This is a genomic window from Burkholderia sp. Ax-1720 (genome assembly GCF_011753035.1).
Lineage (GTDB): Bacteria > Pseudomonadota > Gammaproteobacteria > Burkholderiales > Burkholderiaceae > Burkholderia > Burkholderia gladioli.
This window is the reverse complement of record NZ_VWWK01000011.1, coordinates 1-57,671: the sequence shown is the minus strand read 5'-3', so window position 1 is coordinate 57,671 and position 57,671 is coordinate 1. Positions and strand designations below refer to the sequence as shown.

The following is a 57,671-nucleotide window of genomic DNA, read 5'->3' as shown; positions in this document are numbered from 1 at the left end:
GGGGGAGCGGTGACGTCGCCCATGCCGCCGCGCTTCGCGTCGAGTCTCGAATCGAATGCCGCCGCGTCGACACGGCGCGGCCCCCGCTGGGCATCGAAGGAAAGCCATGAAACCGATATCGTCGAACCAGGCAACGGCCACGTCCTTGCCGCCGTCCGCGCTGGCCTGTTCGCCGGGCGCGAGCCTGCGTCGGTGGCGCACGCTGCGCCGGATCAAGCAGGAACATGCGGCGGCGCTGTTCGGCGTATCGCAGTCGACGATATCGCGCTGGGAAGCCGGCACCCAGGCGGTGTCGCACGAGGAACTGCGGCGCATCGAGGCCTGCTTGTCGGCGCGCCTCGACTCGGCGGCGGATCGCGCGCTCGAGCGCCTCGTGAGCCATCACACCCGTCCCGTTCATCTCGTCTGCGACCTCACGCACCGGCTGCTGGCCTGCTCCACGCCGCGAGCGGCGGAGTTCGCGGCGCCGCTGCCGTCGCTGATGGGCGCGTCGCTCTGGCCGTTCGCGACGGCCGAGATCGTGGCGCGCGAGCAGTCCTTGCGCGATGCGGGCTGGCACGATCATCCGGCACCCTCGATCGAATTCGATACCGGGTCCAACGACTCGCCGCAGGTGCCGATTCGTGCGAGCCGCTGCCGCTGGACGCGTTTCACCTTGTCCGACGGGACGCTGGCGCGCCTGGTCGAAACGCTTTGAATGCCGAATGGTGGGGCGGGCGGCGACGCATAATTCATGCGTGGAGCGGACCCGCCCGGCGCCGTATAGTGGCCGATCAATCGAGTATTCGAGGTGGCTCCCATGGACGACGCGCTGATCGACGCACGACTGGATTTCCTGCGCGGCTGCGAGCGCCTGAAGGATGTGCTGCGCAGCGGCCATACCTCGGGCGGGCGACGCGAGAGCACGGCCGAGCACAGCTGGCGGCTCGCGCTGATGGCGATGGTGCTGATGGATCAATTGGGCGAGGTCGACCCCGGCAGGGTGCTCGAGCTCTGCCTGGTGCATGACCTGGGCGAGGCGCTGGGCGGCGACGTGCCGGCGCCCGAGCAGGCCCCGGGCAGCGACAAGGATGCCGTCGAGCGACGCGACCTGCTGCGCCTCGGCGAAACGCTCGATGCGCCGATGCGCGAGAGGATCGTCGCGTTGTGGGACGAGTATGCGCGGGCGGCCACGCCGGAAGCGCGCGCGGTGAAGGCGCTCGACAAGATCGAGACGATCCTGCAGCACACGCAGGGCGAGAATCCGCCCGATTTCGACTATGCGTTCAACCTCGCGTATGGACAGGCGCATACCCGCAAGGTGCCGGCGCTGCAGCGGTTTCGCGAGCGCGTCGACGAGGCGACGCGCGAGCGGATGGCAGGGACCTACTCGCTGAGGGGGCTGTCGCCGTGAAACCTCCTTTTGCTGCCGGGCTAATCGGTGAGAGGAGTAGTCTCAGAGGGATGCGGGGCCGAGGCTGGTCGAAGTCGCATCAGGGAGTAGCGAGCCGCCGCCGGAGTCTGCTATACTTGCGCTCTTGCTGGAGAGATGGATGAGTGGTTTAAGTCGCACGCCTGGAAAGCGTGTATAGGTTAATCGCCTATCGGGGGTTCGAATCCCCCTCTCTCCGCCAAAGAACCAAAAAAAAGCCCCGCAACTATAATTTGTGGGGCTTTTTTATTTCAACAAATAGCCTGGTTCTCCAAGAATTGCCTACGCGTACCTCGTAGCACTATCGTCTTCGCTCCCGCTGCGCTCGGAGCGGGCTTGGACAAGCGCAAGATCCGCGCTCCATCCATCCAATCACTGCTGTAATGGTTCGGCCAATTTGGCTTGGTTACGCATTTTTTGTCGAGCAAAATTAGCAATTTTCTCGCGAAAACGTTGATAGGATGGGAGATCCTGTATTGGTCCGCCAACATTGAGGTCAAAGGCTAAGCGTGCTCTCATTTCGCAAAAGCGATTTTTGAATTTCCTCAGTCGCGCACCTTGAGTTTCGCTAGCTTCGCATAGAGCTTCAAGCAACAAACCTTTTGCGTCGAGAACGCTCTCGAGTCGGCGAATCGAGGGAATGCAATCCAATCGCCCTCTATAATCGACGTTGCCAGCTATGCGCTTAATCGCTTCCCGATCGGTAAGTAGCCATGTTTCTAATTGCGTCAAGGGGATAACTGGAATTACTCTATCTACTGAAATCAGGCCATCAGTTGCGGTGATGATTTCCTGTTCTCTTTGCATAATTCCGGCATTATCGGCATCTCTGTGAACAAATATTACGTCGGCATTGGGGTAATGCTTCAGTAGTGCCTCAAGTTTTTCGCGAATTGTTCGTCCGATTGGACGCTGAAACATACTTAGATCTGGAGCTTCGCCGCTCGCTTCAGTGAAGCCCTCTTCAATTAATAAATTTTCGATATGATCCACTAAATTTAAATCTGATGTGCCTTCGCCCGTAAGAATGAATTGTATTTTCATGTTGGTCGTCTCGTTACTTAATCTTCTAGGTCTAATTCAATCTGCGAGTTGGGCGGTAGGGTGAGATATGCAATAATTGATCCTTTGTCAACGTATGAGTTGTTTGATATATTTCGCCAGCTGTCTTGTAGGCTTTTGCATCGGATTGTCGATGCTGGGTTGCCGTCTAGTCCGCGGACTTTAACAATATCTGCGTAGATTAAATCATTTGGACTTTCTAGTTTTACCAGTGCTGGTGAATGGGTGGCGATGAAAATTTGTCTCATGGGATTATCTTCCCCAGTAGGTTCGCCAGCGTCGACAGCCAATTCTTTGAGTAGTCCTAGAATGGCATTCATCTTCGCTGGATGAATGCCATTTTCTGGTTCTTCAAAGCAAAGTAGGCCTTTGAAGTCAGGGTCTTCCGCCATAATGCATAGTGCGAGGAATCTTAATGTTCCATCGGAAAGTGCGCGAGCGGGTAAAAATGCGCCGGAACGCTCTTTTACTTCAACAGTTAAAAGTTGGCGAACTTGGTCGACGTCAACCCGAACATCCGAGGTTGGAATGATTTCCGACAATCGACTTGCAATACATGAGCAAACATTTTGATCGCGTCGCTGGAGTTTATATAGCGTGGAAGCTAATTTCCCTCCGTCGGCTCCAACGCTACTTTCTTCATGCATTTTATTTGAACGACGCATAGCGCTCGGCTCTAGAGAGAGGAATCGCCATGATTGCATTTCTCTGCGTGCAGCAAGAACGGTTGGCCAAGCCGCGCTATTCGTATTGGCAACCACTGTCTTTGGAATGCGGTGTGCGGGAATTTTTTGTGGTTGTCCGCTGCTGCCGCCATCCTGATGGAGATGAATTTCTGTTATTCCATCGTCCATGACTTGAGTTGAAATATAGCCAGCCCCTTTTCGTTTGTTTACAACTACTTGGTCGCGGAACAGCGATGCGCTTAAAGGGAAATGGAGTTTGTTTGCCGCTTCGCCTTTGTTAATGTATGTTAATGCCTCGCGGGCAAGATAAATTCCCTGAGAATTGGAAGATTCATCTTGTGCATCGCGAGCAAGCTCTACTTCGTAGCGTAAAAATGTTGAGGTGGCGCGCGCTTTTCGACCGAAATCATCAATGAGGTCTAGTGGTACAATCATTTCCACGGCAAGTGATAGCTTGTCTGCTCGGAAATCATTGCTAGTCCAAAAAATATCAAGCGGATCGGAAGATACGGAGTCGCGTACTGCTAATGCGGCCTCCATAATTGATTTGTCGCTCAATAGTGAAAGAAATTTAATTGCATCAAAAATATTCGATTTGCCTACGCCATTGAGTCCGGCGATGCAATTGAAAGGGCCAAACGACACGGAAAAATTAAGTAGATTTTTGAATCCGTGGGCTTCAAGCTTGGTGAGCATAGTGTTCCCGGTTATCTGACTTGCGTGGCAGGTCTCTTGCCAGTTAAGAATTATGTCTTATCAACTAGGCTTTCGTCTACTCGTATCCGCCGGACTGGGCGTGTTGGGTCATAATGTGTAGTCCCAATATAAGGCACTGTATAGGAGGCAATCCAGGCCGTGCAGTTTGTCGAACAAATTGTGCTGGGGGCAAGGAGTTGTCGATCAATTTTTGCGCGTCACATGTCGACAGTCGACCTGATAGATGCCCCGAGCCATACGCTCTACATGCGGGCTGCCTCGATACCCAACCTTTATATGTAGCAGATGTTCGCGATTATTTAGCGCGAGGAACCGAAGGCGAGTTCGTAGTAGGTTTGTTGTGAGATAGTGCATGTTCTTGGTTCGTCTTCGGTCTTTGTTGACGGAAGTTAGAGTTCCGTTTCGCATCCCCGGCAGCCGCTTCGCAACCGCGGCCCGGCGCCTGCCGGAACCCGCCTAGAGTGCTCGGATAACCGTCGCGCCGTCCTCACAGGGAGACGTCCATGTCGATGTCCGTTGATGCCGCCGGATCGAGCACGCTCGATCCCTACCAGAGCTCGGGCCAGGGCAACACGCAGGCCCTGCAGCAGCTCGCGCAGCTCGAGCAACTGATCCAGCAGTTGATCGCCGAGCTGCAGATGTTCTCGCAGTTGAACAACCTGGCCAAGCAGAACTCGTCCCCGTCGGTTGGCGGCGCGGGCGGTGGTGGCGGTGGAGGCGGCGGCATGCCCGCGCTGTCGGACGGTGGTGGTGGCGGTGGTGGCGGCGGTGCGCCCCAGACGCTGGCGGCCGCTCCCGGCGGCGCGCCCGCCGCGGCCGATACCTCGCCGGCCACCGGCAGCGGCGCGCCGGCCGACGGCACGGGCGCGCCGGCAACGGCGGGCGCCTCGTCGGTCCAGGCCACGCCCGACGCCTCGGGCGGCGACATGACTCCGCAGGAAGTCGCCAGCAAGTACAAGGACGAGATCATGTCGGCATCGCAGTCCACCGGCGTGCCGCCCGGCATCATCGCCGGCCAGATCTGGCAGGAGTCGAAGGGGATCGCGAACACGCCCGGCGGCGGCCTGATGCAGCTCGGCCCCAACGAATTCCAGCAATACGGCGGCGGCGACATCTCGAACCCGGCCGACAATATCCGCGCCGGCGCGAACTACATGAAGGACCTCGCCAACCAGTTCGGCGGCAACATGGGCGCCGCGCTGCGCGCCTACAATTCCGGCCCGAACGGCGTCGACCTGGGCAACCTGAATGCGACGCCGGCCGGCACGGGCGATCCGACCTACGTGCAGAAGGTCATGCAGGCGGCCCAGCAATCGGGGCTCGCCACGGCCTGATCCGGCTGCTCGGCGCTTGCCGATCGAGGCCCGCGCTCTCGCGTTTCGCGAGGGCGCGGGCCTTGTGCTTTTTGCCGGGTTCGGGGCTGCCCGGGCATCCCTGCGCGATGAGATGCCAGGTGGTAGTATCCGCGAAATTCATGCTCGAACGTCTCGCATCGGCGAGGTGTCGACCTACCCACAGGAATCTTCGATGGATCTGCTGAGCCGTTTGCTGGCCTTGATGCCCGTGGCCGGGCAACTGGATGCGCGCTGCCATTTCGGCGCGCCCTGGCGCATCGACGGCGCCGCCGCCGGCGAGCGCGAAATCCATTACCACGTGCTGCTCAGCGGCGAGGCGAGCTTCGAGGACGGGCTCGGCGAGCCGCTGGCCATGCAGGCGGGCGATATCGTGATGCTGCCGTCCGGCGTGGGCCATGTGCTGCACGACGGCAGCGGCAAGCGTCCGACGAAGTCGGAGGAGCGCTTCGTCGCCGGGCTGGAGATGGTGTCGAACAAGGGGCGCGGCGCGCCGGCCGACGTGCTGTGCGGGCGCTTCCTGCTGCCCGCCATGCCGCAGCAACTGCTGCGCGACCACCTGCCGAACCGCCTGCTGGTCAGGACCTCGGCCGCGCCGGGGCAGGACGCCGCCGCCGGCAACCGGCTGACGCGGCTGGTCGGCCTGATGCGCGAGGAATCCGACGAACTCGGCCCGGGCAGCCTGGCGCTCGTCAATCACCTGTCGGGCGCGCTGTTCGCGCTGACCATGCGCTTCGCCAGCGAGGCCGGCGAGCCGCCGCGCGGGCTGCTCGCGCTGGCGGCGCGTCCGCGCCTGCAGCCGGCGCTGTCGGCGATGTTCGATACGCCCGAGAAGGCCTGGACCCTGCCCGAACTGGCCGAGCTCTGCCACATGTCGCGCGCGACCTTCGCCCGTCACTTCGACGAGGCGATCGGCCGCTCCGCCAGCGACATGCTCACCGAGATCCGCATGACCATCGCCGGCCGCATGCTCGCCGAGGGCACGCTGTCGGTGGCCGAGATCGGCGAGCGCGTCGGCTACCAGTCGGATGCTGCGTTCCAGCGCGTGTTCAAGCGGCAGATCGGCGTGACGCCCGCGCAATGGCGGGCCCAGAGCCGCGAGCGGGTGGAACTGGCGGAAGTGGGCGAGGCCGCGTGAAGCGCCTGCATGAGGCGGCCTCGTAACGCCGGCACCTCGTGCAAGCACGTCACGCAGTACATGACGTGCTCACATGAAGCGCTCGCTTCGCGCAGCCGGATCAAGCCCGGCGCGCGGCGCTGCCTCAGTTGGCGGTGGTCGCCGCCTTCAGCAGGGCCGGCACACGCGCGAGCGGCGCCAGCAAGGCGTCGTCCACGCCGTAGTCGCGCTCGAGCAGTCGCGCCGCGTCGAGATAATCGACCCAGACCGAGCCGTCCCCGGCTTGCCGGACCACCAGCCTCAGCGGCAGCTCGACGCTGGCCAGCGGATGTTGCAGCATCACCGGCGTGCCGGCCTTCGGGTTGCCGAACAGGATCAGCACCGTGGCCGGCATCTTCAGGCCGGAATCCGCCGCGGCCGCAGCCTGATCGATTTCCGCGAAGATCCGGATGCCCTTGTCGGCGAGCGCGCCGCGCAGGTGCGCTAGCGTGCCGGCGAAATCGTGGCTGCTCTGCCAGGACAGCAGCGCATCGCTGTGTGCTTGGTTCATGCTTGCCTCCATCGAGGTGTTGAGGGGAGCGGGCGTGGCGGCCGCCGCGCCGCCGAGGCCCGCCAGCATCAGCGCGAGGCCGCCGAGCAGCGCGGCGATTCTGCCACCGACTCGCGCCGCCGCCAGGCGCGGCCGCTTATTGCGCGGCCACATGTGCCGGCACCGCGTTCAGCAGGATATTGAGCCCTTCCGAGATCAGCGGATGCGCAATGATCGCATCGCGCACCGCCGTGTAGGGCAGCTCGCCGAGCATGGCCATCTGCACCGCCGTCATCACCTCGCCGGCATTGACGCCGAGCATCGTGAAGCCGAGGATCCGATCCGATTCCCCGTCCACCAGGATCTTCATGAAGCCCTGGGTCTCGCCGCTGGTGCGGGCGCGCGGCACGGCCGCCATCGGCAGCTTGGCCACGCGCACCGCGATGCCGCGCGCCTTCGCCTCCTGCTCGTTGATGCCGATGCGCGCCAGCTCCGGCTCGATGAACAGCGCATAGGGAATCTGGCGCTCGCGGGTGCTGCGATCGCCGCCCGCCAACTGCGATTTCAGCACGCGATAGTCGTCGTAGGAGGCGTGCGTGAACATCGCGGTGCCGGCCACCTCGCCGATCGCCCAGGTGTTCGGCGCGGTGGTGGCGAGCCGTTCGTCGACCTTGATGATGCCGCGCTCGTTGACTGCCACGCCGGCCGCTTCCAGGCCGAGATCGGCCGTTACCGGCGTGCGGCCGGTGGCGATCAGCAGGTGGCTGCCGCTCACTTCGCTGCCGTCGTCCAGGCGCAGCGTGACCGCCTCGCCCGAGCGTCCGCTCACCTCGACCGGGCGCACGCCCGAGCGGATCGCGATGTCGTCCGCGGCGAAGGCCGCCTCGATCGCGGCGCTGACGTCCTCGTCCTCGCGCAGCGCCACGCGCGGCGCGTCGTGGACGATCGTCACGCGGCTGCCGAGCCGGCGGAGCGCCTGGGCCAGTTCGAGCCCGATGTAGCCGCCGCCGATCACCACCAGGTGCTCGGGCAGCACCTCCAGGGCCAGCGCTTCCACGTGGGTGAGCGGCGCGGCGGCCTGGAGCCCCGGCACATCGGGAATCTGCGCGACCGTGCCGGTATTGATGAAGGCATGCTCGCCCTCGACGATGCGCGTGGCGCCCTCGGCGGTGCGCACCTCGATGCGGCGCGGGCCCACGAAGCGGCCGGTGCCGATGATCAGATCGAGGCCCGAGCCGAGCATCGCCTTGCGGTTGATCTCGACCATCCCGTCCACCACCGAGCGCACGTAGCGCTTCACGCCCGCCATCTCGGCGGGGCGCGCGGCGCCGTCGCGCCGGTTCGCGAGATGGGCCAGCTCGGCCTCGTGGATCAGCGCCTTGCTGGGGATGCAGGCGACGTTGATGCAGGAGCCGCCGATCATGCCGCGCTCGATCACGGCCACCCGCTTGCCGGCGCGCGCCAGCTCCATCGCCAGCGTCTTGCCGCCCTTGCCGCCGCCCAGAAACACATATTCGAAGTTTTCGACGTTTGCCATGACCGTATCCTGATTCCGTGGGTGCCCGAAGGCGTGTTGGGAAAGTCCTGCACCGCGTGGTGCGCCGCCTGGCGGCTGGTCGATCACGCGGTTGACGGAATGCATGTTGAGGCCGCCGGCGCCTGGCGCCCAGACGCGCTCGTCTCAGCTTCATGCCCGAACGTCTCATCGCGCCATGACGCTGTTTTTCCGCGCGTCGAGCCGGTCCGGGCGCCGAATTTCGATAGCGCGGCTTCCGGGCTTTCCGTTCGTCAGGGGCCGATCCGCTGTCACGCAGACTTTTTCCGGACGTTGTACGCTTACGGTCTTGCGCGGGCGCCCGGCCGCCGCGCGCCGCGGCCGGGCGCCATGCCCCGCCGGCCGGCGCGGCGGGCCGCCGCCCCCGTGCCGCGGGGCCGGCAGGCACGGCGCGGGTGCCGCCACGGCACGGATGCCGCTGGCGGCGCGAGCCGCCCGGCGTGCCCGGCGGCCCGTCCCGACGCGGCATGCCGCGGCAGCGCCCGGCTTCGGCCGCTCCTTTTCTCGATCAGGTGGATACCCAGATGACGAACACGACTTACACGGATACGCAGCTCCTCATCAACGGCGAGTGGTGCGATGCCGCGAGCGGCAAGACCATCGACGTGCTGAACCCGGCCACGGGCAAGGTGATCGGCAAGGTCGCGCACGCCGGCATCGCCGACCTGGATCGCGCGCTGGAAGCCGCCCAGCGCGGTTTCGAGACCTGGCGCAAGGTGACGGCCTACGATCGCGCGGCACTGATGCGCAAGGCCGCGGCGCTGGTGCGCGAGCGCGCCGACACGATCGCCCAGCTGATGACGCAGGAGCAGGGCAAGCCGCTGGTCGAGGCGAAGATCGAGGTGCTGTCGGCCGCCGACATCATCGAATGGTTCGCCGACGAAGGCCGCCGCGTCTACGGCCGGATCGTGCCGCCGCGCAACCTGGCGGTCCAGCAGACCGTGGTCAAGGAGCCGGTCGGCCCGGTGGCGGCCTTCACGCCCTGGAACTTCCCGGTCAACCAGGTGGTGCGCAAGCTCAGTGCGGCGCTGGCCACCGGCTGCTCGTTCCTGGTGAAGGCACCCGAGGAAACCCCGGCCTCGCCGGCCCAGCTGCTGCGCGCCTTCGTCGACGCGGGCGTGCCGGCGGGCGTGGTGGGCCTGGTCTATGGCGATCCCGCCGAGATCTCGAACTACCTGATCCCGCATCCGGTGATCCGCAAGGTCACCTTCACGGGCTCGACGCCGGTCGGCAAGCAGCTCGCCGCGCTGGCGGGCCAGCACATGAAGCGCGCCACCATGGAGCTGGGCGGCCACGCGCCGGTGATCGTCGCCGAGGACGCCGACCTCGATCTGGCGGTCAAGGCCGCCGGCGGCGCGAAGTTCCGCAACGCCGGCCAGGTCTGCATCTCGCCGACGCGCTTCCTGGTCCACAACAGCGTGCGCGAGGACTTCGCCAAGGCGCTGGTCAAGCACGCCGAAGGCCTGAAGGTCGGCGACGGCCTCGCGCTCGGCACCAACCTGGGCCCGCTGGCCAACTCGCGCCGCCTGGGCGCGATGGAGAAGGTGGTGGCCGACGCGCGCAAGACCGGCGCGACGGTGGCCACCGGCGGCGAGCGGATCGGCAGCGAGGGCAACTTCTTCGCGCCGACCGTGCTGACCGACGTGCCGCTCGAGGCCGACGTGTTCAACAACGAGCCGTTCGGCCCGATCGCGGCGATCCGCGGCTTCGACACGCTGGAGGACGCGATCACCGAAGCGAACCGCCTGCCTTACGGCCTGGCCGGTTATGCCTTCACGCGCGCGTTCAAGAACGTGCACCTGCTGACGCAGCGTCTGGAGGTCGGCATGCTTTGGATCAACCAGCCCGCCACGCCCTGGCCGGAAATGCCGTTCGGCGGCGTGAAGGATTCGGGCTACGGCTCGGAAGGCGGCCCGGAAGCGCTCGAGCCCTACCTCGTCACGAAGTCGGTGACGGTCACCGCCGCCTGAGCGGCGATGGTGACGGGGAGCCGGTCGCCCGACCGGCTCCCGGCGAGGCTCGCGTGAGGCGCGCCTCGCGAACTACCCCGCCAGTACCCGCCTGCGCTGCCCCGGCCGTTTCCCGCGTGGCTTCTGACCACGACGCGCGAGGCGGCACCCGCTCCACTCCCCGATACAGATCGGCTCGATCGCGCGCCGGCGCATCCCGCGCCGGGGCAGGCGCCGGCTCGTGCTCGCGCCAGGGCGCCCCGCGCCGGGCAAGCCGCTGCCCGGCGCCGGCTCATGCCGGGCTGTCGCTGGGGTGGAGGCTGTCGATCGAATCCAGCACCACGTCGTTGAACTTCCGGCCCAACTGCGCGCGATGCCCGATGTCGACCACCATCGAATGATGGTCGCCGGGCACCGGAATCAGGTGCAGTATCGAAGCCGGCAGGATCCGGTCCCATCCCAGGCCGGGATCGATGGCATCGGCTTGCCGGCTTGCCGCATCCTGCGAGGTCCTGCCGGAGCCCAGCAACTCCGTCGCGTGGAACTGATGCACCTTGCGCGCGATCGGTTGCGGCCGATAGTGCCTGACCGTCTGGGCGTAGTGGGCGATCTGCTCCCATCGCGACACCTCGACGGGCAGGCAGGCATGCCGCGGATAGAGCCCGAATTGCTGGGCGGATTCGATCAGCTCCGTCAGCCCGGCCCGATCGCGCCGCGCGCGCAGGTCGGCGATCGCGGATTCGTGCTCCGTCTGGTATTTCTCCTCGATCCACTCGATGAACACCTGTTGGGCGGATTCCGGCATCTCGGCTTCCAGCGCCTGGGGCGTGGAGACGTCGAGCAGCCCCACGAACGACACTTCCTCGTTCGCCTCCAGCAGCGCATGCGCGATGGCGTAGGCCACCAGCCCCCCCGACGAATAACCCGCGAACCGATAGGGGCCGCTCGGCTGTACCGCCTTGATCAGCGCAATCATCCGGCTCGCCATGGCTTCGATCGTCGAGAGCGGTGTTTCGTGGAGCGATTGCCAAGGCAGCGCATAGATGGGGAAGCTCGAGTCGATGTGCGAAGCCAGCGAGAAGGCATAGGAGTAGTCTCCCAGGCCGGTCGGCAGGAAGAAGATCGGCGGCTGCGTGCCCCCGACGCGAACCGGCACCGCTTCCAGCGCCTGTGTCGAAGCCGAGGCCGACGCGATGCGCTGCGCCAGGCTGGTGAGTTCGGGGTGCTGGAACACCTCGTTCAGGGTGAGCAGGTAGCCCAGCTCGGCGATGCGAATGATCAGTTGTACTGCGAGCAGGGAATGTCCGCCGAGTGCGAAGAAGCTGTCGTGACGACTGACTTTCTCGACGCCGAGCAGATCGGCCCAGATCTCGGCGAGGGCGGATTCGATCTCGCCTTGGGGCGCTTCATAAGCTTGACGCGCGAGCGCGGATTGATCCGGCGCGGGCAGCGCGCGTCGGTCGACCTTGCCGTTGGGCGTCAAGGGCAGGGCGTCGAGCCGCACGAAGGCGGCCGGCACCATGTAGTCCGGCAGTTGCGCGGCGAGATGGCTGCGCAGCGCGCCCACTAATTGCTCGTCGTGCTCGGCCACCACATAAGCGACCAGGCGCTTGTCGGCGCCGTCGCCGATCGCGAGCACGACTGCCTCGCGCACGGCGGGATGGTTGGCCAGCCGGGCCTCGATCTCGCCGAGTTCGATCCGGAAACCGCGGATCTTGACCTGGAAGTCGTTGCGGCCGAGGTATTCGATATTGCCGTCGGGCAGGTAGCGGGCGAGGTCGCCGGTGCGATACATGCGAGCGTCGGCATCACTGGCGAAGGGATCGTGCACGAAGCGTTCGGCGGTGAGTTCGGGGCGATTGAGATAACCGCGCGCGACGCCCACGCCACCGATATGCAGCTCGCCAACCGCGCCCGTCGGCACGGGCTGCCCGTGCTCGTCGAGCAGGTAGATCCGCGTATTGGCGATCGGCCGGCCGATGGCCGAGGCGGGCAACTTCCTGGCCGGGTCGTCCCGCACGGGCAGGACGGTGGACCAGATCGCCGTCTCGGTGGGTCCGTAGAGATTCCAGACCTGACGCGTGGCGGCCTGCAGGCGAAGGGACAGGTCTGCTTGCAGCGCCTCGCCGCCGCACAGGGCGACCAGGGGCAGCTTGATATCCGGTTGCGCGAGCAGGGTGCGCCAGATGGCGGGCGTGGCCTGCAGCATGGAGATGCGCTGCCGGACGATCAGGTCGTGCAGGGCGAGCGGGTCCATGACGTCGCGGCGCGCGGCGAGCACGACCGTGGCGCCCTTGCCGATGGGCAGATAGAGCTCAAGCGCGGCGATATCGAAGGACATGCTGGTGATGGCCAGCAGGCGATCCCCCGAGTGGATGCCGGGCGCGGTGGCCATGGCGCTCAGGAAGTTGAGGACCTGCCGGTGCTCGACCATGACGCCCTTGGGCTTGCCGGTGGAGCCTGAGGTGTAGATGACGTAGGCGAGGTGTCGCGAAGTGAGTCCGGGTACGACGGGGTTCGTCGTGGGGCGATCAGGCAATGCGTTGGGATCGAGCAGGCGGCGCCCGTCGAGCGCGTCCTGGCCGAGGGCGGCACGGCCGGCGGTGTCGACGAGCACGATGCCGGGATCGGCATCGATGAGGATGTGAGCGAGTCGCTCGCCGGGATAGGCAGGGTCGAGCGGGACATAGGCGCCGCCGGCCTTGAGGATGGCGAGCAGGCCGACGAGCATGGCGCTCGAACGCTCGACGCAGATGGCCACGCGGGAATCGGGCTGCACGCCGAGGGCGATCAGCTCGTGTGCGAGCTGGTTGGCCCGCTCGTTGAGCTGGGCATAGCTGAGCGTTTGCTCCTCGAAGACGAGCGCGACGGCGTCGGGCGTGCGCTCGACCTGCTGCTCGAACGACTGGTGAATGCAATGCTGTTCGGGGTAGTCCGCTTGCGTCGCATTCCAGTCGCTCAGCAGCAGCTTGCGTTCTTCGGGCGGCAGGATGTCGACATGATCGACCGCCTGCGTTTCATCCCGGGCCATCGCTCGCAGCATGGCCTGCAGGTAAGCGAGATGCCGTTCGATCGTGGCCCGCTCGAACAGTGCCGTCGAATAGCCGAGCACACCGGCGATTCCGTCGTCGCTCTCTTCGAATGCCAGTTCCAGGTCGAACTTGACCGTGTCTTGGCTCGGCGGCAACGGTGCCACCTCGAGTTCGGGCAACTGCAACGACGTGCCTTGCCGGAACTGCCAACTAAGCATCACCTGGAACAGCGGCGAGTGTTCCAGGTTGCGCGGCGGATTGACGACTTCGACGACCTGCTCGAAGGGCAGGTCCTGGTGGTCCTGCGCGGCAAGCGCGGCGTGACGCACGCGCGCGAGCAAGGCGGCGGCATCGGGCGTGCCGGACAGATCGAGGCGCAGTGCCAGCGTGTTGACGAAGAAGCCGATCAGCGGCTCGACCTCCTGCCGATTTCGGTTCGCGCTGGGCGTGCCGATCACGATGTCCTGCTGGCCGGACAGTCGCGCGAGCACGGCGGCCCAGGCGGCCATCACGGTCATGAACAGCGTCACGCCATGGGCTTGCGCGAGGCGCCTGAGCGCCTGCGTGAGCTCGGCGTCCAGGCGCACCGGCACGTGAGCACCGGCAAACGACTGCTGCGCGGGGCGGGGGTGGTCGGTGGGCAGGTCGATCAGGGCCGGCGCATCGGCGAGCGTCTGGCGCCAATACTCGCCTTGGGCCTGCAGGCGTTCGCCCGTGAGCCACTGGCGCTGCCAGGCGGCGTAGTCGGGGTATTGAATGGCCAGCGGCGCGAGCGGATCGGGCAAGCCATCGAGATAAGCGCCATAGAGGGCCTGCAGCTCGCCGAGCAGGACCTCGAAGGACCATGCATCGGAGACGATGTGATGTTGGGTCAGCAGGAACGCGTGTTCATCCTCGCTCAAGCGGATCACGCGGGCGCGGATCAGCGGGCCCTGTTCGAGATCGAAGGGCGCATGAGCTTCCTGGGCACTGATGGCCTGCAACTGCTGCTGCGCGTCGGGCGTGCCGCGCAAGTCGTGATGCGTGACGGGCAAGGCGGTGCCGATCGGCAGCAGCCGCACTTGCGGCTGGCCCTGGACCGTGACGAAGGTCGAGCGCAGCGCCTCGTGGCGATCGAGCAGCGTGTCGAGCGCGCGCTGCCATGCTGCCGCGTCGAGTCGGCCTTGCAGGCGCAGCGCCAGCGGGATGTGATAAGTGGCGCTGACGCCGTCGAGCTGGGCCAGGAACCACAGTCGCTGCTGGGCGAAGGAGAGCGGCAACTCGCCATCGCGTGAGACCGGCGTGATGGGCGGCAGCGCGGCGGCGCCCTGGTCCAGTCGGTCGGTAATGATCGCAGCCAGGCCGGCGAGCGTGGGCGAGGCGAACAGCTTGGCGAGAGGCAACTCGGTGCCGAGCGCGGCGATGCGGCCAACCAGCCGCACGGCGAGCAGGGAGTGCCCGCCGAGTGCGAAGAAGCTGTCGTGGCGGCCGACACGCTCGACACCGAGCAGTTCGGCCCAGATTTCGGCGAGCGCGGATTCGATCTCGCCTTGGGGCGCTTCATAAGCCTGACGCGCGAGCGCGGATTGATCCGGCGCGGGCAGCGCGCGTCGGTCGACCTTGCCGTTGGGCGTCAAGGGCAGGGCGTCGAGCCGCACGAAGGCGGCCGGCACCATGTAGTCCGGCAGTTGCGCGGCGAGATGGCTGCGCAGCGCGCCCACCAATTGCTCGTCGTGCTCGGCCACCACATAGGCGACCAGACGCTTGTCGGCGCCTTCGCCGATCGCGAGCACGACTGCCTCGCGCACGGCGGGATGGTTGGCCAGCCGAGCCTCGATCTCGCCGAGCTCGATCCGGAAACCGCGGATCTTGACCTGGAAGTCATTGCGGCCGAGGTATTCGATATTGCCGTCGGGCAGGTAACGGGCGAGATCGCCGGTGCGATACATGCGCGCTTCGACATCACCGGCGAAGGGATCGCGCACGAAGCGTTCGGCGGTGAGTTCGGGGCGGTTGAGATAACCGCGCGCGACGCCGTCGCCGCCGATATGCAGCTCGCCGACCGCGCCCGTCGGCACGGGCTGCCCGTGCTCGTCGAGCAGGTAGATCTGCGTATTGGCGATCGGCCGGCCGATGGCCGAGGCGGGCAACTTCCTGGCCGGGTCGTCCCGCACGGGCAGGACGGTGGACCAGATCGCCGTCTCGGTGGGCCCGTAGAGATTCCAGACTTGATGCGTGGCGGCCTGCAGGCGGAGGGACAGGTCTGCTTGCAGCGCCTCGCCGCCGCAGAGGGCGACCAGGGGCAGCTTGATGTCCGGTTGCGCGAGCAGGGTGCGCCAGATGGCGGGCGTGGCCTGCAGCATGGAGATGCGCTGCCGGACGATCAGGTCGTGCAGGGCGAGCGGGTCCATGACGTCGCGGCGCGCGGCGAGCACGACGGTGGCGCCCTTGCCGAGAGGCAGATAGAGCTCGAGCGCGGCGATATCGAAGGACATGCTGGTGATGGCCAGCAGGCGATCCCCCGAGTGGATGCCGGGCGCGGTAGCCATGGCGCTCAGGAAGTTGAGGACCTGCCGGTGCTCGACCATGACACCCTTGGGCTTGCCGGTGGAGCCTGAGGTGTAGATGACGTAGGCGAGGTGTCGCGAAGTGAGGCCGGGTACGACGGGGTTCGTCGTGGGGCGATCAGGCAACGCGTTGGGATCGAGCAGGCAGCGCCCGTCGAGCGCGTCCTGGCCGAGGGCGGCCCGGCCGGCGTCGTCGAGGAGCACGATGCCGGGATCGGCATCGATGAGGATGTGAGCGAGTCGCTCGCCGGGATAGGCGGGGTCGAGCGGGACATAGGCGCCACCGGCCTTGAGAATGGCGAGCAGACCGACGAGCATGGCGCTCGAACGCTCGACGCAGATGGCCACGCGCGAATCGGGCTGCACGCCGAGGGCGATGAGCTCGTGCGCGAGCTGGTTGGCGCGAGCGTTGAGCTGGGCATAACTGAGCGTTTGATCCTCGAAGACGAGGGCGACGGCGTCGGGCGTGCGCTCGACCTGCTGCTCGAACGACTGGTGAATGCAATGCTGCTCGGGATAGTCCGCCTGCGTCGCATTCCAGTCGACCAGCAGCAGCTTGCGTTCTTCGGGCGGCAGGATGTCGACATGATCGACCGCCTGCGTTTCGTCCCGCGACATCGCTCGCAGCATGGCCCGCAGGTAACCCGCCTGCCGTTCGATGGTGGCCCTGTCGAACAAGGCCGTCGAATAGCTCAGGGTGCCGAAAATCTCGTCGCCGTTCTCCTCGAGCGCCAGTTCCAGATCGAACTTCACCGTGTCGTAAGCCGGCGGCAGCGCCGTGACTTCCAGCTCGGGCAGCGGCAATGACGTGCCTTGTTGGGACTGCCAGCTGAACATCACCTGGAACAGCGGCGCATGCTCCAGGTTGCGCGGCGGGTTGACGATCTCGACGATCTGCTCGAAAGGCAGGTCCTGGTGATCCTGCGCGGCCAGCGCGGCATGACGCACGCGCGCGAGCAAGGCGGCGGCATCGGGCGTGCCGGACAGATCGAGGCGCAGCGCCAGCGTGTTGACGAAGAAACCGATCAGCGGCTCGACCTCCTGCCGATTTCGATTCGCGCTGGGGGTGCCGATCACGATGTCGTGCTGGCCCGACAGCCGCGCGAGCACGGCGGCCCAGGCGGCCATCACGGTCATGAACAGCGTGGCACCGTGCGCTTGCGCGAGGCGCCTGAGCGCCTGCGTGAGTTCGGCATCGAGGCGCATCGGCACATGGGCGCCGACGAAGGATTGCTGCGCGGGACGGGGGTGGTCGGTGGGCAGGTCGAGCAGCGTCGGTGCATCGGCGAGCGTTTGGCGCCAATACTCGCCCTGGGCCTGCAAGCGTTCGCCCGTCAGCCACTGGCGCTGCCAGGCGGCATAGTCGGGATACTGGATGGCCAGCGGCGCAAGCGGATCGGGCAAGCCATCGAGATAAGCGCCATAGAGGGCCTGCAGCTCGCGTAGCAGGACTTCGAAGGACCAGCCGTCCGAGACGATGTGATGCTGGGTCAGCAGGAACGCGTGTTCGTCCTCGCTCAAGCGGATCAGGCGGGCGCGGATCAGCGGGCCCTGTTCGAGGTCGAAGGGCGCATGAGCTTCCTGGGCACTGATGGCCTGCAACAGCTGCTGCGCGTCGGGTGCATCGCGCAGGTCGTGATGCGTGACGGGCAAGGCGGTGCCCACCGGCAGCAGCCGCACTTGCGGCTGGCCCTGGACCGTGACGAAGGTCGAGCGCAGCGCCTCGTGACGATCGAGCAGCGTGTCGAGCGCGCGCTGCCATGCTGCCGTGTCGAGCCGGCCTTGCAGGCGCAGCGCCAGCGGGATGTGATAAGTGGCGCTGACGCCATCGAGTTGGGCCAGGAACCACAGTCGCTGTTGGGCGAACGAGAGCGGCAACTCGCCATCGCGCGAGACCGGCGTGATGGGCGGCAAAGCGGCGGCACCCTGGTCCAGGCGGTTGGTAATGAGCGCAGCCAGGCCGGCGAGTGTGGGCGAAGCGAACAGCTTGGCGAGAGGCAACTCGGTGCCGAGCGCGGCGATGCGGCCGACCAGCCGGACGGCGAGCAGGGAATGCCCGCCGAGTGCGAAGAAACTGTCATGGCGGCCGACACGCTCGACGCCGAGCAACTCGGCCCAGATCTCGGCAAGCGCACATTCGAGCTCGCCTTGAGGCGCTTCATAAGCCTGACGAGCGAGCGCGGACGAATCGGGCGCGGGCAGCGCGCGGCGATCGAGCTTGCCGTTGGGGCTGAGCGGCAGGGCGTCGAGTCGCACGAAGGCAGTGGGCACCATGTAGTCGGGCAGTTGCGCGGCGAGGTGATCGCGGATCGCGCCGATCAACTGCTCGTCATGCTCGGCCACCACATAGGCGACCAGACGCTTGTCGGCGCCGTCGCCGATCGCGAGCACGACCGCCTCGCGCACGGCGGGATATTCCGCGAGCCGAGCCTCGATCTCGCCGAGCTCGATTCGGAAGCCGCGGATCTTGACCTGGAAGTCGTTGCGGCCGAGGTACTCGATATTGCCGTCGGGCAGGTAACGGGCGAGATCGCCGGTGCGATACATGCGCGCGTCGGCATCACTGGCGAAGGGATCACGCACGAAGCGCTCGGCGGTGAGTTCGGGCCGGTTGAGATAGCCGCGCGCGACGCCCACGCCGCCGATATGCAGCTCGCCGACCGCGCCTAGCGGCACGGGCTGCCCGTGCTCGTCGAGCAGGTAGATCTGCGTATTGGCGATCGGGCGGCCGATGGGGACCGTCGAGCCGGCATAGTCGGGCGGGCAGGTCCAGGCGGTCACGTCGATCGCGGCCTCGGTCGGCCCGTAGAGATTGTGGATCCGCGCGGCGGGCAGCAAGGCCTGGCAGCGCCGGATCGCGGAAACGGGCAGGGCCTCGCCGCTGCAGACGAGCCGCTGCAGGGAGGTGCAAGCCTGGACCCCCTCGGTGCCCAGGAAGATATTGAGCATCGAGGGGACGAAGTGGGCGGTGGTGATGCGCTGGCGGCCGATGAGCGCGATCAGGGCTTCGGGGTCGCCCTGTATGCCGGGGGCGGCGACGACGAGGGTGGCGCCGTTGAGCAGGGTCCAGAAGAATTCCCAGACGGAAACGTCGAAGCCGAAGGGGGTCTTCTGCAGGACGCGATCGGAGGCGTCGAGAGCGTAGGCGCGCTGCATCCAGTCGAGGCGATTGACGAGCGCGCGATGCTCGTTCTGTGCGCCTTTGGGCTTGCCGGTGGAGCCTGAGGTGTAGATGACGTAGGCGAGGTGTCGAGAAGTCAGGCCCGGCACGACGGGGTTGCTCGTGGGGCGCTCGGGCAGCGGCGCGTCGGGGTCGAGCCCATGACGCCCGTCGAGCGCGTCCTGGCCGAGGGCGGCACGGCCGGCGTCGTCGAGGAGCACGATGCCGGGATCGGCATCGATGAGGATGTGAGCGAGTCGCTCGCCGGGATAGGCGGGGTCGAGGGGGACGTAGGCGCCGCCGGCCTTGAGGATGGCGAGCAGTCCGACGACCATGGCGCTGGAGCGTTGGAGGCAGATGCCGACGCGGGAATCGGGTTGCACGCCGAGGGCGATGAGCTCGTGCGCGAGCTGGTTGGCGCGCTCGTTGAGCTGGGCATAGCTGAGGGTTTGCTCCTCGAAGACGAGGGCGACGGCGTCGGGCGTGCGCTCGACCTGCTGCTCGAATTGCTGGTGAAGACAGACGTCCTCGGGATAGGGCGTGCTGGTGGCGTTCCACTCATGCAGCAAGGCGCGCTCTTCGGGCGGCAGGATGTCCAGCTGCCGGACCGGCATCGTCGGCGTTCGGTCCAGCGCGGTCGCGAGACTGTCCAGCGCCTGGGCGAAGTAGGCGGCGACGCGATCGACGTCGAGCGAGTCGACCACCTGGACGGTCATGCCCAGCGAGCTGCCGAAATCCTCCACGGCAAGCGTGAGCGGATAGTTGGTTCGCTCCTGCGCATGCAGGAATTCGAATCCGGCATCGACGTTTTCCGGTTCGGCCGCGATCACGTTGTGGCGATAGTTCAGCAGCGAGCTGAACAGCGGCGAGCCGGGAGCGATGCCGCTGCATTGCTGGGCCAGCGCGAGCGAGGCGTGCTCGTGGTCGATCAGGCCGGCCAGCAGCGTATGCATGCGACGGGCTGCCTGCTCCACCTGGGTGTCGTCCAGGTCCATGCGCAGGGGCAGGGTGTTGATGAACAGGCCCATGGCCTGGTCGGTGCCCGCGCCGCCCTGCATCCGGCCGAACAGCACGGTGCCGAACACGACGCGGTCCTGCCCGCTGGCGCGGGCGAGCACCTGCGCCCAGGCCAGGTGGCAGAGGCTCGCCAGGCTCACGCCCAGGCGCCGCGCCTGAGCGCGCAACTGGTCGTTCAGTGCCTGCGGCAGCATGCGCTGCGATTCCCTGACCTGCGAGCCGTCGAGATGCACCTCGGTGAGGCCGAAGGGCAGCGTGGGTTCGTCCACGTCGGCCAGCATGGTGCGGAAGAAGGATTCATGCTCCTGCTGGCTCTTGCCCAGGCGAGCCTGCGCGATCGCGTTGCGGAACGGCTGGGCCGGCGGTAGTTGCGCGGCCTGGCCAGCGAGTATGGCCTGCACCTCGCGATGCAGGATCTCCATGGTGGAGTGATCGCCGATCACGTGATGCAGCAGCTCGACCAGCAGCCAGCGGCCCTGCTCGTCGCGGGCGGTGGCGAAGCGCAGCAGCGGGGCCTGGCCCAGGTCGATGCGATGCTCGCGCGGGTCGAAGCGCCGGGCCAGTTGCTCGGCGACAGGCCCGTCGGCGGGGTCCAGGCTCAGCTCGGCGAGCGTGAGCGGCGCGTCGCGCCACACCACCTGTGCCGGGTTGGACAGGCCCTCCCAGACGAAGGCCGTGCGCAGCACGTCGTGGCGAGCCACCACCTGTTGCACGGCATCGAGGTAGCGATCCAGGTGCTCGCGCGAAGCGAAGGCCGCCTGCTGGATCACCAGGTAGGGGTCGCCGCGGGTGGCCAGCAGATGGTGGAAGAGGATGCCGTCCTGCAACGGGGAGAGCGCGTAGATATCCTGGATGGCGCTCACGCCGCCGGGCACCTGCTGGACCAGATGGTCGATCTCGGGCTGGGTGAGGCTGATGAGCGGCAACAGCTCGGGCGTGATCGCGCGAGTGTCGGGCGTGATCCGGTTGGCCGGGATCTCGATCTCCCGGTCCCGGTTGCTGCGCTGCTGATCCAGGCGTTGGGCCAGTACGCTCAGGACGGGCGTCTGGAACAGGTCTCGAATCGCCAGTTCCAGGCCCTTCTGGCGGAGCTTGACGATCATTCGCACGGCCATCAGCGAGAAGCCGCCCAGCACGAAGAAGCTGTCGTGACGGCCGATGCGCTCGATGCCGAGCAGCTCGGCCCAGACCGCGGCGAGCGTGCATTCGGTCTCGCCCTCGGGGGCCTCGTAGGCCCGGGACGCGGGCGCGGGTTGCTCCAGCGGCAGCGCGCAGCGGTCGAGTTTGCCGTTGTGGGTCAGCGGCAGGGCGTCGAGCCGCACGAAGGCGGCAGGCACCATGTAGTCGGGCAGCCGGGCGGCGAGCTGCTCGCGCAGCACGTCGATCAACTGCTCGTCGGGCTCGGCCACCACGTAGGCGACCAGGCGCGGGTCCGCGGCCTCGTCGCGCATCAGCACCACGGCTTCGCGGACAGCGGGATGCGCGAGCAGATGCGCCTCGATCCGTGCCGGCTCGACGCGAACACCGCGAATTGCGAGCTGTTGATCAAGGCGGCCGAGGAGTACGAGATTGCCGTCGGGCAGGTAGCGCGCGAGATCGCCGCTGCGGTACATGCGGGCGTTGGCGCGGCCGGCGAACGGATCGTCGAGGAAACGCTCGGCGCTGAGTTCGGGGCGGTTCAGGTAGGCGCGCGCGACGCCGTCGCCGCCCACATACAGTTCGCCCACGGCACCCAGCGGCACGGGCTGGCGATGCGCGTCGAGCAGGTAGAGCTTGCGGCCCGCGATGGGACGCCCGATCGGGTTGCCGCCCCGTCGCGCGTCCTGCGGCCCGAGGGCGTGATGCGTCGCGTGCACGGTGGTCTCCGTGGCACCGTACATGTTGATCAGCCGGGGCAGGGCCTCGTCGTGCTCGGCATGCCAGCGCGGCAGGACGGCGGCGTCGAGCGCGTCCCTGCCGAGGACCACGTAGCGCAGGCGATCGCGTAGCGGGCTCTGCCCGGCCGCGGCGGCCAACGCGGTGAAGGCGCCGGGGGATTGACCGAGCACGGTGACGCCATGCCGGCAGATCAGTCGATGGAGGGCCTCGGGCGTGCCCGCGACCTGATGCGAGGCGATGACCAGCCTTGCGCCGCCGCACAATGCGCCCCAGGTTTCCCAGACCGAGAGGTCCGACGCCGGCGAGTGGAACAGGCACCAGACGTCCTCGGCATCGAGGCGATACGGGGCCGCGGCGGCTTCGAGCAAGCTCGCCACCTGTCGGTGCTCGACCATCACGCCCTTGGGCTTGCCGGTGGAGCCGGAGGTGTAGACCACATAGGCGAGGTGTTGCGAGGCGAGACCGGGCACGACCGGGTTGGTCGCCGGGCGCTCGGGCAGCAGCACGCTCGGGTCGAGCAGACGACGCCCGGCGAGCGCGGCCTCGCCGAGGGCGGCGCGACCGGCGGCATCGGCGAGCACGATGGCCGGATCGGCATCGGCGAGGATCTGGGCCGGATGCTCGCCGGGATAGGCGGGGTCGAGCGGAAGGTAGGCGCCACCGGCCTTGAGGACGGCGAGCAGGCCGACGACCAGGGCGGGAGATCGCTCGACGCAGACGGCCACGCGGGAATCGGGTTGCACGCCGAGGGCGATCAGCTCGTGCGCGAGCCGGTTGGCCTGCTCGTTGAGCTGGACATAGCTGAGCGTTTGCTCCTCGAAGACCAGGGCGACGGCGTCGGGCTTGCGCTCGACCTGCTGTTCGAATTGCCGATGAATGCAAGGCGGCTCGGGATAGTCCGCCTGCGTCGCATTTCCATTGCCCAGCAGCAGCGCGCGCTCCTCGGGCGGCAGGATGTCGACATGATCGAGCGCCTGCGTCTCGTCCCGGGCCATCGCCCGCAGCATGGCCTCCAGGTAAGCGAGATGCCGTTCGATCGTGGCGCGCTCGAACAATGCCGTCGAATAACCGAGCACACCGGCGATCGCCTCGCCGTTCTCCTCCAGCGCCAGTTCCAGGTCGAACTTGACGGTGTCGTAGGACAGCGGCAGCGGGCTCACGTCGAGGTCCGGCAGTTGCAGGGAAGCCGACGAAGCCTGCCGGGTCTGCCAACTGAACATCACCTGGAACAGCGGCGTGTGATTCAGGTTGCGGGACGGGTTGACGATCTCGACGACCTGCTCGAAGGGCAGGTCCTGGTGATCCTGCGCGGCCAGCGCCGCCTGACGCACGCGCGCGAGCAAGGCGGCGGCGTCGGGCGTGCCGGACAGATCCAGGCGCAGCGCCAGCGTGTTGACGAAGAAACCGATCAGCGGCTCGACCTCCTGGCGATTGCGATTCGCGCTGGGCGTGCCGATCACGATGTCCTGCTGGCCCGACAGACGCGCGAGCACGGCGGCCCAGGCGGCCATCACGGTCATGAACAGCGTCACGCCATGCGCTTGCGACAGGCGGCGCAGCGCCGCGGTGAGCCCGGCATCCAGTTGCAGCGGTGCATGGGCGCCGGCGAACGACTGCTGCGCGGGACGGGGATGGTCGGTGGGCAGGTCGAGCCGGACCGGCGCATCGGCGAGCGTGTCGCGCCAATACTCGCCCTGGGCCTGCAGGCGCTCGCCCGACAGCAGTTGTCGATGCCAGGCCGCGTAGTCGGGGTACTGGACCGCCAGCGGCGCGAGCGGATCGGGCCGGCCATCCAGGCAGGCCCGATAGAGCGCCTGCAGTTCGCTGAACAGGACGTCGAAGGACCAGCCGTCCGAGACGATGTGATGCTGGGTCAGCAGGAACGCATGTTCGTCCTCGCTCAGGCGGACCAGGCGAGCGCGGATCAGCGGGCCGTGCTCCAGGTCGAAGGGCGCATGCGCCTCCTGGGCGCTGATGGCCTGCAACTGCTGCTGCGCGTCGGGCGCATCGCGCAGGTCGTGATGCGTGACGGGCAAGGCGGTGCCGACCGGCAGCAGCCGCACCTGCGGCTGGCCCTGGACCGCGACGAATACCGAGCGCAGCGCCTCGTGACGATCGAGCAGGGTGTCGAGCGCGCGCTGCCATGCTGCTTGATCGAGCCTGCCTTGCAGGCGCAGCGCCAGCGGGATGTGATAGGTGGCGCTGACGCCGTCCAGCTGGGCCAGGAACCACAGCCGCTGCTGGGCGAAGGAGAGCGGCAGCTCGCCGTCGCGCGAAATCGGCGTGATGGGCGGCAGCGCGGCGGCGCCCTGCTCCAGCCGGTCGGCAATGATCGTGGCCAGGCCGGCGAGCGTGGGCGAGGCGAACAGGCTGGCGAGAGGCAGCTCGGTGCCGAGCGCGGCGATGCGGCTGATCAGCCGCACGGCGAGCAGGGAATGCCCGCCGAGCGAGAAGAAACCATCGTGGCGGCCGACGCGCTCGACGCCGAGCAGCTCGGCCCAGATTTCGGCGAGCGCGGATTCGATCTCGCCTTGGGGCGCTTCATAAGCCTGACGGGCGAGCGCGGACGAATCCGGCACGGGCAGCGCGCGGCGGTCGAGCTTGCCGTTGGGCGTCAGCGGCAGGGCGTCGAGGCTCACATAGGCGGCCGGCACCATGTAGGCCGGCATGGTGGCGAGCAGGTGCGTGTGCAGCGCCTCGACGTCGAGGGGCGCGTCGAGGCCATCCTCCGGCACGCAGTAGGCGACCACGCGCTTGTTGCCGGGCTGGTCCTCGCGCGCGATGACCACGGCGCTGCGGATCTCGGGCCGAGCCATGATCCGGGCCTCGATTTCGCCGAGCTCGATGCGAAAGCCCCGGATCTTGACCTGGAAGTCGTTGCGGCCGATGAACTCGAGATTGCCGTCGGGCCGATAGCGCACGAGATCGCCGGTGCGATACAGGCGGGCACCGGCCTGGGCGGCGTAGGGGTCGTCGACGAAGCGCTCGGCGCTGAGTTCGGGCCGGTTCAGGTAGCCGCGCACCACGCCGGCCCCGCCGATATACAGCTCGCCCGGCGCGCCGATCGGAACCGGCTCGCCGTGTTCGTCGAGAACGTAGAAGCGGGTGTTCGAGATTGGCCGGCCGATCGGGACGTTCTCGCCCGGCTCGACGCGGTCGACCTCGTACCAGCTGGCGAAGGTCACGGTTTCGGTGGGGCCGTAGACATGCAGCAGGTGCCGCGGCTTGCCGCGCCGCAGCACCTGGGCGACGCATTGCGGATCCACCGCTTCGCCGCCGAACATCAGGTAATGCAGTTCGCTGAAGGCATCGACCGGCTCGCGCGCGATCTGGTTGAACAACGCGGTGGTCAGGAACAGGGCGGTGACCTTGCTCTGCTTGAGCTTCGCGGCCAGCGCGGCAGGCGAGAGCAGGGTTTCCTGCCGGATCACCTCGATGCGCGCGCCGTTCAGCAAGGGAGCCCAGATCTCGAAGGTGGCCGCGTCGAAGGACGTGTTGGAGGCGAGCGCGAAGGCGGCGTCCGGCTGCACCTGGAAATAATTGGTGTCGCGCACCAGCCTGACCACGCCGTGGTGCGGGACCATCACGCCCTTCGGCGTGCCGGTCGAGCCCGAGGTATAGACCACATAGGCGAGGTGCCGCGCGGTGAGGCCCTGCGCCGCCGCGTCGGGGTTGGCGGCGTCGAGGTCGTGCCAGGCGGCTTCGGGATCGTCGAGCAGCACCACCGGGATGGCGGCGCTGCCGGCGATCGAAGCTTGCAGGCGGCGCTGTGTCAGCAGCGCGACCGGTTCGCTGTCCTCGAGCATGAACTGCAGGCGCTCGGCGGGATAACCGGGGTCGAGCGGCACGTAGGCGCCGCCGGCCTTGAGGATGGCGAGCGCGCCGACCACCAGGTCGAGGCTGCGTTCGACGCACAAGGCGACTCGGACGTCGGGGCCCACGCCGAGATCGAGCAGATGATGGGCAAGCCGGTTGGCCCGGGTATTGAGTGCGGCATAGGTGAGCGTGTCGTGGTCGAACGCCACCGCGATCGCATCGGGCGTGTCTAGCGCCTGCGCCTCGAACAGCGAGGCGATGCAGCGTTCCCGCGGGAACGCCGTATCGGTGTCGTTCCATCGATACAGCAACTGGTCGCGCTCGGCCTCGGCGAGCAGCGGCAGCCGGTGCACGGATCGCGCGTCGTTCCGCGTCATGGCGAGCAGCACCGCTCCCAGGTAGGCGACATGCCGTTCCATGGTGGCCGGATCGTACAGCGCCGTCGCGTAGCTGAGCGCGCCGGCGATCTCCTCGCCGTTCTCCTCGAGCGACAGCTCCAGGTCGAACTTGGCCGAATCGTAGGCCAGCGGCAGCGGCGTGACGTCCACGCCCGGCAGCGGCAGCGACTGCCCTTGTCGGGACTGCCAGGCGAACATCGCCTGGAACAGCGGCGTATATCCCAGGCTGCGGGGCGGGTTGACGATCTCGACGACCTGCTCGAAGGGCAGGTCCTGGTGATCCTGCGCGGCCAAGGCGGCCTGGCGCACGCGCGCGAGCAGGGTGGCGGTGTCGGGCGCGCCGGACAGATCCAGGCGCAGCGCCAGCGTGTTGACGAAGAAGCCGATCAGCGGCGCGATTTCGCGGCGGTTGCGGTTCGCGCTGGGGGTGCCGATCACCAGGTCCTGCTGGCCCGACAGACGCGCGAGCACGACGGCCCAGGCGGCCATCACGGTCATGAACAGCGTCACGCCATGGGTTTGCGCCAGGCGCCTGAGCGCCTGCGTGAGCTCGGCGTCGAAGCGCACCGGCACGTGAGCACCGGCGAACGACTGCTGCGCGGGACGAGGCCGATCGGTGGGCAGCTCGAGCAGGACCGGCGCATCGGCGAGCGTGCCGCGCCAGTAGTCGACCTGTGCCTGCAGGCGTTCGCCCGTGAGCCACTGGCGTTGCCAGGCGGCATAGTCGGGATACTGGATGGCCAGCGGCGCGAGCGGATCGGGCAAGCCATCGAGATAAGCGCCATAGAGCGCCTGCAATTCGCGCAGCAGGACCTCGAAGGACCAGCCGTCGGCCACGATGTGATGCTGGGTCAGCAGGAACGCATGTTCGTCCTCGGCCAGGCGGATCAGGCAGCCGCGGATCAGCGGGCCGCGTTCGAGATCGAAGGGGGCATGGGCCTCCTGCGTGCCGATGCGCTGCAACTGCTGCTGCGCGTCGGGCACGTCACGCAGATCGTGACGCGTGATGGGCAGGGCGGTGCCCACCGGCAGCAGCCGCACCTGCGGCTGGCCGCCGATCGCCACGAAGGTCGAGCGCAGCGCCTCGTGACGATCGAGCAGGGTGTCGAGCGCGCGCTGCCATGCTGCTTGATCGAGCCGGCCTCGCAGGCGCAGCGCCAGCGGGATGTGGTAGGTGGCGCTGACGCCGTCGAGCTGGGCCAGGAACCACAGCCGCTGCTGGGCGAACGACAGCGGCAGCTCGGCTTGCCGATCGCTTCGGGCACGCAGCTCGGGTTCGACCGGCTCGGGCTGGCGGGTGTTGCGTTGCTGAAGAATCTTGAGCAGGGCTTCGCGTTTGAGCCGATTGGAGTTATCCGTCAGATTATTCATTTAGGTACCCGCCGATAAAATCTTCAGTAAGTCGTCGTCGGACAGCGAGCCGAGTTCCTGTTCCAGATCCTCGATGTCTCCGTCCGCGTATTGAGCGATCTGCAAGGAGATCAAGGCGTCCGCCAGTTGCGCGAGCAGGGGTTGCTGGTACAGCGTCGCCAGGTGGAATTTCACGCCGAAGGCCTTGCGCAGTTCCTCGATCAGGCGCACGGCGAGCAGCGAGTGGCCGCCGAGCGCGAAGAAGCTGTCGTGGCGGCCGACGCGTTCCACTTCCAGCAGCTCGGCCCAGATCGCGGCCAGCGCGCATTCGGTCTCGCCCTCGGGCGCCTCGTAGGCCTGGCTGGCCAGCGCGGCCTGGTCCGGCGCCGGCAGCGCGCGGCTGTCGAGCTTGCCATTGGGCGTCAGGGGCAGCGCGTCGAGCCGCACGAAGGCAGCGGGCACCATGTAGTCGGGCAGTTGCGCCGCGAGGTGATCGCGCAGCGCGCCGGCCAGCAGCGGGTCGTGTCCGGCCACCACGTAGGCGACCAGGCGCTTGTCGGCCGCCTCGCCGAGCGCGAGCACCACCGCCTCGCGCACGGCCGGATGCGCGGCCAGGCGCGCCTCGATTTCGCCGAGCTCGATGCGGAAGCCGCGGATCTTGACCTGGTGATCGTTGCGGCCGAGGAACACCAGGCTGCCGTCGGGCAGGTAGCGCGCGAGGTCGCCGGTGCGATACATGCGGGCATCGGCCTGCTCGACGAAGGGATCGTCGAGGAAACGCTCGGCATTGAGTTCGGGGCGGTTGAGATAGCCGCGCGCGACGCCGTCGCCGCCGATATGCAGCTCGCCGACCGCGCCCAGCGGCACCGGCTGGCGATGCGCGTCGAGCAGGTAGAGCCTCAGGTCGGGAATCGGCCGCCCGATCGGGCTGCCGCCCTGCTGGGCGTCGCTCGGGCCGAGCGCGCGATAGGTGACGTGCACGGTGGTCTCGGTGATGCCGTACATATTGACCAACTGGGGCGGGTTCGCGTCGCGCCCGGCGTACCAGCTCTGCAGGATGCTGGGTTCGAGTGCTTCGCCGCCGAAGACCACGTAGCGCAGCCGGTCCGGCAAGGGGTTCTGCCGTGCGGCGGCGATGAAGGTCTTGAAGGCGCTGGGGGTCTGGTTGAGTACGGTGACGCCATGCCGGCAGACCAGTCGATGGAAGGCTTCGGGCGAGCGCGCGACCGGGTGCGGCACGATGAGCAGGGTGCCGCCGTGGCGCAATGCCCCCCAGATTTCCCAGACCGAGAAGTCGAAGGCGAACGAGTGGAACAGGCACCAGACGTCCCGCTCGTCGAAGCGATACCAGTGCGCGGTGGCTTCGAACAGGCGTTCCACCTGGCGATGCTCGACCATCACGCCCTTGGGCTTGCCGGTGGAGCCGGAGGTGTAGATCACATAGGCGAGGTGATGCGAAGCGAGGCCGGGCACGCTCGGGTTGCCGGCCGGGCGTTCGGGCAGCGCATTGGGGTCGAGCACATGACGCCTGGCCAGCGCGGCCTCGCCGAGGGCGGCACGACCGGCCGCATCGGCGAGCACGATGGCGGGATCGGCATCGGCGAGGATGTGGGCCAGCCGCTCGCCGGGATATACCGGGTCGAGCGGCACATAGGCGCCGCCGGCCTTGAGGATGGCGAGCAGGCCGACGACGATCGCCGGCGATCGCTCCACGCTGAGGGCGACGCGCGTGTCGGGCTGCACGCCGAGCGCGATCAGTTCGTGCGCGAGCCGGTTGGCCCGGGCGTTGAGCTGGGCATAGCTGAGCGTTTGCTCCTCGAAGACGAGCGCGACGGCATCGGGCGTGCGCTCGGCCTGCCGCTCGAACTGCTGGTGCGAACACCGATCCGACGCAAAGCGCCGCGCCGCTTCGTTCCAGTTGTTCAGCAACAGCGCGCGTTCCTCGGGCGGCAGGATCTCCAGTTGCCGGACCGGCAGCGCCGGCGTCTCGTCGAGCGCGTCGGCCAGGCTCGCCAGGGCTTGCGCGAGGTAGGCGTTCACGCGCGCGGCATCGAGCGTGTCGACCACCTGGGCGGTCAGGCCCAGGCTGTCGCCGAAGTCCTCCACCGAGAGCGTGAGGGGGTAGTTGGTACGTTCCTCCGCATGGAGGAACTCGATGCCGGAATCGGCGTTTTCCTGATCGACGGCCACCACGTTGTGACGGTAGTTCAGCAGCGCGCTGAACAGGGGCGAGCCGGCGGGCACGCCGCTGCATTGCTGCGCGAGCGCGAGCGAGGCGTGTTCGTGATCGATCAGGCTGGCCAGCAGCGTATGCGTGTGGCGCACCGCCTGCTCCACGCCGGTCTCGCCCAGGTCCATGCGCAGGGGCAGGGTGTTGATGAACAGGCCCATGGCCTGGTCGGCGCCCGCGCCTCCCTGCATGCGCCCGAACATGACGGTGCCGAACACGACGCGATCCTGTCCGCTGGCCCGAGCGAGCACTTGCGCCCAGGCCAGGTGGCACAGGCTCGCCAGGCTCACGCCCAGGCGCCGTGCCTGCGCGCGCAGGCGGTCGTTCAGCGCCTGCGGCAGCATGCGATGGGCTTCGATGACGCGCGAGCCGTCGAGATGCACCTCGGTAAGGCCGAACGGCAAGGTGGGTTCCTCGACATCGGCCAGCATGGCGCGGAAGAACGTTTCGTGCTCCTGCCGACTCACGCCGAGGTGCGCCTGCGCCACGAGGTTGCGGAACGGTTGCGGCGACGGCAACTGGGCGGTGCGTTGCGCCAGGATGGCCTGCACCTCGCGATGCAGGATCTCCGTGGTGGAGTGATCGCCGATCAGGTGATGCAGCAGCTCGATCAGCAGCCAGCGGCCTTGCTCGTTCCGGGCGGCGGCGAAGCGCAGCAGCGGGGCTTGGCCCAGGTCGATGCGGTGCTCGCGCGGATCGAAGTGCCGGGCTAGTTGCTCGGCGACGGGGCCGTCGACGGGATCGAATTCCAGTTCGGTGAGGATCAGCGGCGCCTCGCGCAACACGACTTGCGCGGGGCGAGACAGGCCTTCCCAGAAGAAGGCGGTGCGCAGGATGTCGTGCCGGGCGATCACCTGCTGCACGGCATCGAGATAGCGATCCAGGTGCTCGCGCGAGGCGAAGGCGACCTGGCGGATCAGCAGGTAGGGGTCGCCGCGGGTGGCGAGCAGATGGTGGAAGAGGATGCCGTCCTGCAGTGGGGAGAGCGCGTAGATGTCCTGGATGGCGCTCACGCCGCCCGGCACCTGCTGGACCAGATGGTCGATCTCGGGCTGGGTGAGGCTGACGAGGGGCAGCAACTCGGGCGTGATCGCTTGGGTCTCGCGCGTGATCAGGTTGTCGGGCACCTGGATTTCGCGGGATTGTCCGCGTTGCTGCTCCAGGCGCTGGGCGAGCGCGCTCAGGTCGGAGGTCTGGAACAGGTCGCGGACAGCCAATCCCAGTCCTCGCTGGCGCAGTTGTTCGGTCAGCCGCACGGCGAGCAGGGAATGCCCGCCGAGTGCGAAGAAACTGTCATGGCGGCCGACACGCTCGACATCGAGCAACTCGGCCCAGATCTCGGCAAGCGCGGATTCGATCTCGCCCTGGGGCGCTTCATAAGCCTGACGAGCAAGCGCGGACGAATCGGGCGCGGGCAGCGCGCGGCGATCGAGCTTGCCGTTGGGGCTGAGCGGCAGGGCATCGAGCCGCACGAAGGCAGTGGGCACCATGTAGTCGGGCAGTTGCGCGGCGAGGTGATCGCGGATGGCGCCGATCAACTGCTCGTCGTGCTCGGCCACGACATAGGCGACCAAACGCTTGTCGGCGCCTTCGCCGAGTGCGAGCACGACCGCCTCGCGCACGGCGGGATATTCCGCGAGCCGAGCCTCGATCTCGCCGAGCTCGATTCGGAAACCACGGATCTTGACCTGGAAGTCGTTGCGGCCGAGGTATTCGATATTGCCGTCGGGCAGGTAGCGGGCGAGATCGCCGGTGCGATACATGCGAGCGTCGACATCACTGGCGAAGGGGTCGCGCACGAAGCGCTCGGCGGTGAGTTCGGGGCGGTTGAGATAGCCGCGCGCGACGCCCACGCCGCCGATGCAGAGTTCGCCGGGCACGCCCAGCGGCACCAGCCGGCCGTGCGCGTCGAGCAGATGAATCCGCGCATGAGGAATCGGCTTGCCCAAGGGCACCGGCGCGTCGTGGTAAGTCTCCAGTTCCGGCGACAGCACATGCCAGCCGGCCACGTCGCTGCATTCGGTCGGGCCGTAGCTGTTGACGAACACCGGCCGCGGCGCGGCGATGCCGGCGAGCTTGGCCGCCTGGATCGGTTCGCCGCCGAGCACGACGCGGCGCAGGCGAGCGAGGTCGTGGCCGGTATCGGCGTCGATCAGCGCATGGAAGGCGCTCGGCGACAGGTTGAGGTGATCGATGCCCTCGCCGCGGATCTGCGCCAGGATCGAGGCCGGCTCGAAGCGCGGCCTGGCCAGATGCAGGCTGCCGCCCACCATCAGCGGGCCGAGCAGGTTCTTCTGCGTCAGGTCGAAGTTGTGCGAGGTGACGATCAGCACCGTGTCCTCGGCCCCGAGCCCGACCTCTCCGAGATACCAGCTCATCAGATTGGCGAGGCCGCGATGCTCGACCATGACGCCTTTGGGCGTGCCGGTGGAGCCGGAGGTGTAGATCACATAGGCGAGGTGCCGCGACGTCAAACCCGGCACGACCGGGTTCGTCGCGGGGCGATCGGGCAGCGCATTCGGGTCGAGCTGGCGACGCCCTGCCAGCGCGGCCTCGCCTAGGGCGGCACGGCCGGCGGCATCGACGAGCACGATGTCGGGATCGGCATCGGCGAGGATATGGGCCAGTCGCTCGCCGGGATAGGCGGGGTCGAGCGGGACGTAGGCGCCGCCGGCCTTGAGGACGGCGAGCAGGCCGACGACCATCGCGATCGAACGCTCGACGCAGAGGGCGACGAGCGAATCGGGCCGCACGCCGAGCGCGATCAGCTCGTGCGCGAGCCGGTTGGCGCGCTCGTTGAGCTGGGCATAACCGAGCGTTTGCTCCTCGAAGACGAGCGCGGCGGCATCGGGCGTGCGCTCGGCCTGTCGTTCGATGTGCCGATGAACGCAAGACGCCTCGGCTGGCGTGTCGAGGCCGGGATTCCAGGCGTCGAGCAATAGCGCGCGTTCCTCGGGCGGCAGGATTTCCAGTTGCCGGACCGGTAGCGCAGGCGTCCGGTCGAGTGCCTCGGCCAGGCTTTCCAGTGCCTGGACGAGGTAGTTCCCGACGCGTTCGGCATCGAGCCTGTCCACCACCTGGGTGGTCACGCCCAGGGCATTGCCGAAGTCCTCCACGGCAAGCGTGAGCGGATAGTTGGTGCGTTCCTCTCCATGCAGGAAGTCGATCCCCGACTCGGCGTTTTCCTGCTCGACCGCCACCACGTTGTGGCGGTAGTTCAGCAGCGCGCTGAACAGCGGCGAGCCGGCGGGCACGCCGCTGCATTGCTGGGCCAGCGCGAGCGAGGCGTGTTCGTGGTCGAGCAGGCTGGCCAGCAGCGAGTGCGTGTCGTGCACCGCCTGCTCCACGCCGGTATCGTCGAGATCCACGCGCAGGGGCAGGGTGTTGATGAACAGGCCCATCGCCTGGTCGGCGCCCGCACCGCCCTGCATCCGGCCGAACAGCACGGTGCCGAACACGACGCGATCCTGCCCGCTGGCGCGGGCGAGCACCTGTGCCCAGGCGAGGTGGCACAGGCTCGCCAGGCTCACGCCCAGGCGCCGTGCCTGCGCGCGCAACTGGTCGTTCAGTGCCTGCGGCAGCATGCGCTGGGCCTCGACCACCCGCGAGCCGTCGAGGTGCACCTCGGTGAGGCCGAAGGGCAGCGTGGGCTCCTCGACATCGCCCAGCATGGCGCGGAAGAAAGCTTCGTGCTCCTGCTGACTCACGCCGAGATGCGCCTGCGCCACCAGGTTGCGGAATGGTTGCGGGGGCGACAACTGGTCGGCGCGTCCGGCCAGGATGGCTTGCACCTCGCGGTGCAGTATCTCCATGGTGGAGTGATCGCCGATCAGGTGATGCAGCAGCTCGACCAGCAGCCAGCGGCCCTGTTCGTCCCGGGCGGCGGCGAAGCGCAGCAGCGGCGCCTGGCCCAGGTCGATGCGATGCTCGCGCGGATCGAAGCGTCGGGCCAGTTGCTCGGCCACGGGCCCCTCGGCGGGATCGAGGCTCAATTCGGTGAACGCGAGCGGCGCGTCGCGCCATACCACCTGTGCCGGACGGGACAAGCCTTCCCAGACGAAGGCGGTGCGCAGCACGTCGTGACGCGCGATCACCAGTTGCACGGCATCGAGGTAACGATCCAGGTGCTCGCGCGAGGCGAAGGCCACCTGGAGGATCAACAGATAGGGGTCGCCGCGGGTGGCCAGCAGATGGTGGAAGAGGATGCCGTCCTGCAGCGGGGAAAGCGCGTAGATGTCCTGGATGGCGCTCACGCCGCCCGGCACCTGCTGGACCAGATGATCGATCTCGGGCTGGGTGAGGCTGACGAGGGGCAGCAGTTCGGGGGTGATCGCCTGGGTATCGCGCGTGATCAGGTTGTCGGGCACCTGGATTTCGCGGGATTGCCCGCGCTGCTGTTCCAGACGCTGGGCGAGCGCGCTCAGGACCGGCGCCTGGAACAGGTCGCGCACGGCCAGGCTCAAGCCTCGCTGGCGCAGTTGCTCGGTCAACTGCACGGCGAGCAGGGAATGCCCGCCGAGCGCGAAGAAGCTGTCGTGACGACCGACGCGCTCGATGTCGAGCAGCGTGGCCCAGATTTCGGCGAGCGCGGATTCGATCTCGCCTTGGGGCGCTTCGTAGGCCTGCCTGACCAGCGCGGACTGATCCGGCGCGGGCAGCGCGCGACGATCGAGCTTGCCATTGGGTGTCAGCGGCAGCGCATCGAGCCGCACGAAGGCGGTGGGCACCATGTAGTCGGGCAGTTGCGCGGCGAGGTGATCGCGGAGCGCGCCGATCAACTGCTCGTCATGCTCGGCCACCACGTAGGCGACCAGGCGCTTGTCGGCGCCGTCGCCGATCGCGAGCACGACTGCCTCGCGCACCGCGGAATGCGCGGCCAGCCGGGCCTCGATCTCGCCGAGCTCGATCCGGAAGCCGCGGATCTTGACCTGGTGATCGTTACGGCCAAGGAAGACGATATTGCCGTCGGGCAGATAGCGGGCGAGGTCGCCGCTGCGATACATGCGAGCGCCTGGGCGCGGGTCGAACGGGTCGTCGAGGAAGCGCTCGGCGGTGAGCTCGGGACGGTTGAGATAGCCGCGCGCGAGGCCATCGCCGCCGATATGGAGTTCGCCGACCGCGCCCAGCGGCACGGGCTGCCCGTGCGCGTCGAGCAGGTAGATGCGGGTGTTGGCGATGGGCTTGCCGATCGGGATCGTCTCGCCGGTGAAGCCTGTCGGACATTGCCAGAGCGTCGCGCAAACAGTGCTTTCGGTCGGGCCGTAGGCGTTGAAGACGACATGGTGCTCGGCGAGGGCCTGGAACAGGCCGGGCCCGGGGGCTTCGCCGGCGAGGATCAAGGTCAGGGCGAGCTCGGGATCGAGCACGGCGCTGTCGCCTTGGAGCAGGGCCGGCGGCAGGGTGGCGTGGGTGATCCGGTGCTGCTCGAGGTAGCGCAGCAGGGCGGCGCGGTCCTTGAGCAGGGCGGTGAAGGGCAGGTAGAGCGTGGCGCCGCAACCCAGGGCCATGACGACTTCCCAGACACTGGCATCGAAGGCGCAGGAGGCGAACTGGAGGATCCGGCTGCTGGGCAGGATGGAGAAGTTCTGGCGCTGGAGTTGAGCGAGGTTGAGCGTTCCGCGGTGCTCGACCATTACGCCCTTGGGCTTGCCGGTGGAGCCCGAGGTGTAGATCACATAGGCGAGGTGCCGCGAGGTGAGGCCGGGCACGACGGGGTTGGACGCAGGGTGCTCGGGCAGCGCGTCGGGGTCGAGCAGGCGGCGGCCGTCGAGCGCGGCCTCGCCGAGGGCGGCGCGGCCGGCGGCATCGGCGAGCACGATGGCGGGATCGGCATCGGCGAGGATGTAGGCCAGGCGCTCGGGAGGATAGGCGGGGTCGAGCGGGAGATAGGCGCCGCCGGCCTTGAGGATGGCGAGCAGGCCGATGACGAGGGCCGGCGAACGCTCGACGCAGAGGGCGACGCGGGAATCGGGCCGCACGCCGAGGGCGATCAGCTCGTGCGCGAGCCGGTTGGCCTGGGCGTTGAGCTGGGCATAGCTGATCGCGCGATCCTCGAAGACGAGGGCGACGGCATCGGGTGTGTGTTCGGCATGCAGCTCGAACTGGTGGTGCAGGCAGAGCTCGGCGGGATAGGCCTGCTCGGTGGCGTTCCAGGTGTGCAGCAGCAGCTCGCGTTCCTCGGGCGGCAGGATGTCGAAACTGTCGATCGCTCGTGCTTCGTCGCGCACCATTGCCAGCAGCATCGCGCGCAGATAGACGAGCTGCCGCTCGATCGTGCCCGGTTCGAACAGCGCCGTCGAATAGTTGAGGGTGCCGGCGATGTCATGCCCGCTTTCCTCGAGCGCCAGCTCCAGATCGAAATTCACCGCGTCATAGGCCAGCGGCAGCGGCGTCGCCTCCAGTCCCGGCAGGTCCAGCGAGGCGCCTTGTCGGGATTGCCAAGCGAACATCACCTGGAACAGCGGGGCATGGCCCAGGTTGCGCGGCGGGTTGACGATCTCGACCACCTGCTCGAATGGCAGGTCCTGGTGGTCCTGCGCGGCCAGCGCCGCCTGGCGCACGCGCGCGAGCAGGGTGGCGGCGTCGGGCGCGCCGGACAGATCCAGTCGCAGTGCCAGCGTGTTGACGAAGAAGCCGATCAGCGGCTCGACCTCCTGGCGATTGCGATTCGCGCTGGGCGTGCCGATCACGATGTCCTGCTGGCCCGACAGCCGCGCGAGCACGGCGGCCCAGGCGGCCATCACGATCATGTACGGCGTGACGCCATGGGTTTGCGCGAGGCGCCTGAGCGCCTGCGTGAGTTCGGCGTCGAAGCGCACCGGCACATGGGCGCCGACGAAGGATTGCTGCGCGGGACGGGGGCGATCGGTGGGCAGGTCGAGCAGGACCGGCGCATCGGCGAGCGTGTCGCGCCAGTAGTCGACCTGGGCCTGCAGGCGTTCGCCCGTGAGCCACTGGCGCTGCCAGGCGGCGTAGTCGGGATACTGGATGGCCAGCGGCGCGAGCGGATCGGGCCGGCCGTGCAGGTAAGCGTGATAGAGCGCCTGCAGCTCGCCGAGCAGCACGTCCAGGGACCAGCCGTCCGAGACGATGTGATGCTGGGTCAGCAGGAACGCATGCTCGCTCTCGCTCAAGCGGATCAGGCGGGCGCGGATCAGCGGGCCCTGTTCGAGATCGAAGCCGGCATGGACTTCCTGGCTGCTGATGGCCTGCAGTTGCTGCCGGGCGTCGGGCGCGCCGCGCAGATCGTGGTGCGTGACGGGCAAGGCGGTGCCGACCGGCAGCAGCCGCACTCGCGGCTGGCCCTGGACGGTGACGAACACCGAGCGCAGCGCCTCGTGGCGATCGAGCAGGGTGTCGAGCGCGCGCTGCCATGCAGCTTGATCGAGCCGGCCTTGCAGGCGCAGCGCCAGCGGCATGTGATAGGTGGCGCTGACGCCGTCGAGTTGGGCCAGGAACCACAGCCGCTGCTGGGAGAACGACAAGGCCAGCTCGCCCTCGCGCGCCAGCGGCGTGATGGGCGGCAGGGCGACGGCGCCCTGGTGCCCGCGCTCGGCAATGACCGAGGACAGGCCCGCGAGGGTCGGGGACGCGAACAGGCTGGCCAGCGGTAGTTCGACACCCAGCGCGGCGATGCGGCTGATCAGTTGCACGGCGAGCAGGGAATGCCCGCCGAGCGCGAAGAAGCTGTCGTGACGACCGACGCGCTCGATGTCGAGCAGCGTGGCCCAGATTTCGGCGAGCGCGGATTCGATCTCGCCTTGCGGCGCTTCATAGGCCTGCCTGACCAGCGCGGACTGATCCGGCGCGGGCAGCGCGCGACGATCGAGCTTGCCATTGGGTGTCAGCGGCAGCGCATCGAGCCGCACGAAGGCGGTGGGCACCATGTAGTCGGGCAGTTGCGCGGCGAGGTGATCGCGGATCGCGCCGATCAACTGCTCGTCATGCTCGGCCACCACGTAGGCGACCAGGCGCTTGTCGGCGCCGTCGCCGATCGCGAGCACGACTGCCTCGCGCACCGCGGAATGCGCGGCCAGCCGGGCTTCGATCTCGCCGAGCTCGATCCGGAAGCCGCGGATCTTGACCTGGTGATCGTTACGACCGAGGAAGACGATATTGCCGTCGGGCAGATAGCGGGCGAGGTCGCCGCTGCGATACATGCGAGCGCCTGGGCGCGGGTCGAACGGGTCGTCGAGGAAGCGCTCGGCGGTGAGCTCGGGGCGGTTGAGGTAGCCGCGCGCGAGGCCGTCGCCGCCGATATGGAGTTCACCGACCGCGCCCAGCGGTACGGGCTGCCCGTGCGCGTCGAGCAGGTAGATGCGCGTGTTGGCGATGGGCTTGCCGATCGGGATCGTCTCGCCGGTGAAGCCTGGCGGACACCGCCAGAGCGTCGCGCAAACAGTGCTTTCGGTCGGGCCGTAGGCGTTGAAGACGACATGGTGCTCGGCGAGGGCCTGGAACAGGCCGGGCCCGGGGGCTTCGCCGGCGAGGATCAAGGTCAGGGCGAGCTCGGGATCGAGCATGGCGCTGTCGCCTTGAAGCAGGGCCGGCGGCAGGGTGGCGTGGGTGATCCGGTGCTGCTCGAGGTAGCGCAGCAGGGCGGCGCGGTCCTTGAGCAGGGCGGTGAAGGGCAGGTAGAGGGTGGCACCACAACCCAGGGCCATGACGACTTCCCAGACGCTGGCGTCGAAGGCGCAGGAGGCGAACTGGAGGATCCGGCTGCTGGGCAGGATGGAGAAGTTCTGGCGCTGGAGTTGGGCGAGGTTGAGCGTTCCGCGGTGCTCGACCATCACGCCCTTGGGCTTGCCGGTGGAGCCGGAGGTGTAGATCACATAAGCGAGGTGCCGCGAGGTGAGGCCGGACACGACGGGGTTGGACGCGGGGTGCTCGGGCAGCGTGTCGGGGTCGAGCAGGCGGCGGCCGTCGAGCGCGGCGTGGCCGAGGGCGGCGCGGCCGGCGGCATCGGCGAGCACGATGGCGGGATCGGCATCGGCGAGGATATAGGCCAGGCGCTCGGGAGGATAGACGGGGTCGAGCGGGAGATAGGCGCCGCCGGCCTTGAGGATGGCGAGCAGGCCGATGACGAGGGCCGGCGAACGCTCGACGCAGAGGGCGACGCGGGAATCGGGCCGCACGCCGAGGGCGATCAGCTCGTGCGCGAGCCGGTTGGCCTGGGCGTTGAGCTGGGCATAGCTGATCGCGCGATCCTCGAAGACGAGGGCGACGGCATCGGGGGTGTGTTCGGCATGCAGCTCGAACTGGTGGTGAAGGCAGAGCTCGGCGGGATAGGCCTGCTCGGTGGCGTTCCAGGTGTGCAGCAGCAGCTCGCGTTCCTCGGGCGGCAGGATCTCCAACTGCCGGACCGGCATCGCCGGCGTCCCATCGAGTGCCTCGACCACGCTGACGAGCGCCTGCTCGAAATAAGCGCAAAGGCGCTTCGCATCGAAGGGATCGACCAACTGGGCGATCAGGACCAGGGCGTGCCCGAAATCCTCCACCGACATCGAGAACGGGTAATTGGAGCGCTCCTGGACGCTCAGGAACTCCAGGCCGATGGCCTGATCGTCTTCGTTGACCGAAACCGTGCTGTGCACGTAGTTCAGCAGCGCGCTGAACAGCGGCGAGCCGGCGGGCACGCCGCTGCATTGCTGCGCGAGCGCGAGCGAGGCGTGTTCGTGATCGATCAGGCTGGCCAGCAGCGCGTGCGTGTCGCGCACCGCCTGCTCCACGCCGGTCTCGCCCAGGTCCATGCGCAAGGGCAACGTGTTGATGTACAGGCCCATGGCCTGGTCGGCGCCTTCACCGGCTTGCATGCGGCCGAACATGACGGTGCCGAACACGACGCGATCCTGTCCGCTGGCGCGAGCGAGCACTTGCGCCCAGGCCAGGTGGCACAGGCTCGCCAGGCTCACGCCCAGGCGTCGTGCCTGCGCGCGCAAACGGTCGTTCAGGGGCGATGGCAGCGTGTGATGCGCTTCGTTGAGCCGGGAGCCGTCGAGATGCACCTCGGTGAGGCCGAAGGGCAGCGTGGGTTCGTCCACCTCGGCCAGCATGGCGCGGAAGAAGTTTTCATGCTCCTGCTGGCTCACGCCGAGACGCGCTTGCGCGATCGCGTTGCGGAACGGCTGGGCCGGCAGCAACCGGGCGGCGTGTCCGGCCAGAATGGCGCGGACTTCCCGGTGCAGGATCTCGACGGTGGAGTGATCGCCGACCAGGTGATGCAGCCGCTCGATCAGCAGCCAGCGGCCTTGCTCGTCCCGGGCGGCGGCGAAGCGCAGAAGCGGGGCCTGGCCCAGGTCGATGCGGTGCTCGCGCGGATCGAAGTGCCGGGCCAGTTGCTCGGCGACGGGGCCGTCGACGGGATCGAATTCCAGTTCGGTGAGGATCAGCGGCGCCTCGCGCAACACGACTTGCGCGGGGCGAGACAGGCCTTCCCAGAAGAAGGCGGTGCGCAGGATGTCGTGCCGGGCGATCACCTGCTGCACGGCATCGAGATAGCGATCCAGGTGCTCGCGCGAGGCGAAGGCGACCTGGCGGATCAGCAGGTAGGGGTCGCCGCGGGTGGCCAGCAGATGGTGGAAGAGGATGCCGTCCTGCAGCGGGGAGAGCGCGTAGATGTCCTGGATGGCGCTCACACCGCCGGGAATCTGCTGGACCAGATGATCGATCTCGGGCTGGGTGAGGCTGACGAGGGGCAGCAGCTCGGGGGTGATCGCCTGGGTATCGCGCGTGATCAGGTTGTCGGGCACCTGGATTTCGCGGGATTGTCCGCGTTGCTGCTCCAGGCGCTGGGCGAGCGCGCTCAGGTCGGAGGTCTGGAACAGGTCGCGGACAGCCAGTCCCAGCCCTCGCTGGCGCAGTTTTTCGGTCAGCCGGACGGCGAGCAGGGAATGCCCGCCGAGTGCGAAGAAACTGTCATGGCGGCCGACACGCTCGACATCGAGCAACTCGGCCCAGATCTCGGCAAGCGCGGATTCGATCTCGCCCTGGGGCGCTTCATAAGCCTGACGAGCAAGCGCGGACGAATCGGGCGCGGGCAGCGCGCGGCGATCGAGCTTGCCGTTGGGGCTGAGCGGCAGGGCATCGAGCCGCACGAAGGCGGTGGGCACCATGTAGTCGGGCAGTTGCGCGGCGAGGTGGTCGCGGATCGCGCCGATCAACTGCTCGTCGTGCTCGGCCACGACATAGGCGACCAGGCGCTTGTCGGCGCCGTCGCCGATCGCGAGCACGACCGCCTCGCGCACGGCGGGATATTCCGCGAGCCGCGCCTCGATCTCGCCGAGCTCGATTCGGAAGCCGCGGATCTTGACCTGGAAGTCATTGCGGCCGAGGTATTCGATATTGCCGTCGGGCAGGTAACGCGCGAGATCGCCGGTGCGATACATGCGCGCTTCGGCATCACCGGCGAAGGGATCGCGCACGAAGCGCTCGGCGGTGAGTTCGGGCCGATTGAGATAGCCGCGCGCGACGCCCACGCCGCCGATATGCAGCTCGCCGACCGCGCCCAGCGGCACGGGCTGCCCGTGCTCGTCGAGCAGGTAGATCCGCGTATTGGCGATCGGGCGGCCGATGGGGACCGTCGAGCCGGCATAGTCCGGCGGGCAGGTCCAGGCGGTCACGTCGATCGCGGCCTCGGTCGGCCCGTAGAGATTGTGGATCCGCGCGGCGGGCAACAAGGCCTGGCAGCGCCGGATCGCGGCAACGGGCAGGGCCTCGCCGCTACAGACGAGCCGCTGCAGGGAGGTACAAGCCTGGACCCCCTCGGTGCCCAGGAAGATATTAAGCATCGAGGGGACGAAGTGGGCGGTGGTGATGCGCTGGCGGCCGATGAGCGCGATCAGGGCTTCGGGGTCGCCCTGTATGCCGGGTGCGGCGACGACGAGGGTGGCGCCGTTGAGCAGGGTCCAGAAGAATTCCCAGACGGAAACGTCGAAGCCGAAGGGGGTCTTCTGCAGGACGCGATCGGAGGCGTCGAGAGCGTAGGCGCGCTGCATCCAGTCGAGGCGATTGACGAGCGCGCGATGCTCGTTCTGTGCGCCTTTGGGCTTGCCGGTGGAGCCTGAGGTGTAGATGACGTAGGCGAGGTGTCGAGAAGTCAGGCCCGGCACGACGGGGTTGCTCGTGGGGCGCTCGGGCAGCGGCGCGTCGGGGTCGAGCCCATGACGCCCGTCGAGCGCGTCCTGGCCGAGGGCGGCACGGCCGGCGTCGTCGAGGAGCACGATGCCGGGATCGGCATCGATGAGGATGTGAGCGAGTCGCTCGCCGGGATAGGCGGGGTCGAGGGGGACGTAGGCGCCGCCGGCCTTGAGGATGGCGAGCAGTCCGACGACCATGGCGCTGGAGCGTTGGAGGCAGATGCCGACGCGGGAATCGGGTTGCACGCCGAGGGCGATGAGCTTGTGCGCGAGCTGGTTGGCGCGCTCGTTGAGCTGGGCATAGCTGAGGGTTTGCTCCTCGAAGACGAGGGCGACGGCGTCGGGCGTGCGCTCGACCTGCTGCTCGAATTGCTGGTGAAGGCAGACGTCCTCGGGATAGGGCGTGCTGGTGGCGTTCCACTCATGCAGCAACAGCGCGCGCTCGGCTTCCGGCAGCAGCCTGGCCTGTCCAACCGGCATGTCGGCACCGTTCGCATCCGACAGGCTTTGCGCGAGTTCGCGCAGATGCGTGCTCATGCGTTCGATTTGTTCGGCATCCAGACGATTCGCGTCGTGAATCCAGCGGAATGCCCCGTCCGCTCGAACCTGCAGCGTGAGCAGCGTGCCGGCGACGCCGGCATCGACCGTGGATTCGTCGGGCTCGGCGTCCTGGTCGAGCAGGTGCAGGCCGATCGTCCAGGGATCGGCGGAGCTCGCCGAGGCCGGCGAGCGCAACTCGGGATACCTGTCGACGAGATCGCGGGCAAATCCCGGATTGCGGCCAAGCTGCGCCAACTCGGCTGCCACGTTCGACAGGACCGACGACCAGGTTTGGGCTGCGTCGATGCTCAATTCGATCGGAACGATCGGCGCGAGATAGCCCAAGGTCCGCAGTGCCGCCGGCTCATGCGCGCCGCGCCACCCGAGCTGGAGCGTCGACTCGCCGGTCAGCCTCGCCAGATAGACGGCGAACAGCGCCGGCAGTTCACCGGTCCGAGGCGGGCTTGCCCGGTCCGCAAGCCATGATTGCCACGGGCTCGCGGCCCATTGCGGTGCGGCGTGGCTCGCCGCTTTCTCGAAGGGCAATTGCAGTGCCGCGCGGCGTGCCAGCCGCGCTGCCCAGAAGGCCTCGCGATCGGCCAGCGCCTGCCGGGTTTCGAGCAGCGCGCTGGTCTGCGCCTCGCTCAAGGACGCCAGCCGCGCGCCTTCCGAGAGCCCGGCTTCGTTGGCCAGCGCCTGCGGCAGTCGCGGCTCGCCCTCGAGCGTGCTGAAGCCGCCGATCAGCAGGTCCTCGCTGCCGCTGGCGACTTGCCAGCCGTCCTGTCGAAGGGCGACCAGGCTGCCGGCCGGCAGGCCCGAGCGTCGATCCAGCCGCTCGATGCGCGACAGGCGCACGCTGTGGCCATCGCCAAGCAGGAGCTTCGCGCAGCCGAGCGGGTTGGGGCGATGTTCCCCGAAGTCCAGGGCGCGTACCAGGGTGCAAAGTGCCTGCGCGCTGTCCCGCCAGTCGAGGTAGGCGCCCGCGGGCAGCCGGCCGGACACGGCGGGAACATCGTCGCGCGGCTGATGCGGGGATTCGTGCGGGGATTCGGCGAACGCGGGCAGGGTTCCTCGATCCAGGGCAGCCAGGAGTTCGACGAAACCCGCTTTCGCGGCCTGCTCGCACTTAAGCGTCAGCGAGCGCGTGCTGTCGTCGGCATCGATGGCAACCGGGCAGGATATCGCCGCGGGCCCCGCCTGCCCGCGCGCGTCGACGGCATGCCAGCCGGCCGCATGTTGGGTTTGCCGCGCCAGCAGCGCCGAGACGATGGCATGGGGCGCCGCGTCGGCCCGCGACGAGGGCCGCGCGTGACGATAGGCGAAACGGCCCCGGCGCACGCGCTCCAGCAGCGCGGCCGGCAAGGCCGGCTCGCTGTCCACCGTGAACAACCAGTCGATCCCGCGCGTCGCCAGGGCCGCATCCAGGGCTTCGGCGCTGGCCGCGCAAGGGATCCCGTGGCGCGCGGCCCAGGCCTGCAGCAGCGCGTCGCTCGACAGGATCGCTTCCAGCGAATGCCCGGCCGCGAGGATGTGCGCGGCGCAGTCGGCCGTCAGCGCGCCGTCCCCGGCGAGCATGCATGAATGACGGACCAGGGCTGAAGGGGAGGCATGGTCCTGCTCGTGATGCGGCGTCGAAGGATTCGCGCCGGCGCCCATGACGTCTTCGATTTTTGTGATTCGGTCATTCATGTTGATCTGCCAATGAATAGTCGTGCAGCGCGATACCGGCCGATGCACTGGCCTGGTCGATTCGAATCGGTGGTCCGGAGGGATGGCGCGGGGGCCCTGCCCGGCTTGCTAGCCGACGACCTTGTCGGCCTCGCTCGGCAGGCCCGATCGCGATGAGTCGGGTTCCCCGGATCTCGAACCCGCTGCCGGGTTCGGCTCGGGCGCCTTGTCGAACGCGATGCGTCCGAGCTCCAGCTTGATCAGCCGGTCCGCCACGTGGAAGTAGCGATCGTCGTGGCTGACGACGATCAGGGTCTTGCCCTGGCGTCTCAGGTTCGGCAGCAGCTCGAGGTAGAAATGCTCGCGGAAGTGCGGATCCTGGTCGGCGGCCCATTCGTCGAACAGGCAGATTTCGCGGTTCTCGGCGTAGCACTGCAGGAGCGCGAGCCGCTTGCGCTGTCCGGTCGAGAGATTGGTTTGCGACAGGCGGCCGTCCTCGACGAACACCTGCTTGTCCAGCTCCAGGTCGCTCAGGTATCCGCGCGTGCGCGCATCCGGAAGCAGCGCGCCTTGCTGGTCGATCACGTGGTCGAACAGATAGAAGTCGCCGAACACGCTCGAGAATTTCTCCCGATAGCCGCGCGACTCCGGATCGACGGGCTGGCCGTCCAGGTAGAGGCGGCCGGAACCCGCGGGCAGCAGCCCGCAGAGCATGTGCATCATGGTCGACTTGCCGCTGCCGTTGCCGCCGATGATGAAGATCATCTCGCCGCGATCGATGCGGAAATTCAGCGGCCCGATGCCCCGGCTCTCGGCCGGGCTTTCGGGGTATCGATAGGCGAGCTCGCTGGCCTGGATGGTCCGCCATTGAGCGAGGGGCTGGTCGGCGTGCTCGAGCATCGGCGTTTGCGGGCCGTCGCGCAGGTCCAGGCCGACCCGTTCGAGATGGCGCCAGCTGCTCAGGCCGGTGCCGACCTGCCGACCGGATTCGATCAGGAAATTGAGCGGGCCGATGATGAACAGCGAGCCAATCACGAAGCGGATGATGAGCTCCGCGGGCAGCGAGAAGCTCATGTAGCCGAAGTAGACCACCATGAAGATGGTGCCGTAGATGGCGGTTGGCATCCATGCCTGGTTCAGGTTCCAGTTCAGGTAGGTCTGCTTGCTGACCTTCTGCGCCTGTTCGATGGCCGGTTGCAGGATCGTGTCGGCGAAATGCTCGGCCCGGCTCCGGTTCAGGAGCATTTCCTTCTTGCCGTCGGCGATGGTTCGAAAATGTTCGAACAAGGCTTCCTCGCTGACGCGCATTTCGTCGAAGCGCCTGCCGGTCGACCTGACCAGCAGGAAGGAAACCAGGGAGGCGATGCCGAGCCCGCCGATCAGCACCAGGAACAGCTTGGTCGACAACATCGCGACGTAGGTGGCGCAGATGATGACGAAGATGCCGTTGTAGAACAGATGCGGCATGATCACGATGGCGGGGCTGATCCTCCCGATATCCTCGATCAGCGCGCCGAACACGGAGGCTTTTTTTCCGGCCAGCAGGTGATACTCGATCTCGATGAAGCGGCTCGACAGGTCGCGGCGCAACTGCGCGACCAGCGAGCTGCCCAGGCCGGCCTGCACGTATTGGGACACGCCGTCGGAGAGCAGCAGCGCGCCGAGCAGACCGAGCCCGGTCAGCAGCGTGTCGAGCGGCGACTTGTGCAGGCCCTGCGTGGCGACGTAGTTGATATAGGCCAGCAAGCCCACCGTGAATGCGGCCTTGGTGCAGGACAGCAGCATCGTGACGAGCAGGGACCAGAAGTTCCGCTTGAAATACCGAGTGGTCGACATGGACCTTGCCCCCTCACTGATCATGCTCAGGACTGCCCATCCGGCATGTCACTGGAGAATGGATATTCATCTGTTTTCCGATTGATCGCGAGAATTGCCGAATTCCTGTCCCGGCGAATTCAAATTCATCGATATTTTTCTGTGAGCCGGCAAGCGGGCTCATCGGGCAAGGGAGCCGCGGCGGGCGCAGCGCTCGCCCTGGCGTCGAGCCTGGTTCGAGGTGCTGAGGTCGAGCAGCCGGAATCTCCCTTTGTTTCTGGCACGACAGGAGGAAAGTCAATTCAATTGTCCGATCCGTGAAAGTCGATATTCAGGAACGACATATTGAGTGATGCTAATGTTTTTGAAACGGATGTCTACTTTGTGCACTCATCTTCATTAAAGCACAGGGGCCCGGCGCGAGCTGTCACCGGAAGGCAGGACAAGAAATCCGGGGGCTCCGGCCGCTTCGCATCGATGCGCCCGAGGTGAGGTGATCGGCCGGGAGAAGCGGGCTCGATCGGGCTCGATCGACATCCCCGGCATCTCGTCCGGCACGCCGGTTTCCATGTCCCGATTTCATGCGACAGACGGGGAAGGGCATGCGTGATGAAATCACGGCGTGGTGTCAACCGCCCTTGCCGCATGTCGGCGGCAACGCGACCACGGCCGCTGCCGGCCGCGAGTCGCGATGCCGTCGTGAAGCTGCCGCGGGCATTCCGTCTTCGCCGGGCGCGGGCCGAACCGGCGCCGTGGGCAAACCCATACAGACCGCCGCCGTCTTGCCTGGATGAACGGGCTAAGCGGTGTCGGCTCGCCCGTTCATCGTGCATTGCATGGATCCTTGTTATGCACAGACTGGCCGCGTACATCGATGAAAACGCAGTTGAAGAAGGGAGCGCTCGATATGTGCGTGCTGGCGGTGCTGGCGCGCGGGGACAACTACGCCCACGCCGTGGTGTCGACCTTGTCGTCGGCGATGGAGTTGAGCGAGGGCACGGTCTATCCCCTGATGCGCCGCTTGCAGGCCGCGGGCTGCGTCACGACCTACCTGGTCGAGTCGGCAGCGGGGCCGTCGCGCAAGTACTACTCGCTGACCGGCGTCGGTCGCCGGCGGTTGCGGGACATGGAGGCGCAGTGGCGCGGTTTCGTGGCGGAGGTCGACAGCGTGCTGGCGTCGCGAACCCCGCGCCAGGCCGCCAGCCGCGGGTCCGGGGTTGCCGGGGCATGAATTTCATCTGGTCAGAAGCGAGCACAAGCAGACGATATGTCGACCTTTCAGTGTCTTGATATGCGTGGGCGGCTTTCCGTACGCGTGGCTTTCCTCGGCGGCACGCTGCTGGCGCTGGCGACGCTCGGCGGATGTTCCGGACATCCGGCCGACGGCGCGGCCGCGTCGGCGCCCGCCACCGAGGTGGGCGTGCTGATCGTGGCGCCGCGGGCGATCGTGCGGCGCACCGAGCTGTCGGGGCGTCTCTCGGCCTTGAACGTCGCCGAGGTCCGCCCGCAGATCACCGGCATCGTCCAGAAACGGCTGTTCACCGAAGGCGCCGCGGTGACGGCCGGCCAGACGCTGTACCAGATCGATCCGGCGGTCTATCAGGCGGCTTACGACCAGGCGCGCGGCGTGCTGGCCAAGGCGGAGGCGACGCTCTCGGATGCCCGGGCCAAGTCCGCGCGCTTCGCCGAGCTGGTCAAGATCCAGGCGGTCAGCAAGCAGGACTACGACGATGCCGTGGCCGCCGTCAACGAGGATCAGGCCGACGTGCTGGCCGATCGCGCGGCGCTCGAGTCGGCCCGCATCAATCTCGGCTACACCCGCATCACGAGCCCGATCGCCGGGCGCATCGGCCTGTCCAGCGTGACGGCGGGCGCGCTCGTCACCGCTACCCAGAGCACCGCGCTCGCCACGGTCCAGGAGATCGACAGCATGTACCTGGACGTGACCCGGCCCAGCGTCGACTGGCTGCGATTGCGCAAGGAATTCAAGGCGGGCCGCCTGAAGCGGGCGAACGATCGCGGCGCGGCCGTGCAGGTGGTGATGGAGGACGGTTCCGACTACGCGCTGCCCGGCACCCTGGCCTTCTCCGACATCACCGTCGACCAGACCACCGGCTCGGTGACCTTGCGCGTCACGGTGCCGAATCCCGAGCATGAACTGCTGCCCGGCATGTTCGTGCGGGCCATGCTGGAGGAGGGCGTCGACGAGCAGGCCGTGCTGGTTCCCCAACTGGCGGTCGGGCGCTCGCCGGACGGCCAGGCCACGGTCTGGCTGGCCGCCGCCGACGGCCGGGCGCACCAGGTGAACGTGAAGGCCGACACGGCCTATGGCGACCAGTGGATCGTCTCGCAAGGCCTGAAGGCCGGCGACCGGGTCGTGATCAGCGGTGCCAGCCAGCTTCAGGACGGCGCACCGGTCAAGGTTACCGACACGCACGCGCCGCAGGCCACGACGCCGGCCGCCGCCGCGCTGCCGGGTTGAGCGGGGGCGCACATGGCACGTTTCTTCATCGATCGTCCGATCCTCGCCTGGGTGATCGCCTGCGTCCTGATGATCGCCGGCGCACTGGCCTTGCGCTCGATGCCGATCGAGCAGTATCCATCGGTCGCGCCGCCCGTGATCCAGGTGGTCGCGACCTACCCGGGCGCCTCGGCCGATACCGTGGCGGCCAATGTCACGCAGGTGATCGAGCAGAGCCTGAGCGGCATCGACCACCTGCTCTACATGTCCTCGTCGAGCAGCAATGCCGGCCAGGCCACCATCGCCCTGACGCTGGCCCCCGGGGCCAACCCCGACATCGCGCAGATGCAGGTGCAGAACAAGGTGAGCCAGGTGTCCGCCTCGCTGCCGCTGGTGGTCGAGCAGCAGGGCATCAATATCTCGAAGGCGAGCAGCAATTTCCTGATGGTGGTGTCGCTGTCGTCGCGCAGCGGGCGGCTGAACTCGATCGAGCTGGGCAACCTGCTGGCCAGCCAGCTGCAGGATCCGATCAGCGAGATCAACGGGGTGGGCGGCGTGAACCTGTTTTCCCCGCAGCACGCGATGCGGATCTGGCTGAACCCGGTCAAGCTGCACAGCTTCGGCCTGACCGCGAGCGACGTGACCACCGCGATCGCCAACCAGAACGTCGAGACCTCGGTCGGCGAGCTGGGCGGCACGCCGGCCACCGCCTCGCAGGCGATCAACGCGACCATCACGGCCTCCAGCCTGATGCGCAGCGCCGAGCAGTTCGGCAACATCCTGCTGCGCGTGAACACCAGCGGCTCCCGGGTGCTGCTCAAGGACGTGGCGCGCGTCGAGGTGGGCGGCGACACCTACGATATCTCCTCGCGCATGGGCGGCAGGCCGGCGGCGGCGCTGGCGGTGCAACTGGCCACCGGCGCCAACGCGATGGCGGTGGCCAGCGCGGTGCGCGCGCGCGTGGACGAGCTCAGGCTGCAGTTGCCCACCGATGTCGAGGTGGATTACCCGTTCGACACCACGCCCTTCGTCAGGGTCTCGATGGTCGATGTCGTGCAGACCCTGGTCGAGTCGGTGATCCTGGTGTTCCTGGTGATGCTGGTCTTCCTGCGCAGCGTGCGCGCCACGCTGATTCCGGCGGTGGTGATCCCGATCGCCCTGCTCGGTACCTGCGTGGTGCTGTGGGCCGCCGGCATGTCGCTCAACGTGCTGTCGATGTTCGCCGTGGTGCTGGCGATCGGCTTGCTGGTCGACGACGCGATCGTGGTGGTCGAGAACGTCGACCGGATCATGCGCGAGCAGGGGCTGGGCCCGCGCGAAGCCACCCGCAAGGCGATGAAGCAGATCACCGGCGCGCTGGTGGGGATCACCACCGTGCTGACCGCGGTCTTCATCCCGATGGCCTTCTTCTCCGGCTCGACCGGCGGCATCTATCGGCAGTTCTCGGTCACCATCGTGGCGGCGATGGTGCTGTCCCTGCTGCTGGCGCTGAGCCTGACGCCGGCCCTGTGCGCGACCCTGCTCCGGCCGCCCGGCGCGGATGCGACGGCGCGGCGCGGCCGCGGCGGCCGCTTCATCGAACAGGGCATCGAACGCTACCGGGGCTGGCTGGCGGCCTTCCTCGCGCGTCCGCGGCGCTTCCTGCTGCTGTTCAGCGTGATCCTCGCGGTGCTGGCCTGGCTGATGGCCAGGCTGCCCACCTCCTACCTGCCGGACGAGGACCAGGGCGTGCTGGTGGTGCTGATATCGACGCCGGCCGGCACGCCGATCGCGGTGACCGATCGCACGGTCAGGCTGGCCGAGGATTATTTCCTGCATCACGAGGCCGCCACCGACAAGGTGCTGGCGATCGACGGCTACAGCTTCAACGGCCAAGGCCAGAACAATGCCATCCTGTTCGTCAGCCTGAAGGACTGGAGCCGGCGCCGCGGCGCCGACCAGCAGGCGGGCGCGATCATGAGCCGCGCGAACGCCCATTTCTCGTCCCTGCGCGACGCCCAGGTGTTCGCCGTGAACCTGCCGGCGATCCCGAGCCTGGGCAACCAGAGCGGGCTCGATTTCGAGATCGAGGACCGGGCGGGGCAGGGGCACGAGAAGCTGCTGCAGGCCCGCAACCTGCTGATGAGCCTCGCCGCGAGCAACCCGGCGCTGTCGCAGACGCATCCGGCGGGCCTCGACGACACGCCGCAATTCCATATCGACATCGATCGCGAGAAGGCCGGCGCGCTCGGCCTGTCGATCTCCGACATCAACGACACCCTGCAGATCGCGTTCGGCTCGTCCTACGTCAACAACTACGTGGACAACGGACGGATCCAGCGCGTGTTCGTGCAGGCCGACGCGCCGTACCGGATGATGCCGGACGATATCGGGCGCTGGTACGTGCGCACCAGCGCGGCCAACGGCGAGGTGCTGCAGCCCGGCTCCACGCCGAGCAATTTCGACGGGCAGATGGTGCCCTTGTCGGCCTTTTCCAGCACCCGCTGGACCTTCGGGTCGCCGCAGATCGAACGCTACAACCACATGCTGGCGATGGAGATGACCGCGCAGACGGGCCCGGGCTTCAGCACCGGCGGCGCCATGCAGGCGATCGAGTCGATCGCGGCGCGCCTGCCCAGGGGATTTTCGGTGGAATGGACCGGCCAGTCCTATCAGGAGGTCCTGTCCAACTCGCAATCGCTGTATCTCTACGGCATCTCGATCGTGATCGTGTTCCTCTGCCTGGCCGGCCTCTACGAGAGCTGGGGCATGCCGATCGCGGTGCTGCTGGTGGTGCCGCTCGGCGCGCTGGGCGCGGTGCTGGCCGTGACGCTGCGCGGCATGCCCAACGACATCTATTTCAAGGTGGGGCTGCTCACCACCATCGGCCTGGCCACCAAGAACGCCATCCTGATCGTCGAATTCGCCAAGGAACTGCACGAGCAGGGCCGCGACCTGCTCGACGCGGCGCTGGAGGCGGCGCGACTGCGCGTCAAGCCGATCCTGATGACCTCGATCGCCTTCGTGTTCGGGGTGCTGCCGCTGGTCTTCAGCGGCGGCGCCGGCGCCGAGAGCCGGCGCGCGATCGGCACCGCGGTGGCGGGCGGCATGCTCGGCGCGACGGTGCTGGCGGTGTTCTACGTGCCGCTGTTCTTCATCCTGGTGCGCAAGCTGTTCAAGGAGCGCGGCCGGCACGCCGATGCGGGCACTCCGCCGGAGGCCGAGGCATGAGGCGGCGTTTGCTCGGCGGCCTGCTGTGCGTCATCGGCCTTGGCGCCTGCACCCTGGAGCCCGGCTACCAGCGTCCGCCGGCGCCGGTGCCGGCGGCCTGGGCCGAGGCGCCCGGCGCGGCCTCGTCCGCGCCTGCCGCGTCCGCCCCGGCGACGCTGGCGGCCGAGGTGGATTGGCGCGGCTTCTTTCGCGACCCGGCCCTGCAGCAGTTGATCGCGCTGGCGCTGGACAATAATCGCGACATGCGCGTGGCGGCGCTGAACGTGGCGCAGTTCGAGGCGCAATACCGCATCACGCGCTCGGCGCTGCTGCCCACCGTGGAGGCCACGGGCGCGATCGACAACGCCCGCGCGCTGGGCACCACCACCCGGCAGAGCAGCGTGACGCTGGGCCAGACCTCATGGGAGATCGACTTCTTCGGGCGGCTGCGCAGCCTGCAGCACCAGGCGCTGGAGCAATACCTGTCGACCGACGCGGCGCGAGCGGGCACGCGCATCAGCCTGATCGCGACGGTGGCCACCGATTATTTCCAATGGGTGGCCGACCAGTCCCTGCTCGAGGTGGCGAGCGCGACCGCCGAGGCGGACCGGCAGACCTACGAACTCACCCTGAAAAGCGAGCGGATCGGCAATGCGTCCATGCAGGACGTGCGGCAGGCGGAGCTGGAATATGCGAGCGTGCGATCGAGCCTGATCGCCGAGCGGCGCGCGGTGGAGCAGGATCTCAACAATCTGGCGGCGGCGATCGGCTGCCCGGTTCCCGACGGGCTGCTGCGCGGCGGTGCCCTGGATGCCGCCCAGTTGCCGCCGCTTGACGCCGGCCTGCCGTCGGACCTGCTGACCCGCCGCCCCGACATCCTCCAAGCCGAGCACGACCTGAAAGCCGCCAATGCGAACGTGGGCGCCGCCCGCGCCGCGTTCTTCCCGTCGATCCAGTTGACCAGTTCGGCGGGGACCGCGAGCACCGGGCTGTCGGGCCTGTTCAAGGCGGCGACCGGGGCCTGGAGCTTCGCGCCCACCGTGAGCCTGCCGATTTTCGACTACGGCAACCGCCGGGCCTCGCTCGATGCGGCGAAGATCGAGACGCAGATCGAGATCGCCAACTACGAGAAGGCGATCCAGACCGCCTTCAAGGAAGTGGCGAACGCGCTGGCCGGACGCGCGACCTATGTCGAGCAGGTGCAGTCGGATCGCGAATACCTGGGCGCATCGACCCATTATTACGAGCTGGCGCAGGCGCGCTATCGCAACGGGACCGACAGCTTCCTGGTCCTGCTGGATGCCGAGCGCACGATGTATGCGGCTCGGCAGCAACTGGTCAACGACCGGTTCGCGGAACTGAGCAACCTGATCGCGTTGTACAAGGCGCTGGGCGGCGGATGGCAGCCTTGAGGCGCCCGAGCTGCTTGATCTGCTTGGGTCGCTTGGGCCGACGGCGGCAGGCCGGCTGCCGCCTCGCTCAAGCCGAGGCCCCCGCCGCGTAACGCGCGATCACGCGCTCGCGGATCGACGGCTTGATGTTCGACTGGCGCATGTCGCCGCCATAGTGCGCGACCACGCGCGGGTTCATCACGCGGAACCACAGCGGCGGCAGGTAGGCGAGCAGGATCATGGTCGCGTAGCCCGACGGCAGTTGCGGCGAGTGGTCGAAGTGGCGCAGCGCCTGGTAGGAGCGCGTCGGGTTGGCGTGATGGTCGGCGTGCCGCTGCAACTGGTAGAGGAACAGGTTGGTCACCACGTGGTTGCTGTTCCAGGAGTGCTCGGGCGAGCAGCGCTCGTAGCGGCCGTTCGGCAACCGGCGCCGGCCGAGCCCGTAATGCTCGACATAGTTGACCACCTCCAGCAGCGAGGCGCCGTAGACGGCCTGGATCAGCAGGAAGGGGATCACGCGCGGCCCGCAGTAGGCGAGAGCGGCGCCCCACAGCACGGCTGTCATGGCCCAGGCATGCAGCACCTCGTTGCGCGGCGACCAGCTCGCGTGCCCCTCGCGTTCGAGCCGGCGCTTTTCCAGCCGCCAGGCCGAGGCGATGCTGCCGAACACGGTGCGCGGCAGGAAGGCCCAGAAGGATTCGCCGAAGCGCGCGCTGGCCGGGTCGGGCAGGGTCGCCACGCGCACATGGTGGCCGCGATTGTGCTCGACGAAGAAATGCCCGTAGGCGACCGGCGCGAGCGTGATCTTGGCCAGCCAGCGCTCGAAGCGCGAGGTCTTGTGGCCGAGCTCGTGCGCGGTGTTGATCGACACGCCGGTGGCCGCGCCCAGCGACATCGCGAAGCCGAGGTAGTCGTACCAGGTCAGGGGCACGTGCCGCAGCACCCACATCGCGGCGACGAAGGAGACATAGACCACCAGCGTGGCCAGGTAGACCACCCAGCGGTAGTAGCGGTCGCTTTCGAGCGCCGCCACCAGCTCGTCGGGCGGGTTGCCGGCATCGTCGCCGATCAGCCAGTCGAGCACCGGGATCACGCCGAACGCGAACAGCGGGCCGAACCACCAGAAGACATGCCAGCCGGTGCTGAGCGCCAGGTGCGCGGAGAAGATCGGCAGCGTGATGGTCAGCGCGCCGAGCAGCCACCAGTAGCGTTTGCCGTCGGTCCAGCCGACGCCTGCCGTTTGCAGCTTCGCCATTGTCTCCCTCCTGTTTTTCCGGCTTCGGCTTGCGTGCCGTGCAGCCCTGGCGGGTCTCGTGCCGGTTCGTTGATTTATAAGGCTTGGCGGCCGGCAACGCCAAGCCGGTCGCTAGGCGCGCGACTCCAAACGGGCGGGCGGCGGCCGGGCTCGGCGGCAGCGGGCCGGCTCGGGCGATTGAAACGCGTCGAGGGCGGGGCCGGGCGCCTCCCGGCCCGGCCAGGGTGCCGGCAGGCGGCGCGGAAATTGCTGAGGGCTTGGTTGCAGCGGGCGGCGGGCAAGGGCGCCGGCGGCGAGTGGGCGCCTGAAACCCGGTTCGCTCTGTCCCCTTGCATGGTTTAATGGCGCGCAATCGAGCGAGCGCCCATGTCCGTGCCGCCATGTCCGATCGATCCGTCATTACCCGTTCTTCCCGGAGTCTGCCCCGTGCCTGCCGAATCCTCAGCCCAAGCCGCGATCGTCTGGTTTCGCGACGACCTGCGCGTTACCGACAACCCGGCGCTCGTGCGCGCCGCCGAATCGGGCCGGCCTTTCGTCTGCGTCTACGTGCTGGAGCGCGAGGGTACGCGCCCGCTGGGCGGCGCGGCGCGGTGGTGGCTCGACGGCGCGCTGCGTTCGCTCGACGCGAGCCTGGCCGGGCACGGCGGGCGCCTGCTGGTGCTGGAGGGCGACGAGCGCGAGACCATCGCCGCGCTCGCCGGGGAACTCGATGCCGGCGCGGTCTACTGGAACCGCCGCTACGACGGCATCGCGCGCGAGACCGACGGCGCGCTCAAGCGCTCGCTGAAGGAGGCCGGCATCGAGGCCGAGAGCTTCAACGGCGCGCTGCTGCGCGAGCCCTGGGAGCTGCAGACCGGCAGCGGCGGCGCGTTCCAGGTGTTCACCGCCTATTGGCGCGCCGCGCTCAAGAGCGGCGACGTGAGCGCGCCGCTGGCCGAGCCCTCGACCTGGCGCTTCCCCACGCTGCCGGCCTCGCTCGCGCGCCGCGCGTTGAAGATCGACGCGCTCGGCCTGCTGCCGACGCGCCCCGACTGGGCCGGCGGCCTGCGCGAAGCCTGGGTGCCGACGGAGGAGGCCGCGTTCGAACTGCTCGAACGCTTCCTCGACAAGAAGATCCGCGGCTACGGCGAGGCGCGCGACCGGCCCGACCGGCCGGCGACCAGCCGCCTGTCGCCTTACCTGCGCTTCGGCCAGTTGTCGGCGCGGCAGGTCTGGCACGCGGCGATGGCGGCGGCGCGCGAGGACGGGGCAGCGGTGGCGGCCGACATCGAGAAATTCGTCAGCGAGCTGGGCTGGCGCGAGTTCGACACCAGCCTGCTCTACCACTTCCCCGAACTGCCGACGCGCAACTATCGCGAGCGTTTCGACGCGATGCCCTGGCGCGACGACGAGGCCGGCTTCACCGCCTGGTGCCGCGGCCGCACCGGTTATCCGCTGGTCGACGCCGGCATGCGCGAGCTGTGGACCACCGGCTGGATGCACAACCGCGTGCGGATGGTGGTCGCATCCTTCCTGATCAAGCACCTGCTGATCGACTGGCGCGCGGGCGAGCGCTGGTTCTGGGACACGCTGGTCGATGCCGACATCGCCAACAACTCGGCGAACTGGCAGTGGGTGGCCGGCTGCGGCGCCGACGCGGCGCCGTATTTCCGCATCTTCAATCCGGTCACGCAGGGGCGCAAGTTCGATCCCGAGGGCGATTACGTGCGGCGCTGGGTGCCCGAGCTGGCGCGGCTGCCCGCCGATGCGATCCACGAGCCCTGGCGCGCCAAGCCGATCGTGCTGGAGGCCGCCGGCGTGGTGCTCGGCCAAACCTATCCCGAGCCGATCGTCGATCACGACGCGGCGCGCCAGCGGGCGCTGGGCGCGCTGGAACTGACCAAGCGCTGAGCGCGGCGGCGGTGCCGCGCGGCTCGCGCTTCGCTGCAGCCTGGCCGGGGCTTGTGGCACAGTGGCCGCTGCCGCTGCCGCTGCCGCTGCCGCTGCCGCTGCCGCTGCCGCTGCGACCGGCGCACCGGGCGCACCGGGCGCATCGGGCGCGACAGCCCGCGCGGCGCCCGCCGGGTGTCGCGGCGCGATACCGATCGAGGGAGACGCGACCATGAGCGAGGTTCCGCCGAGCCTGCCGCTGCCGCCCGAGCCGTTCTCGGTGCAGGCCGCCGACGGCTTCGTGCTGCACGGCCATCAGTGGCGCCATCGCGCCGTCGATGCGACGCGCCCGGTGGTCGTGATCCAGTGCGCCACGGCGGTGCGCTGCCGCTATTACTTCCGCTTTGCCACCTGGCTGTTCGCCCAGGGTTTCGACGCGCTGGTCTACGACTATCGCGGCATCGGCGAGTCGCGTCCCGCCTCGCTGCGAGACCTGCGCGCCAACTGGCTCGACTGGGGGCGGCTCGACAGCGAGGCGATCCTGCAATACGTGGCGCGCAGCTTCCCCTGGCAGCCGGTCGACCTGGTCGCGCACAGCATCGGCGGCTTCACCTGCGGGCTGGCCGCCTCGAACGGCATGATCCGGCGCGCCGTGACGGTCGGCGCACAGACCGCGCACTGGCGCGACTACGGCAAGTGGACGCGCACCCGGATGCGGCTCAAGTGGCACCTGGTCATGCCGCTGCTCAGCCGGCTGTTCGGCTATTTCCCGGCGAGCCGGCTCGGCTGGATGGAGGACGTGCCGCGCGGCGTGGCGCTGTCGTGGAGCCGTAGCCGGCCGCGCTTCGAGGACACGTACACGCGCGCCCCGATCCTGGAGACGCCCGAGGAGCGGCGCGCCATGGTGGCGCGCTTCACGCGCTTCACGGCGCCGCTGCTGGCGATCAGCATCGACGACGATCCCTTCGGCACGGTTGCCGCCACCGAGCGGCTGCTCGGCTACTACGTGGCCAGCCCGATCACGCATCTGCACCTCGCGCCGCGGCGGATCGGGGTCGAGGCGATCGGGCATTTCGCGTTTTTCCACAGCCGCTTCGAGGCGACGCTGTGGCCGATCGTGCTGCGCTGGCTGCGCGAGGCGGCCCTGCCTGACGAGCCGCCGGGCGAAGTGCTGCGCCGCCCGGCGAGCCCGGGCGGCACGGCCGCGTATTCGCCCGGCGCAATCCGGTAAGATCGGCGGCTTCTTTCCCTGATCCGGCCGCGCGCCGGCTTCCCGCCCATGGCCATCGCTTTCGAGACCGCTTCCCCCTCGCCCCAGGCTTCGGCGCTTGCGCCGCATCGGCTGGTATCGCTCGCGGTGCCCGAGGCGGCGGCGCGCGCGGGCGTGCGGCTGTGGCGAGTCGATTTCGCGTTCGGCACGCCGCTCGACGCGCCGGCCTACGCGTCGCTCGATGCGGCCGAGCGAGCCCGCGCCGCGCGCTTCCTGCGCGCCGAGGACGCCACGCGCAGCGCGGCCACGCGCGCGGCCCTGCGCGAGGTGCTCA

The 57,671-nt window shown here is 68.0% G+C and carries 20 protein-coding genes, 1 tRNA gene and 1 pseudogene; 14 read left to right on the top strand and 8 right to left on the bottom strand.

What is annotated here, in order from left to right:
* Positions 1–106: 106 nt before the first annotated feature.
* The 3 genes from F3J18_RS05805 (at position 107) to F3J18_RS05795 (ending at position 1,613) form a co-directional block, all read left to right on the top strand.
* Positions 107–697 (top strand): helix-turn-helix transcriptional regulator, encoded by a 591-nt coding sequence (locus tag F3J18_RS05805; RefSeq protein WP_166911895.1) that lies wholly within the window; start codon positions 107–109, stop codon positions 695–697.
* Positions 698–799: 102 nt separating this feature from the next.
* Complete coding sequence (locus tag F3J18_RS05800) at positions 800–1,393, top strand: HD domain-containing protein (protein ID WP_166911893.1); 594 nt, start codon at positions 800–802, stop codon at positions 1,391–1,393.
* A 129-nt stretch (positions 1,394–1,522) separates the two neighbouring features.
* Positions 1,523–1,613: transfer RNA gene (locus F3J18_RS05795), tRNA-Ser, on the top strand.
* A 170-nt stretch (positions 1,614–1,783) separates the two neighbouring features.
* On the opposite strand, the gene F3J18_RS05790 is transcribed toward F3J18_RS05795, so the two are convergent.
* Both F3J18_RS05790 and F3J18_RS05785 read right to left on the bottom strand, forming a co-directional pair.
* The gene (locus F3J18_RS05790; RefSeq protein ID WP_166911891.1) at positions 1,784–2,455 is read right to left on the bottom strand and encodes a DUF4276 family protein; all 672 of its coding nucleotides are present in this window, start codon (positions 2,453–2,455) and stop codon (positions 1,784–1,786) included.
* 17 nt (positions 2,456–2,472) lie between these two features.
* Positions 2,473–3,855: an AAA family ATPase gene (locus tag F3J18_RS05785; protein WP_166911889.1), complete on the bottom strand. Its 1,383-nt coding sequence runs from the start codon at positions 3,853–3,855 to the stop codon at positions 2,473–2,475.
* A 524-nt stretch (positions 3,856–4,379) separates the two neighbouring features.
* On the opposite strand from F3J18_RS05785, the gene F3J18_RS37785 reads away from it, so the two are divergent.
* Both F3J18_RS37785 and F3J18_RS05775 read left to right on the top strand, forming a co-directional pair.
* Positions 4,380–5,210, top strand: coding sequence for a lytic transglycosylase domain-containing protein (locus tag F3J18_RS37785; protein ID WP_205195314.1), 831 nt, complete (start codon positions 4,380–4,382; stop codon positions 5,208–5,210).
* Positions 5,211–5,403: 193 nt separating this feature from the next.
* The gene (locus F3J18_RS05775; protein ID WP_166911887.1) at positions 5,404–6,366 is read left to right on the top strand and encodes an AraC family transcriptional regulator; all 963 of its coding nucleotides are present in this window, start codon (positions 5,404–5,406) and stop codon (positions 6,364–6,366) included.
* A 124-nt stretch (positions 6,367–6,490) separates the two neighbouring features.
* Here F3J18_RS05775 and F3J18_RS05770 read toward each other — a convergent pair whose 3' ends face one another.
* Both F3J18_RS05770 and F3J18_RS05765 read right to left on the bottom strand, forming a co-directional pair.
* The gene (locus F3J18_RS05770) at positions 6,491–7,048 is read right to left on the bottom strand and encodes a DUF302 domain-containing protein (RefSeq protein WP_240156364.1); all 558 of its coding nucleotides are present in this window, start codon (positions 7,046–7,048) and stop codon (positions 6,491–6,493) included.
* Entirely contained in the window at positions 7,032–8,411 is a 1,380-nt protein-coding gene (locus F3J18_RS05765) for an FAD-dependent oxidoreductase (RefSeq protein WP_166911885.1), read from the bottom strand. The genes F3J18_RS05770 and F3J18_RS05765 overlap by 17 nt, the downstream gene beginning before the upstream one ends.
* A 542-nt stretch (positions 8,412–8,953) precedes the next feature.
* Between F3J18_RS05765 and F3J18_RS05760 the strand changes: the two genes are divergently transcribed.
* Positions 8,954–10,399 (top strand): NAD-dependent succinate-semialdehyde dehydrogenase, encoded by a 1,446-nt coding sequence (locus F3J18_RS05760; RefSeq protein WP_025102293.1) that lies wholly within the window; start codon positions 8,954–8,956, stop codon positions 10,397–10,399.
* A gap of 271 nt (positions 10,400–10,670) precedes the next feature.
* On the opposite strand, the gene F3J18_RS05755 is transcribed toward F3J18_RS05760, so the two are convergent.
* The 3 genes from F3J18_RS05755 to F3J18_RS05745 form a co-directional block, all read right to left on the bottom strand.
* Complete coding sequence (locus tag F3J18_RS05755) at positions 10,671–27,596, bottom strand: non-ribosomal peptide synthase/polyketide synthase (RefSeq protein WP_166911883.1); 16,926 nt, start codon at positions 27,594–27,596, stop codon at positions 10,671–10,673.
* Positions 27,597–44,168 (bottom strand): non-ribosomal peptide synthetase, encoded by a 16,572-nt coding sequence (locus F3J18_RS05750; RefSeq protein ID WP_166911881.1) that lies wholly within the window; start codon positions 44,166–44,168, stop codon positions 27,597–27,599.
* A gap of 108 nt (positions 44,169–44,276) precedes the next feature.
* Positions 44,277–45,983, bottom strand: coding sequence for a cyclic peptide export ABC transporter (locus tag F3J18_RS05745; RefSeq protein WP_166911879.1), 1,707 nt, complete (start codon positions 45,981–45,983; stop codon positions 44,277–44,279).
* Positions 45,984–46,028: 45 nt separating this feature from the next.
* Here F3J18_RS05745 and F3J18_RS05740 point away from each other — a divergent pair, with 45 nt between their 5' ends.
* From F3J18_RS05740 to F3J18_RS05720, 5 genes are all read left to right on the top strand, one after another.
* A complete protein-coding gene (locus F3J18_RS05740) occupies positions 46,029–46,283 on the top strand; it encodes a hypothetical protein (RefSeq protein WP_166911877.1) in 255 nt (84 codons plus the stop codon).
* 553 nt (positions 46,284–46,836) lie between these two features.
* Complete coding sequence (locus tag F3J18_RS05735) at positions 46,837–47,193, top strand: PadR family transcriptional regulator (RefSeq protein WP_166911875.1); 357 nt, start codon at positions 46,837–46,839, stop codon at positions 47,191–47,193.
* Positions 47,194–47,277: 84 nt separating this feature from the next.
* Positions 47,278–48,444: an efflux RND transporter periplasmic adaptor subunit gene (locus F3J18_RS05730; RefSeq protein WP_345891711.1), complete on the top strand. Its 1,167-nt coding sequence runs from the start codon at positions 47,278–47,280 to the stop codon at positions 48,442–48,444.
* 12 nt (positions 48,445–48,456) lie between these two features.
* Complete coding sequence (locus F3J18_RS05725) at positions 48,457–51,633, top strand: efflux RND transporter permease subunit (protein WP_166911871.1); 3,177 nt, start codon at positions 48,457–48,459, stop codon at positions 51,631–51,633.
* Positions 51,630–53,024 carry an efflux transporter outer membrane subunit gene (locus F3J18_RS05720; RefSeq protein WP_166911869.1) on the top strand — a complete coding sequence of 465 codons (1,395 nt, stop codon included), beginning with the start codon at positions 51,630–51,632 and terminating at the stop codon, positions 53,022–53,024. The genes F3J18_RS05725 and F3J18_RS05720 overlap by 4 nt, the downstream gene beginning before the upstream one ends.
* Before the next feature lie 67 nt (positions 53,025–53,091).
* On the opposite strand, the gene F3J18_RS05715 is transcribed toward F3J18_RS05720, so the two are convergent.
* Positions 53,092–54,258, bottom strand: coding sequence for an alkane 1-monooxygenase (locus tag F3J18_RS05715; RefSeq protein ID WP_166911867.1), 1,167 nt, complete (start codon positions 54,256–54,258; stop codon positions 53,092–53,094).
* Between the two features lie 426 nt (positions 54,259–54,684).
* Between F3J18_RS05715 and F3J18_RS05710 the strand changes: the two genes are divergently transcribed.
* The 3 genes and pseudogenes from F3J18_RS05710 to F3J18_RS05700 form a co-directional block, all read left to right on the top strand.
* Positions 54,685–56,148, top strand: coding sequence for a deoxyribodipyrimidine photo-lyase (locus tag F3J18_RS05710; protein WP_166911865.1), 1,464 nt, complete (start codon positions 54,685–54,687; stop codon positions 56,146–56,148).
* Positions 56,149–56,359: 211 nt separating this feature from the next.
* Positions 56,360–57,358, top strand: coding sequence for an alpha/beta fold hydrolase (locus F3J18_RS05705; protein WP_025101569.1), 999 nt, complete (start codon positions 56,360–56,362; stop codon positions 57,356–57,358).
* A 48-nt stretch (positions 57,359–57,406) separates the two neighbouring features.
* Positions 57,407–57,671, top strand: a pseudogene (locus F3J18_RS05700) (4'-phosphopantetheinyl transferase); the annotation flags it as partial.

Coding starts and splice junctions, on each gene's coding strand:
- F3J18_RS37785 (WP_205195314.1), top strand. CDS start 4,380: ATGTCGATGTCCGTTGATGCCGCCGGATCGAGCACGCTCGATCCCTAC.
- F3J18_RS05790 (WP_166911891.1), bottom strand. CDS start 2,455: ATGAAAATACAATTCATTCTTACGGGCGAAGGCACATCAGATTTAAAT.
- F3J18_RS05755 (WP_166911883.1), bottom strand. CDS start 27,596: ATGAATAATCTGACGGATAACTCCAATCGGCTCAAACGCGAAGCCCTG.
- F3J18_RS05805 (WP_166911895.1), top strand. CDS start 107: ATGAAACCGATATCGTCGAACCAGGCAACGGCCACGTCCTTGCCGCCG.
- F3J18_RS05750 (WP_166911881.1), bottom strand. CDS start 44,168: ATGAATGACCGAATCACAAAAATCGAAGACGTCATGGGCGCCGGCGCG.
- F3J18_RS05800 (WP_166911893.1), top strand. CDS start 800: ATGGACGACGCGCTGATCGACGCACGACTGGATTTCCTGCGCGGCTGC.
- F3J18_RS05715 (WP_166911867.1), bottom strand. CDS start 54,258: ATGGCGAAGCTGCAAACGGCAGGCGTCGGCTGGACCGACGGCAAACGC.
- F3J18_RS05775 (WP_166911887.1), top strand. CDS start 5,404: ATGGATCTGCTGAGCCGTTTGCTGGCCTTGATGCCCGTGGCCGGGCAA.
- F3J18_RS05720 (WP_166911869.1), top strand. CDS start 51,630: ATGAGGCGGCGTTTGCTCGGCGGCCTGCTGTGCGTCATCGGCCTTGGC.
- F3J18_RS05760 (WP_025102293.1), top strand. CDS start 8,954: ATGACGAACACGACTTACACGGATACGCAGCTCCTCATCAACGGCGAG.
- F3J18_RS05765 (WP_166911885.1), bottom strand. CDS start 8,411: ATGGCAAACGTCGAAAACTTCGAATATGTGTTTCTGGGCGGCGGCAAG.
- F3J18_RS05770 (WP_240156364.1), bottom strand. CDS start 7,048: ATGTGGCCGCGCAATAAGCGGCCGCGCCTGGCGGCGGCGCGAGTCGGT.
- F3J18_RS05785 (WP_166911889.1), bottom strand. CDS start 3,855: ATGCTCACCAAGCTTGAAGCCCACGGATTCAAAAATCTACTTAATTTT.
- F3J18_RS05740 (WP_166911877.1), top strand. CDS start 46,029: ATGTCACTGGAGAATGGATATTCATCTGTTTTCCGATTGATCGCGAGA.
- F3J18_RS05705 (WP_025101569.1), top strand. CDS start 56,360: ATGAGCGAGGTTCCGCCGAGCCTGCCGCTGCCGCCCGAGCCGTTCTCG.
- F3J18_RS05735 (WP_166911875.1), top strand. CDS start 46,837: ATGAAAACGCAGTTGAAGAAGGGAGCGCTCGATATGTGCGTGCTGGCG.
- F3J18_RS05725 (WP_166911871.1), top strand. CDS start 48,457: ATGGCACGTTTCTTCATCGATCGTCCGATCCTCGCCTGGGTGATCGCC.
- F3J18_RS05745 (WP_166911879.1), bottom strand. CDS start 45,983: ATGTCGACCACTCGGTATTTCAAGCGGAACTTCTGGTCCCTGCTCGTC.